The organism is Streptomyces sp. NPDC087422 (assembly GCF_044744145.1).
GTDB lineage: Bacteria > Actinomycetota > Actinomycetes > Streptomycetales > Streptomycetaceae > Actinacidiphila.
On record NZ_JBIUXT010000001.1, the window covers coordinates 54,978 to 112,648 of the forward strand.

At 74.0% G+C, this 57,671-nt stretch carries 44 protein-coding genes, 2 pseudogenes and 1 riboswitch (1 of these 47 only partly in view); of the genes and pseudogenes, 28 read left to right on the forward strand and 18 right to left on the reverse strand.

The window, feature by feature from the left end; genetic code table 11:
• Positions 1-53: 53 nt before the first annotated feature.
• From ACIO6U_RS00290 to cobC, 15 genes are all read left to right on the forward strand, one after another.
• Positions 54-1,304, forward strand: coding sequence for an inorganic phosphate transporter (locus ACIO6U_RS00290; RefSeq protein ID WP_355333739.1), 1,251 nt, complete (start codon positions 54-56; stop codon positions 1,302-1,304).
• A gap of 54 nt (positions 1,305-1,358) precedes the next feature.
• Entirely contained in the window at positions 1,359-1,628 is a 270-nt protein-coding gene (locus tag ACIO6U_RS00295; protein ID WP_355333741.1) for a hypothetical protein, read from the forward strand.
• Positions 1,629-1,743: 115 nt separating this feature from the next.
• Positions 1,744-1,873: riboswitch (cobalamin riboswitch) on the forward strand.
• Between the two features lie 159 nt (positions 1,874-2,032).
• Complete coding sequence (locus ACIO6U_RS00300) at positions 2,033-3,118, forward strand: cobalamin biosynthesis protein (protein WP_401714575.1); 1,086 nt, start codon at positions 2,033-2,035, stop codon at positions 3,116-3,118.
• On the forward strand, positions 3,115-4,656 hold the full coding sequence (locus ACIO6U_RS00305; protein ID WP_391044173.1) for a cobyric acid synthase: 1,542 nt from the start codon (positions 3,115-3,117) through the stop codon (positions 4,654-4,656). Before ACIO6U_RS00300 ends, ACIO6U_RS00305 begins: the two co-directional genes overlap by 4 nt.
• A 158-nt stretch (positions 4,657-4,814) precedes the next feature.
• Positions 4,815-8,492, forward strand: coding sequence for a cobaltochelatase subunit CobN (gene cobN, locus ACIO6U_RS00310; protein WP_401714577.1), 3,678 nt, complete (start codon positions 4,815-4,817; stop codon positions 8,490-8,492).
• A gap of 331 nt (positions 8,493-8,823) precedes the next feature.
• Entirely contained in the window at positions 8,824-10,935 is a 2,112-nt protein-coding gene (locus ACIO6U_RS00315; RefSeq protein ID WP_401714579.1) for a putative cobaltochelatase, read from the forward strand.
• A complete protein-coding gene (cobO, locus tag ACIO6U_RS00320; protein WP_355333755.1) occupies positions 10,935-11,531 on the forward strand; it encodes a cob(I)yrinic acid a,c-diamide adenosyltransferase in 597 nt (198 codons plus the stop codon). The genes ACIO6U_RS00315 and cobO overlap by 1 nt, the downstream gene beginning before the upstream one ends.
• The gene (locus ACIO6U_RS00325) at positions 11,525-12,973 is read left to right on the forward strand and encodes a cobyrinate a,c-diamide synthase (protein ID WP_401714581.1); all 1,449 of its coding nucleotides are present in this window, start codon (positions 11,525-11,527) and stop codon (positions 12,971-12,973) included. Before cobO ends, ACIO6U_RS00325 begins: the two co-directional genes overlap by 7 nt.
• The gene (gene cobI / locus ACIO6U_RS00330; protein WP_401714583.1) at positions 12,970-13,713 is read left to right on the forward strand and encodes a precorrin-2 C(20)-methyltransferase; all 744 of its coding nucleotides are present in this window, start codon (positions 12,970-12,972) and stop codon (positions 13,711-13,713) included. The genes ACIO6U_RS00325 and cobI overlap by 4 nt, the downstream gene beginning before the upstream one ends.
• Positions 13,710-14,609, forward strand: a complete 900-nt coding sequence (cobM, locus tag ACIO6U_RS00335) for a precorrin-4 C(11)-methyltransferase (protein ID WP_401714585.1) — start codon at positions 13,710-13,712, stop codon at positions 14,607-14,609. Before cobI ends, cobM begins: the two co-directional genes overlap by 4 nt.
• 4 nt (positions 14,610-14,613) lie before the next feature.
• Positions 14,614-15,858, forward strand: coding sequence for a precorrin-6y C5,15-methyltransferase (decarboxylating) subunit CbiE (cbiE, locus tag ACIO6U_RS00340; RefSeq protein WP_401715785.1), 1,245 nt, complete (start codon positions 14,614-14,616; stop codon positions 15,856-15,858).
• A complete protein-coding gene (gene cobJ / locus ACIO6U_RS00345; protein WP_401714587.1) occupies positions 15,855-18,053 on the forward strand; it encodes a precorrin-3B C(17)-methyltransferase in 2,199 nt (732 codons plus the stop codon). The genes cbiE and cobJ overlap by 4 nt, the downstream gene beginning before the upstream one ends.
• Before the next feature lie 64 nt (positions 18,054-18,117).
• Positions 18,118-18,753 (forward strand): precorrin-8X methylmutase, encoded by a 636-nt coding sequence (locus ACIO6U_RS00350; RefSeq protein WP_401714589.1) that lies wholly within the window; start codon positions 18,118-18,120, stop codon positions 18,751-18,753.
• Positions 18,750-19,646, forward strand: a complete 897-nt coding sequence (locus ACIO6U_RS00355; RefSeq protein WP_391159658.1) for a CbiX/SirB N-terminal domain-containing protein — start codon at positions 18,750-18,752, stop codon at positions 19,644-19,646. Before ACIO6U_RS00350 ends, ACIO6U_RS00355 begins: the two co-directional genes overlap by 4 nt.
• A complete protein-coding gene (cobC, locus tag ACIO6U_RS00360) occupies positions 19,630-20,775 on the forward strand; it encodes an Rv2231c family pyridoxal phosphate-dependent protein CobC (protein ID WP_401714591.1) in 1,146 nt (381 codons plus the stop codon). The genes ACIO6U_RS00355 and cobC overlap by 17 nt, the downstream gene beginning before the upstream one ends.
• Before the next feature lie 29 nt (positions 20,776-20,804).
• Here the strand turns inward: cobC and ACIO6U_RS00365 are convergent, their stop codons facing one another.
• The 4 genes from ACIO6U_RS00365 to ACIO6U_RS00380 form a co-directional block, all read right to left on the reverse strand.
• The gene (locus ACIO6U_RS00365) at positions 20,805-23,939 is read right to left on the reverse strand and encodes an ABC transporter substrate-binding protein (RefSeq protein ID WP_401714593.1); all 3,135 of its coding nucleotides are present in this window, start codon (positions 23,937-23,939) and stop codon (positions 20,805-20,807) included.
• A 134-nt stretch (positions 23,940-24,073) separates the two neighbouring features.
• Positions 24,074-25,318 (reverse strand): SCO1860 family LAETG-anchored protein, encoded by a 1,245-nt coding sequence (locus ACIO6U_RS00370; RefSeq protein ID WP_401313265.1) that lies wholly within the window; start codon positions 25,316-25,318, stop codon positions 24,074-24,076.
• A gap of 416 nt (positions 25,319-25,734) precedes the next feature.
• Positions 25,735-26,823 (reverse strand): amidohydrolase family protein, encoded by a 1,089-nt coding sequence (locus ACIO6U_RS00375; protein WP_401313268.1) that lies wholly within the window; start codon positions 26,821-26,823, stop codon positions 25,735-25,737.
• 139 nt (positions 26,824-26,962) lie between these two features.
• Positions 26,963-27,934, reverse strand: coding sequence for a GlxA family transcriptional regulator (locus tag ACIO6U_RS00380; protein ID WP_401714596.1), 972 nt, complete (start codon positions 27,932-27,934; stop codon positions 26,963-26,965).
• Positions 27,935-28,004: 70 nt separating this feature from the next.
• On the opposite strand from ACIO6U_RS00380, the gene ACIO6U_RS00385 reads away from it, so the two are divergent.
• Together ACIO6U_RS00385 and ACIO6U_RS00390 are read left to right on the forward strand one after the other, a co-directional pair.
• Positions 28,005-29,507: an MFS transporter gene (locus tag ACIO6U_RS00385; protein WP_401714598.1), complete on the forward strand. Its 1,503-nt coding sequence runs from the start codon at positions 28,005-28,007 to the stop codon at positions 29,505-29,507.
• Between the two features lie 144 nt (positions 29,508-29,651).
• Positions 29,652-30,032, forward strand: a complete 381-nt coding sequence (locus ACIO6U_RS00390) for a DUF488 family protein (RefSeq protein ID WP_391044287.1) — start codon at positions 29,652-29,654, stop codon at positions 30,030-30,032.
• Positions 30,033-30,120: 88 nt separating this feature from the next.
• Here ACIO6U_RS00390 and ACIO6U_RS00395 read toward each other — a convergent pair whose 3' ends face one another.
• The gene (locus tag ACIO6U_RS00395; RefSeq protein WP_401714600.1) at positions 30,121-31,653 is read right to left on the reverse strand and encodes an aldehyde dehydrogenase (NADP(+)); all 1,533 of its coding nucleotides are present in this window, start codon (positions 31,651-31,653) and stop codon (positions 30,121-30,123) included.
• A 286-nt stretch (positions 31,654-31,939) separates the two neighbouring features.
• Between ACIO6U_RS00395 and ACIO6U_RS00400 the strand changes: the two genes are divergently transcribed.
• The 4 genes and pseudogenes from ACIO6U_RS00400 to ACIO6U_RS00415 all read left to right on the forward strand — a co-directional run bounded on the left by ACIO6U_RS00400 (position 31,940) and on the right by ACIO6U_RS00415 (position 35,362).
• Positions 31,940-32,710: an IclR family transcriptional regulator gene (locus ACIO6U_RS00400; protein WP_355333788.1), complete on the forward strand. Its 771-nt coding sequence runs from the start codon at positions 31,940-31,942 to the stop codon at positions 32,708-32,710.
• Between the two features lie 47 nt (positions 32,711-32,757).
• Entirely contained in the window at positions 32,758-33,525 is a 768-nt protein-coding gene (locus tag ACIO6U_RS00405) for a class I SAM-dependent methyltransferase (RefSeq protein WP_401313278.1), read from the forward strand.
• A 140-nt stretch (positions 33,526-33,665) separates the two neighbouring features.
• A pseudogene (locus tag ACIO6U_RS00410) lies at positions 33,666-34,172 on the forward strand (SigE family RNA polymerase sigma factor); the annotation flags it as partial.
• 254 nt (positions 34,173-34,426) lie between these two features.
• Entirely contained in the window at positions 34,427-35,362 is a 936-nt protein-coding gene (locus tag ACIO6U_RS00415) for a hypothetical protein (RefSeq protein WP_401714603.1), read from the forward strand.
• A gap of 248 nt (positions 35,363-35,610) precedes the next feature.
• On the opposite strand, the gene ACIO6U_RS00420 is transcribed toward ACIO6U_RS00415, so the two are convergent.
• Entirely contained in the window at positions 35,611-36,858 is a 1,248-nt protein-coding gene (locus tag ACIO6U_RS00420) for a hypothetical protein (protein WP_401714605.1), read from the reverse strand.
• Between the two features lie 22 nt (positions 36,859-36,880).
• Positions 36,881-37,813, reverse strand: coding sequence for a 5-dehydro-4-deoxyglucarate dehydratase (locus ACIO6U_RS00425; protein ID WP_401714607.1), 933 nt, complete (start codon positions 37,811-37,813; stop codon positions 36,881-36,883).
• Positions 37,814-38,062: 249 nt separating this feature from the next.
• Between ACIO6U_RS00425 and ACIO6U_RS00430 the strand changes: the two genes are divergently transcribed.
• Positions 38,063-38,893, forward strand: a complete 831-nt coding sequence (locus tag ACIO6U_RS00430; protein ID WP_391159679.1) for an NAD-dependent epimerase/dehydratase family protein — start codon at positions 38,063-38,065, stop codon at positions 38,891-38,893.
• A gap of 81 nt (positions 38,894-38,974) precedes the next feature.
• Here the strand turns inward: ACIO6U_RS00430 and ACIO6U_RS00435 are convergent, their stop codons facing one another.
• The 3 genes from ACIO6U_RS00435 to ACIO6U_RS00445 form a co-directional block, all read right to left on the reverse strand.
• Complete coding sequence (locus ACIO6U_RS00435; protein WP_355333804.1) at positions 38,975-39,415, reverse strand: response regulator; 441 nt, start codon at positions 39,413-39,415, stop codon at positions 38,975-38,977.
• The gene (locus tag ACIO6U_RS00440) at positions 39,412-41,211 is read right to left on the reverse strand and encodes an ATP-binding protein (RefSeq protein ID WP_401714610.1); all 1,800 of its coding nucleotides are present in this window, start codon (positions 41,209-41,211) and stop codon (positions 39,412-39,414) included. The genes ACIO6U_RS00435 and ACIO6U_RS00440 overlap by 4 nt, the downstream gene beginning before the upstream one ends.
• A 296-nt stretch (positions 41,212-41,507) precedes the next feature.
• Entirely contained in the window at positions 41,508-42,719 is a 1,212-nt protein-coding gene (locus ACIO6U_RS00445) for a SpoIIE family protein phosphatase (RefSeq protein WP_355334674.1), read from the reverse strand.
• Between the two features lie 357 nt (positions 42,720-43,076).
• Here ACIO6U_RS00445 and ACIO6U_RS00450 point away from each other — a divergent pair, with 357 nt between their 5' ends.
• Together ACIO6U_RS00450 and ACIO6U_RS00455 are read left to right on the forward strand one after the other, a co-directional pair.
• A complete protein-coding gene (locus tag ACIO6U_RS00450; protein ID WP_401714612.1) occupies positions 43,077-43,835 on the forward strand; it encodes an alpha/beta hydrolase in 759 nt (252 codons plus the stop codon).
• A 179-nt stretch (positions 43,836-44,014) separates the two neighbouring features.
• The gene (locus ACIO6U_RS00455) at positions 44,015-45,241 is read left to right on the forward strand and encodes a TerD family protein (RefSeq protein ID WP_355333812.1); all 1,227 of its coding nucleotides are present in this window, start codon (positions 44,015-44,017) and stop codon (positions 45,239-45,241) included.
• 211 nt (positions 45,242-45,452) lie between these two features.
• On the opposite strand, the gene ACIO6U_RS00460 is transcribed toward ACIO6U_RS00455, so the two are convergent.
• The gene (locus ACIO6U_RS00460; RefSeq protein ID WP_355333815.1) at positions 45,453-45,869 is read right to left on the reverse strand and encodes a CBS domain-containing protein; all 417 of its coding nucleotides are present in this window, start codon (positions 45,867-45,869) and stop codon (positions 45,453-45,455) included.
• Positions 45,870-46,199: 330 nt separating this feature from the next.
• Between ACIO6U_RS00460 and ACIO6U_RS00465 the strand changes: the two genes are divergently transcribed.
• Positions 46,200-46,844, forward strand: coding sequence for an HNH endonuclease family protein (locus tag ACIO6U_RS00465; RefSeq protein ID WP_355333817.1), 645 nt, complete (start codon positions 46,200-46,202; stop codon positions 46,842-46,844).
• A gap of 147 nt (positions 46,845-46,991) precedes the next feature.
• On the opposite strand, the pseudogene ACIO6U_RS00470 reads toward ACIO6U_RS00465, so the two are convergent.
• The 3 genes and pseudogenes from ACIO6U_RS00470 to ACIO6U_RS00480 all read right to left on the reverse strand — a co-directional run.
• Positions 46,992-47,324 (reverse strand): annotated as a pseudogene (locus tag ACIO6U_RS00470) (Tat pathway signal sequence domain protein); the annotation flags it as partial.
• 157 nt (positions 47,325-47,481) lie between these two features.
• Entirely contained in the window at positions 47,482-49,011 is a 1,530-nt protein-coding gene (locus tag ACIO6U_RS00475; RefSeq protein WP_355333820.1) for a hypothetical protein, read from the reverse strand.
• A gap of 304 nt (positions 49,012-49,315) precedes the next feature.
• On the reverse strand, positions 49,316-50,809 hold the full coding sequence (locus ACIO6U_RS00480) for a carboxylesterase/lipase family protein (protein WP_401714615.1): 1,494 nt from the start codon (positions 50,807-50,809) through the stop codon (positions 49,316-49,318).
• 118 nt (positions 50,810-50,927) lie between these two features.
• On the opposite strand from ACIO6U_RS00480, the gene ACIO6U_RS00485 reads away from it, so the two are divergent.
• Entirely contained in the window at positions 50,928-52,601 is a 1,674-nt protein-coding gene (locus ACIO6U_RS00485; RefSeq protein ID WP_401714617.1) for an ATP-binding cassette domain-containing protein, read from the forward strand.
• Here ACIO6U_RS00485 and ACIO6U_RS00490 read toward each other — a convergent pair.
• Together ACIO6U_RS00490 and ACIO6U_RS00495 are read right to left on the reverse strand one after the other, a co-directional pair.
• Positions 52,579-53,982 (reverse strand): aminotransferase class V-fold PLP-dependent enzyme, encoded by a 1,404-nt coding sequence (locus tag ACIO6U_RS00490; RefSeq protein ID WP_401714619.1) that lies wholly within the window; start codon positions 53,980-53,982, stop codon positions 52,579-52,581. The two genes, ACIO6U_RS00485 and ACIO6U_RS00490, sit on opposite strands and share 23 nt — an antisense overlap.
• Before the next feature lie 234 nt (positions 53,983-54,216).
• Complete coding sequence (locus ACIO6U_RS00495) at positions 54,217-54,681, reverse strand: DoxX family protein (protein WP_401714621.1); 465 nt, start codon at positions 54,679-54,681, stop codon at positions 54,217-54,219.
• A gap of 207 nt (positions 54,682-54,888) precedes the next feature.
• Between ACIO6U_RS00495 and ACIO6U_RS00500 the strand changes: the two genes are divergently transcribed.
• Entirely contained in the window at positions 54,889-55,503 is a 615-nt protein-coding gene (locus ACIO6U_RS00500; protein ID WP_355333834.1) for a pyridoxamine 5'-phosphate oxidase family protein, read from the forward strand.
• Positions 55,504-55,574: 71 nt separating this feature from the next.
• Positions 55,575-56,540, forward strand: a complete 966-nt coding sequence (locus tag ACIO6U_RS00505) for an NAD-dependent epimerase/dehydratase family protein (RefSeq protein WP_401714623.1) — start codon at positions 55,575-55,577, stop codon at positions 56,538-56,540.
• 22 nt (positions 56,541-56,562) lie between these two features.
• Here ACIO6U_RS00505 and dapD read toward each other — a convergent pair whose 3' ends face one another.
• Complete coding sequence (dapD, locus tag ACIO6U_RS00510; RefSeq protein WP_355333839.1) at positions 56,563-57,543, reverse strand: 2,3,4,5-tetrahydropyridine-2,6-dicarboxylate N-succinyltransferase; 981 nt, start codon at positions 57,541-57,543, stop codon at positions 56,563-56,565.
• A gap of 106 nt (positions 57,544-57,649) precedes the next feature.
• Positions 57,650-57,671, reverse strand: partial view of a DUF2264 domain-containing protein gene (locus tag ACIO6U_RS00515; RefSeq protein WP_401714625.1) — the end only. It continues 1,757 nt past the right edge of the window; the window shows 22 of its 1,779 coding nt (coding positions 1,758-1,779); its start codon lies beyond the right edge, outside the window; the stop codon is at positions 57,650-57,652.

Here is a 57,671-nt window from a genome sequence, read left to right on the forward strand (position 1 = left end):
CGCTCTCCGTACGGTCGCCTCGCCACTGTCCGATCAAACGAATGCCTGGGTACATGGAACACATCACGCTCCTGATCGGAATCGTGATCGTCACCGCACTCGTGTTCGACTTCACGAACGGTTTCCACGACACCGCCAACGCGATGGCCACCACCATCTCGACCGGCGCACTCAAGCCAAAGACGGCGGTGGCCATGTCCGCCGTGCTCAACCTCGTCGGCGCCTTCCTCTCGGTGGAGGTCGCCAAGACCATCTCCGGCGGCATCATCGACGAGTCCTCCGGCATCAGACCGGAAGTGATCTTCGCCGGGCTCGTCGGCGCGATCGTCTGGAATCTGCTCACCTGGCTGGCCGGGCTCCCGTCCAGTTCCTCGCACGCCCTGTTCGGCGGCCTCATCGGCGCCACCCTCGTCTCGGTCGGCACCCACGGTGTGCACGGCGAGGCGGTCGTCATGAAGGTGCTCATCCCGGCCGTCGCCGCGCCGATCGTGGCCGGTCTCGCCGCCACGCTCGCCACCCGGCTCACCTACCGGATCGGCCGCCACGCCGACCCCGAGGCCACCTCCAAGGGCTACCGGGCGGGCCAGATCGCCTCCGCGGGCCTGGTCTCGCTCGCGCACGGCACGAACGACGCGCAGAAGACGATGGGCGTCATCACGCTGGCGCTGATCACCGGCGGCGTCGTCGCCCCGCACGCCGACCCGCCGCTGTGGGTCATCGTCTCGGCGGGCAGCGCCATCGCGCTCGGTACGTACATCGGCGGCTGGCGGATCATCCGCACGATGGGCAAGGGCATCACCGACATCCAGCCGCAGCAGGGCTTCGCCGCCCAGACCGGCGCCGCGGCCACCATCCTCGCCTCCTCGCACCTCGGCTTCGCGCTGTCCACCACGCAGGTCTGCTCCGGCTCCGTGATGGGCGCGGGCCTCGGCCGCAAGGGCGCGGTGGTCCGCTGGAGCACCGCGGGCCGCATGGTCGCCGCGTGGGGGCTCACGCTGCCCGCCGCCGGCCTGGTCGCGGCCGGCGCCGCGCTGCTGGCCGACGAGGGCACCTGGGGCGTCACCGCCGTGGCGGTCCTCGGCCTGGCCGTGTGCGCGGTCATCCGTACGGCGTCGCGCCGCAAGCCGGTCACGCACGCCAACGTCAACGACCTGGACGGCGACCCGGCCGCAGGTCCGGACGCGGCGGTCGAGCCGCAGGGCGCGGTCACCGCGGCCATCGCGGCCGTCATCCCGCCGCCCGCCGGGACCGTCGCGCCCGGCGCCCCCTCCGACACCGTTCCCGGCGCACCCGCCACGGCCTGACCTGCCCCTCCCCCGCGCCTCCCCGCTCTACCTCAAGGACCCAGGGACCCCCTCATGAGCATCGACTGGCACGCGCTCGGCACGGTCTTCGGCGTCACTCTCGTGGCGACCGTGGGCCTGGTCGGCCTGTTCACCCTCGGCATCGTCGGCCTCACCAAGCACGGCTCCGCTCCGGCGTCCGATTCCGGCTCCGGCTCCCCCGCCGCATCCGGGTCCGGCTCCGTTTCGCACGGGGGCGCCCTGCTCGCCCGGACCGGCGGCTACGCCTGCTTCGCCGTGTGCGCCGCGGCGGTCTCGTACGGCATCTATCTGATCGTGGCCTGAACTCACGGGTTTCGGCGGCGGATGTGGACCTCGCCACACTCCGTCTTCCCAGGTCAACGGTGAGTTGACCTGCCTGCGCGCACGTGGTGGACTGCGGAGGCCATGCGGCGGCAGGAGAGGAAGTCCGGTGCGAATCCGGCGCGGTCCCGCCACTGTCACCGGGGAGTGCACTCCCAACCCGTACGTCACGGCCGGAAATCCGGTTGGAAGGCCGGGAGTGCGTAGATCCGGGAGCCAGGAGACTCTCACCGCCGGTCACGTCGAACCAGGGCGCGGACCCTGAGTGAGGACCTCTGCCATGCCCGGCTGCGCTCGACTCGTCACGGACCACCGCACGCAGGTGCGCACAAGTACGCCACCCTGTCCGGCACTTCACCTGGACGGCGTGGACGCGGGCTGAACCGGTGCGTGCCGATCGCGTGTTCGCGTACGGCGCCGCACTCGGCTTTCTCGGCGATCTCGTCGCGGGCGACCCGCGTCGCGGCCATCCGGTCGCGGTGTTCGGGCGCGCGGCGGGCGCGTTGGAGCGCCGGATGTGGCGTAACGACCGGGGCAGTGGGGCGGTCTACGCCGCACTGTGCGCCGGGGGCGCGGTGGGTGCCGCCGCGCTGGCCGACCGGGCCGTACGGTCCTCCGTCGCGCTCCGCGTCGCGCTGACCGCCGCCGCCACCTGGTCGGTGCTGGGCGGGACGTCACTGGCCCGTGAGGCGCGGGCCGTCGCCGCCGCGCTCGACGCCGGGGACATCGAGGCGGCGCGCGCCCGGCTGCCGCACCTGTGCGGACGCGACCCGCATTCCCTGGACGCGGCGGGGATCGCGCGCGCCGTGGTCGAATCGGTCGCGGAGAACACCTCGGACGCGGTCGTCGGGGCCCTGGTGTGGGGCGCGTGGGGCGGGGTGCCGGGGCTGGTCGGCTTCCGCGCCGTCAACACGCTCGACGCGATGGTCGGTCACCGGTCGCCGCGCCACCTGCGGTTCGGCTGGGCCGCCGCGCGGCTGGACGACGTCGTCGGCTACCCCGGCGCCCGCCTCACCGCCGCGCTCGCCGTCCTCGCCGGGCCCTCGCCGCGTACCGCCCTGCGCGTCTGGCGCCGGGACGCCGCCGCGCACCCCAGCCCCAACGCGGGACCCGTGGAAGCCGCCTTCGCCGGCGCCCTGCGCCTGCGTCTCGGCGGCACCCTCTCCTACGCGGGCCGCACCGAACACCGCGCCGTCCTGGGCGCCGAACACCCGGCCCCGGCCCCGGCCGACATCGCGCGGGCCGTCCGGCTGTCGCGGCGGGTCTCGGCCGCCGCGGCGGCGCTCTGCGTCCTGACAGCGGCGATACGGGGCGGCTCGGCGCCGGGCCACGGCCGACCGGGGGAACGGCCCTCGGGGGGACGTGCCGTCGGCGGAGGGATACGTCCGCCGCGGCGGCGCGAAGCACGAGGGTGGAGTCCGACGGTGTCGCGCCGGGCGCGGCCTTTCTCCGGCGCCGGGGGGACCTCGTGACAGCCCTCGGGGGCGGCCTGTTGGTCGCCGGGACGACCTCGGACGCGGGCAAGTCCGTGGTGACGGCGGGGATTTGCCGGTGGCTGGTGCGACAGGGCATACGCGTGGCCCCCTTCAAGGGGCAGAACATGTCGCTGAACTCGTTCGTGACGCGGGAGGGCGCCGAGATCGGCCGGGCACAGGCGATGCAGGCGCAGGCCGCCCGCGTGGAGCCGTCGGCGCTGATGAATCCGGTGCTGCTCAAGCCGGGCGGCGACCGCAGCAGCCAGGTCGTGGTCCTGGGCAAGGCCGTGGGCGAACTGAGCGCGCGCGGCTACCACGGCGGACGGCAGGCCGATCTGCTGGGCACGGTCACCGGCTGCCTCGAAGAGCTGCGCGGCCGGTACGACGCGGTGATCTGCGAGGGCGCGGGCAGCCCGGCCGAGATCAATCTGCGCAGGACCGACATCGTGAACATGGGCGTGGCCCGCGCGGCCGGACTGCCGGTGGTCGTGGTCGGCGACATCGACCGCGGCGGCGTCTTCGCGTCCTTCTTCGGGACGACGGCGCTGCTCGCGCCCGAGGACCAGGCGCTGGTCGCGGGCTATCTGGTCAACAAATTCCGCGGTGACGTCTCGCTGCTCCGGCCGGGTCTGGACATGCTGCACAAGCTGACCGGCCGGCCGACGCTCGGCGTGCTGCCGTTCGCCCACGGCCTGGGCATCGACGAGGAGGACGGGCTGGGGGTCCCCCGGGGCGGAGTTCGGGGGAGCGTGTCGCCGCGCGCCGCCCATGAATCGGTGGTCGCGCCGCCGCACGGCGCGGAGTTGCTGCGGGTCGCGGTGGCCGCCGTACCGCTGATGTCGAACTTCACGGACGTGGACGCGCTCGCGGCGGAGCCGGGGGTGGTGGTGCGGTTCGTGGACCGGGCCGAGGAGTTGGCGGACGCCGACCTCGTGGTGCTGCCGGGCACGCGCGGCACCGTGCGGGCGCTGGAGTGGCTGCGTGAGCGCGGCCTGGCCGACGCCGTCGTACGGCGGGCCGCCGAGGGGCGTCCGGTGCTGGGTGTCTGCGGCGGTTTCCAGATGCTGGCCGACCGCATCGAGGACGACGTCGAGTCGCGGGCGGGCTCGGTCCCCGGTCTTGGCCTGCTGCCGGTCCGGGTGCGCTTCGCCGCCGCGAAGACGCTGGCCAGGCCGGTCGGGACGGCGTACGGGGAGCGCGTCGAGGGCTATGAGATCCACCACGGGGTGGCCGAGGTCCTGGGCGGTGACGAGGAGTTCCTCGACGGCTGCCGGGTCGGCGCGGTGTGGGGCACGCACTGGCACGGCTCGTTGGAGAGCGACGGTTTCCGCCGGGCGTTCCTGCGACGGGTGGCCGCCGCAGCCGGACGGCGCTTCGTCCCGGCGCCCGACACGTCCTTCGGGGCGCTGCGCGAGGCGCAGTTGGACCGGCTGGGCGATCTGATCGAGGAGCACGCGGACACCGGCGCGCTGCTGCGGCTGATCGAGCAGGGGCCGCCGCCCGACCTGCCGTTCGTGCCGCCGGGCGCGCCGTGAACGGCAACCGGGACGACGGCCGGGACGACGGCCGGAACGACGGCAGGACCGACGGCCGGGGCGGCACCCGTAAGGACTTCTCCGGGGCGGCCGGCCGGCCGCAGACCCACCCGTTCCCCCGCCGGGGAACGGGACGTGACGATGACGATGGGGCACACGTGAGCACCGTTCTGCTGCTGTCCACCGCCGACACCGACCTGTTGGCGGCCCGCGCCGCCGACTCGTCCGCCGTCTCCTACCGGATCGGCAACCCCTCCCGCGTCGATCCGGCGGCCGAACTGCCCGCGCTGCTGGACGGCGTGGACATCGCGGTGGTCCGGCTGCTCGGCGGCCGACGGGTCTGGGAGGAGGGTCTGGCGGCGCTCGCGGCCTCCGGGGTGCCGACGGTGCTGCTGGGCGGTGAGTCGGTGCCGGACGCGGAGCTGATGGCGCTGTCGTCGGTCCCCGCGGGTGTCGTCGCGGAGGCGCTGCGCTATCTGGTCGAGGGCGGCCCGGAGAATCTGACGGAGCTGGCCCGCTTCCTGTCCGACACGGTGCTGATGAGCGGCGAGGGCTTCGAGGCGCCGCGCCGGATGCCCGAGTACGGCGTGCACGGCGCGTACGCGTACGACGAGGCCCTGCCGACCGTCGCCGTCCTCTTCTACCGGGCGCACGAACTGTCGGGGAACACCGCGTTCGTGGACACGCTGTGCGCGGCGGTCGAGGCGAAGGGCGCCAACGCCCTTCCGGTGTACTGCGGTTCGCTGCGCAGCGCCGATGAGGGGCTGTACGCGCTGCTCGGGCGGGCCGACGCGATCGTGGCGACCGTGCTGGCGGCGGGCGGCACCGTCGCGTCCGAGGCGACGGCGGGCGGGGACGACGAGGCGTGGGACATCGGCGCGTTGGCGGACCTGGACGTGCCGGTGCTCCAGGGCCTGTGCCTGACCTCGTCGCGCGAGGCGTGGCTGGGGTCGGACGCGGCGCTGACGCCGATGGACGCGGCGATGCAGGTGGCGATACCCGAATTCGACGGGCGGCTGATCACCGTGCCGTTCTCGTTCAAGGAGACCGGCGAGGGCGACGTGCCGGTCTACGCGGCCGATCCGGAGCGGGCGGCGCGGGTCGCCGGTATCGCGGTCCGGCACGCGGCGCTGAAGTACAAGGCGAACGCCGACAAGCGGCTCGCGCTGGTCTTCACCGCCTACCCGACCAAGCACTCCCGGGTCGGCAACGCGGTCGGCCTCGACACCCCCGCCTCCGCCGTACGGCTGCTGGACGCGCTGCGCGAGGCGGGATACGTGACCGGTGAATACCCTTCCGGGGGCGACGAGTTGATCCACCGGCTGATCGCGGCTGGCGGTCACGACGTGGAGTGGCTGACGGAGGATCAGCTCTCGGCGGCGCCCGCGCGCGTGCCGCTGGCCGACTACGAGAAGTGGTTCGCGACGCTCGACGCCGACCTGCGGGCCGGGATGCTGGAGCACTGGGGCGAGCCGCCGGGCTCCCTCTACCTCGACGGCGACGACATCGTGCTGGCGTCCCTGCGGTTCGGCAATGTCGTCATCATGATCCAGCCGCCGCGCGGCTTCGGCGAGAACCCGATCGCGATCTACCACGACCCCGACATGCCGCCGTCCCACCACTACATGGCCGCGTACCGCTGGCTGGAGACGGCGACCGCCGAGGGCGGTTTCGGCGCCGACGCGATCGTGCACCTGGGCAAGCACGGCACGATGGAGTGGCTGCCCGGCAAGGGCCTCGGGCTGTCGGCGGGCTGCGCGCCGGACGCCGTCCTCGGCGAACTCCCCCTGGTCTACCCCTTCATCGTCAACGACCCCGGCGAGGGCACCCAGGCCAAGCGGCGCGGCCACGCCACCGTCGTGGACCACCTCGTGCCGCCGATGGCCCGCGCCGACACCTACGGCGACCTGGCGAAGCTGGAGCAGCTCCTCGACGAGTACGCCCTGGTGAACGATCTCGACCCGGCCAAGGCCCCGGCGGTCCGCAGCCAGATCTGGACCCTGGTGCGCGCCGCCGAGCTCCACCACGACCTGCACGTGGACGAGCAGCCGGAGGAGGACGACTTCAACGACTTCGTGCTGCATGTCGACGGCTGGCTCTGCGAGATCAAGGACGTGCAGATCAGGGACGGTCTGCACATCCTGGGCGGCGGCCCGGTGGGCGAGGCCAGGACCAATCTGGTCCTCGCCGTGCTGCGCTCCGCTCAGGTGTGGGGCGGGGTCGGCGGCGCGCTGCCGGGGCTGCGGGCCGCGCTCGCGCTCTCCTTCGGCCTGGTGGAGAAGACGCTGCTCGCCGAGCCCGGCACCCGCGTGGAGCTGCCGTCCGCGCTCACCTCGCTCGCGTCCGGCCCCGCGCGGACCGCCTCCGACGCCGTCGACCTGCTGGAGCAGCTCGCGCGGCGGCTCGCGGAGGCGATGGAGGCCGCCGACTGGCACCGTGACGCCGCCGCCGGGGTGGTCGCGCAGGTGCTGGGCGACCACGAAGTGCCGGACGCGGTACGGGTGTTGGAATTCGCCGCCCGCGAGGTCGCGCCGCGCCTGGCCCGTACGACCGACGAGATCGACCACATCCTGCGGGCGCTGCGCGGCGGTTACGTACCGGCCGGGCCTTCCGGGTCGCCGACCCGCGGCCTGGTCAACGTCCTGCCGACCGGCCGCAATTTCTACTCCGTCGACCCCAAGGCCATTCCGTCCAGGCTCGCTTGGGACGTCGGCACGGCGCTCGCCGACTCGCTGCTGGCCCGGCACCTCGCCGACACCGGCGCGTATCCGCAGTCCGTGGGCCTCACCGTGTGGGGCACGTCGTGCATGCGCACCCAGGGCGACGACATCGCCGAGATCCTGGCGCTGCTCGGCTGCCGTCCGCTGTGGGACGACGCGTCCCGGCGGGTCACCGGCTTCGAGGTCGTCGGCGCGGAGGAGTTGGGGCGGCCCCGGATCGACGTCACCGTCCGCATCTCCGGCTTCTTCCGCGACGCCTTTCCGCACGTCGTCGCCCTCGTGGACGACGCGGTGCGGGCCGTCGCGGAGTTGGACGAGCCCGCCGACGTCAACTACGTACGCGCCCACGCCGACGAGGACTTCGCCGAGCACGGGGACCGGCGGCGCGCCACCGCCCGCATCTTCGGCTCCAAGCCCGGTGCCTACGGGGCCGGGCTGCTGCCGCTGATCGACGCCCGCAACTGGCGCTCCGACGCCGACCTCGCCGAGGTCTACGCCGTCTGGGGCGGTTACGCCTACGGCCGCGGTCTCGACGGGCGGGCCGCCCGCGGTGACATGGAGGCCGCCTTCCGCCGTATCCAGGTCGCCGCCAAGAACGTCGACACCCGTGAGCACGACCTTGTCGACGCCGACGACTACTTCCAGTACCACGGGGGCATGGTCGCCATGGTCCGGCATCTGACCGGCGACTCCCCGCGGGCCTATGTCGGCGACTCCGCGCTCACGGACCAGGTCCGCACGCGGACCCTCGGTGAGGAGACGCACCGGGTGTTCCGGGCGCGGGTCGTCAATCCCCGCTGGATGGCCGCGATGCGGCGGCACGGGTACAAGGGGGCTTTCGAGATGGCGGCGACCGTCGATTATCTCTTCGGGTACGACGCCACGGCGGGGGTGGTGGACGACTGGATGTACGAGAAGCTCGCCACCGAGTATGTCTTCGACGCGGAGAACCAGGAATTCATGCGGAAGTCCAATCCCTGGGCTCTGCGGGGGATTTCGGAGCGGCTGCTCGAAGCGGCCGAGCGGGGGCTGTGGTCCGCCCCCGACCCCGAGACCCTGGAGCGCCTGCGCTCCACCTATCTCGACCTCGAGGGTGACCTGGAGGGCGACGCGTGACCCCCACCGCCACCGCTACGCCTGCGGCGGGCCTTCTCCCCCACCCCGCCCCTCCCCGAAACCGGCGGCAAGCCCCCGTCCCCCCTGTCCTCAATCGCCGGACAGGCTCGTCGTGCCGCACCCCTCTCAGCATTCCCCAGCCCGCCCGGCGACGGAAGGCAGAGGTCGTCGAGGCATGCGCAGCACCCATCGTCCGGCTGCCGGAGGCGGGAGCCGCCCTCGCGCACCCCACCCCGGTTCTCCAGCCCGCCCGGCGATTGAGGGCTTCGGGGAGGGGCGGGGTGGGGGGAGAGATGTCAGCGAACCGCATGTGCACGTACGAGGAGGCATCGTGAGTACGCCGTATCCGTTCACGGCCCTGGTGGGCCAGGAAGACCTGCGGTTGGCGCTGCTGTTGAACGCCGTGAGCCCGGCGGTGGGCGGGGTGCTGGTCAGGGGGGAGAAGGGCACCGCGAAGAGCACCGCGGTGCGGGCGCTGTCGACACTGCTGCCGGACGTACCGGTGGTGCAGGGGTGCAGGTTCTCCTGCGACCCGGCGGCCCCGGACGCGCAGTGCCCGGACGGCCCGCATGAGGCGGGCGGGGGAACGGCCCGCGCGGCGCGGGTGGTTGAGCTGCCGGTCGGCGCGAGCGAGGACCGACTGGTGGGCGCGCTGGACATCGAGCGCGCCCTGTCGGAGGGCGTGAAGGCGTACGAGCCGGGCCTGTTGGCGGCGGCGCACCGCGGCGTGCTGTACGTGGACGAGGTGAATCTGCTCCACGACCACTTGGTGGACCTGCTGCTGGACGCGGCGGCGATGGGCGCGAGCTACGTGGAGCGCGAAGGCGTCTCCGTCCGGCACGCGGCCCGCTTCCTGCTGGTCGGCACGATGAACCCGGAAGAGGGCGAGTTGCGCCCGCAGTTGCTCGACCGGTTCGGCCTGACGGTCGAGGTCGCGGCCTCGCGGGAGACCGACGAGCGCGTCGAGGTGGTCAGGCGGCGGCTGGCGTACGACGCGGATCCGGCCGGTTTCGGGGCGCGTTGGGCGGCCGACGAGCAGGCGGTGCGTGAACGGATAGCCGCCGCGCGGCGGTTGCTGCCGTCGGTGCGCCTGGGCGACGGCGCGCTGCGGCAGATCGCGGCGACGTGCGCGGCGTTCGAGGTGGACGGGATGCGCGCGGACATCGTCATGGCGCGTACGGCGACGGCGCTGGCCGCGTGGGCGGGCCGCACGGTCGTCCTCGCCGAGGACGTACGGCAGGCCGCGCTGTTGGCGTTGCCCCACCGGCGGCGTCGCAACCCCTTTGACGCGCCCGGCCTCGACGAGGACAAGCTGGACGAGACGCTGGAGCGGGAGCGCGGGGCCGGCGAGGGAGAGGGAGAGCAGGGCGAGGGGCGGGACGGCGAGGGGGACGACGACCCGGACACCGACCCGGACGGCCCCGGCGGCGGGCCGTCCGGGCCTCGGGAGCCGGAGGGCGGCCCGCAGGGCGGCTCTCGGGAACAGCCCGGCGGCGAGCAGGACGCGCCCGCGGGCCAGGACTCCCCCGCCGCGAGCGCGGGTGCGGGCGACAGCGCGGGCGACGGCTCCGGGCCCAAGGGCGAGCGCTCGGCGGTCGGCGCCGGGGACCCGTACAGGACGCGGCACTTCGATGTGCCGGGCATCGGCGAGGGCGCGGCCGGGCGCAGGTCCAGGGCCCGTACGGCGCACGGCAGGACGACCTCCGCCAGGCGCCCGCGCGGCTCGCTGGGCAAGCTGCATCTGGCGGCCACCGTGCAGGCGGCGGCCCCGTACCAGCGGGCGCGCGGCCGGTCGGGCGCGGGGCTCGTGATCCGCCGGGACGATCTGCGGCAGGCGGTCAGGGAGGGCCGCGAGGGCAATCTCGTGCTGTTCGTGGTGGACGCGTCCGGCTCGATGGCGGCGCGGGAGCGGATGACCGCGGTCAAGGGCGCGGTGCTGTCGCTGCTGCTGGACGCGTACCAGCGGCGCGACAAGGTCGGTCTGGTCACCTTCCGCGGCGCGGACGCCGACCTCGTGCTGCCGCCGACGTCGTCGGTCGAGGCGGGCGCGGCCCGGCTGGAGAAGCTGCCGACCGGTGGGCGTACGCCGCTGGCCGCCGGGCTGCTCAAGGCGCGTGAGGTGCTGCGCGTGGAGCGGTTGCGGGACGCCACGCGGCGCCCGCTGCTGATCGTGGTGACGGACGGCCGGGCGACCGGCAGCCGGGCGGCGGCGGGCAGCACGGTCAAGAGCGGTCTGGAACCGATGGCGCTCGCCGCGCGGGCGGCCCGGCTGCTGGCCGCAGAAGGCACCGCCTCGGTGGTCGTGGACTGCGAGTCGGGCCCGGTCAGGCTCGGCCTGGCGGGCGCGCTGGCACAGGAGTTGGGCGGCGTCGCGGTGACGCTGGAGGAACTGCGCGCCGACACGGTGTCCGCGCTCGTCAACGACGTACGGAGGGCCGCGTAATGCCGCAGGGGCAGCCGAGTGCCGTACCCGACGACGGTTTGACGACCCGTCAGCGCAGGAACCGGCCGCTGACGATCGTGCACACCGGGGTCGGCAAGGGGAAGTCGACCGCCGCCTTCGGTCTCGCGCTGCGCGCCTGGAACCAGGGCTGGCCGGTCGGGGTGTTCCAATTCGTCAAGTCCGCCAAGTGGAAGGTCGGCGAGGAGCGGGCGCTGCGCGTGCTCGGCGACTCCGGCGAGGGCGGGACCGTCGCCTGGCACAAGATGGGCGAGGGCTGGTCCTGGGTGCAGCGGTCCCTGGAGTCCAGCGAGGACGCGGCACGCGAGGGGTGGGAGCAGGTCAAGCGGGACCTGGCCGCCGAGACGTACCGGCTCTACGTGCTGGACGAGTTCGCGTACCCCATGCACTGGGGGTGGGTCGACACCGACGAGGTCGTCGCCGTGCTCCGCGACCGGCCCGGCGCCCAGCACGTCGTCATCACCGGCCGCAACGCGCCGCCCGCGCTGGTCGACGCCGCCGACCTCGTCACCGACATGTCCAAGGTCAAGCACCCCATGGACGCCGGGCAGAAGGGGCAGAGGGGCATCGAGTGGTGAACGTCCCGCGCCTCGTGGTGGCCGCGCCCGCCTCCGGAAGCGGCAAGACCACCGTCGCCACCGGGCTGTTGGCCGCCTTCGCCGAGGCCGGGCTCGCTGTGTCCCCGCACAAGGTCGGGCCCGACTACATCGATCCCGGCTACCACTCGCTCGGCGCCGGGCGGCCCGGTCGCAACCTCGATCCCTTTCTGTGCGGGCCCGACCGTGTCGTCCCGCTCTTCGCGCACGGCGCCGCCGGGTGCGAACTCGCCGTCGTCGAGGGCGTCATGGGGCTCTTCGACGGTGCCGCGGGGCGCGGTGAGCTGGGCTCCACCGCGCAGGTCGCCAAGATTCTCCGGGCGCCGGTGGTTCTCGTCGTGGACGCCGGCGCGCAGTCGCGGTCCGTCGCCGCGCTCGTCCATGGCTTCGCCTCCTGGGATCCCGAGGTGCGGATCGGCGGGGTCGTTCTCAATCAGGTCGCTTCCGATCGGCACGAGGCCCTTTTGCGGGCCGCGCTCGACGAGTCCGGGGTGCCCGTGCTCGGTGTGCTGCGGCGCGCGCCGCTGCTTCATGTGCCGTCACGGCACCTCGGGCTCATTCCTGTCGCCGAGCGGCGGGGTGACGCCGTGGGGTGGGTCCGTGAGCTCGCCGCGCTCGTGCGCGGTGCCTGCGATCTGCCCGCGCTCCTCTCCCTGGCGCGCAGCGCCCCGGACCTGCCGGGCACCGCCTGGGACCCGCTGGCCGAGCTGGCGGCCTGCGGCGCCGCTTTCCCCCACCCCGCCCCTCCCCGAAACCGTGGCTCCGCCCCGGCCCCTTCCCCGGCTGCCGCTGCGGGTGGGGCCGGGGGTTCGGGCTCGGATGCGGGGAGGGGCGCGGTGGTGGCTGTCGCGGGTGGGGCGGCGTTCACGTTCGGGTACGAGGAGCAGGCGGAGCTGCTGCGGGCGGCGGGGGCGGACGTGGTGGGGTTCGACCCGCTGCGGGACGAGGAGTTGCCGGAGGGTACGCGCGGCGTGATCCTCGGCGGCGGCTTCCCCGAGATGCACGCCGCCGACCTGTCGGCGAATGAGCGGCTGCGCGAGGCGGTCGCCGCCTTCGAAGGCCCGATCGCGGCGGAGTGCGCCGGACTCCTTTACCTGACAAGGGAGTTGGACGGCGCCCCGATGTGCGGGGTGCTGAACGCCACGGCCACGATGACCGACCGCCTGACGCTGGGCTACCGCGAGGCCGTCGCGCTGAGCGACAGCGTGCTGGCGGCGGCCGGCACCCGCCTGCGGGGCCACGAGTTCCACAGGACCCGCGTGGAGCCGGGCGCGGGCGCCACCCCGGCCTGGGGTTTCACGGGAGAAGCCGCCCGCAGGGTCGACGGCTTCGTGGAGAAGAACGTGCATGCCTCGTATCTGCATGTGCACTGGGCCGCCGAGCCGTCACTGGCGCGGCGCTTCGTAGAGAGGTGTGCCGAATGACCGCGCTGCTGACCGGAGTCGGGGTGGGCCCCGGCGACCCGGAGCTGGTGACCGTCAAGGGAGTGAACGCGCTGCGGGCGGCGGCCGTGGTCGTCGTACCGGTACTCGACACGGGCGAGCGGGGACGGGCGGAGGCGACCGTACTGCACTACGTGGACGCGGCGCGGATCGTCCGGGTGGTGTTCGCGCTGAACGAGCGGACCGACCGGGCGCGGCGGGAGGCGGCGTGGGACGCGGCGGGCGCGCGGATGGCCGAACTCCTGCGGGAGCACGGGACGGTGGCCTTCGCGACGATCGGCGACCCGAATGTGTACTCGACGTTCACGTATCTGGCGCAGACGGTCACGGAGTCGGTGGCCGGGGTGCGGATCGAGACGGTGCCCGGCATCACGGCGATGCAGGATCTGGCGGCGCGCAGCGGGGCCGTACTCACCGAGGGAACCGAGCCGTTGACGCTGGTGCCGGTGACGGCGGGGGCCGCGGTGCTGCGGGCGGCGCTGGAGGGGCCCGGCACGGTGGTGGCGTACAAATTCGGGCGGCTGGCCGGGGAAGTGGCGGCGGCGCTGCGGGAGACCGGCAGGACCGAGGGCGCGGTGTGGGGCAGTTCGCTGGGGCTGCCCGGTGAATCGATCAGGCCCGCCAAGGAGTTGGCGGAGGAGCTGCGGGACGGCGCGCTGCCGTACCTGTCGACGCTGATCGCGCCCGCGCGGCGCGACGGCGGCCGGGGAGGAAAGCTGTGAGCGGCGCGACGGAACCGGGGACGGGCGCCGCAAGCGGCGCGAAGGTGACGATCGTCGGCGCGGGCCCCGGCGCGGCGGATCTGCTGACCTTCCGGGCGGCGCGGGCCATCGCGGAGGCGGACGTCGTCATCTGGGCGGCGAGCCTGGTGCAGGCCGAGGTGCTGCGGCACGCCCGCGACGGCGCGGAGATCCTGGACTCCGCGGCGATGTCGCTGGAGGACGTGGTCGCGGTGTACGAGCGGGCGCTGCGCGAGGGGCTGCGGGTGGCGCGGATCCACTCGGGCGATCCGGCGCTGTGGGGCGGCACGCAGGAGCAGGTGGACCGCTGCGCGGGGCTCGGCATCGAGGTGGAGATCGTGCCGGGGGTGTCGTCGTTCTCGGCCGTCGCGGCCCTGGCAGGGCGGGAGTTGACGATTCCCGAGGTCGCGCAGTCGGTGATCCTGACCCGGCTGGGCGGCGGCAAGACGCCGATGCCGCCGGGCGAGGAGGTCAGGGAATTCGCCCGGCACGGTACGACGATGGCGGTGTTCCTGTCCGCGGCGCGGTCCGGGCAGCTCGCCGCCGAGCTGCTGGAGGGCGGCTACGTCACCGGCACCCCGGTGCTGATTGCCCATCAGGTCACGTGGCCCGAGGAGCTGTTGCTGCGTTGCACGGTCGGCACGATGGAGGCCACCGTCAAGGAGCACAAGCTCTGGAAGCACACGCTCTTCCTGGTCGGACCCGCGCTCGCGGCCTCCGGGACGCGCTCGCACCTCTATCACCCCGGCCACTTCCACGGTTTCCGGCGGGCCGATCCGGTGGCGCGGCGCGCCCTGCGGGAGTCCCGTGCTCCGGGAGAGTCCCGTACGCCGGAGGAGTCCCGCGCTTCGGGGGACTCGCGTGAGTCCCATGGGTGACGGCGTGATCACCGTCCTCGGCGTGGGTACGGGCGGCCCGGTGCCCGACGTCGGCGCCGCCGATCTGGTCGTCGGCGCCGCCCGGCACCTCGGCGCGGTCCAACTGCCCGCCGGGGCACGGCGCGTGGTGCTCGGGCCGCTCGCACCCGCGCTCGACACGATCGCGGAGTACGCGGCCGCGCCCGGTGCCCGCGTGGTCGTGCTCGCCTCGGGCGACCCCGGATTCTTCGGGATCGTACGGGCGTTGGGCGCGCGGTTCGGCGCGGCGGCGCTCGACGTACGGCCGTCGTCCCCGTCCGTCGCGGTGGCCTTCGCCCGGCTCGGGCTGCGCTGGGACGACGCGGTGGTGGTCAGCGCGCACGGACGCGATCTGCGCACCGCCGTCCATGTGTGCCGGGCGCATCCCAAAACGGCCGTACTGACCGGACCCGGCGCGGGACCGGCCGAGTTGGGCGCGGCGCTGGCCCGTACCGGCCTGGACCGTACCCTCGTTGTCGCCTCCGCGCTCGGTACGGACGCCGAGCGCGTCGAGCGGGTCTCGCCCGCGCGGGCCGCCGAACGGGACTGGTCGGGGGCCGGGGTCGCGGTGGTGCTGTGCCTGGCGGCGGACTCCTTCGGCGAACGGGCCGACGTCTCCCGTACGGTCGCGGGGCCGCCGCCCGCACCCGCCCAATGGGCGCTGCCCGAGGAGGAGTTCGCGCACCGCGACTCCATGGTCACCAAGTTCGAGGTACGGGCCCTGGCCCTGGCCCGGCTCGGGCCGCGCACCGGGGACCTGGTGTGGGACGTCGGGGCCGGGTCCGGGTCCGTGGCCGTGGAGTGCGCGCGGTTCGGCGCCGCCGTGGTCGCCGTGGAGAAGACGGCCGACGGCGTCGAGCGGATACGGGCGAACGCCGTCGCGCACGGCGTGGACGTGCAGGTCGTGCACGGGGACGCGCCCGCCGCGCTCGACGGACTGCCCGACCCCGACGCCGTCTTCGTCGGCGGCGGCGGGCGGGAGCTGGCCGCGATCGTCGAGGCGTGCGCCCGGCGGGCGCGGCGGACCGTCGTGGTGACGCTCGCCGCCGTCGACCGGGTGGCGGAGGTCCGCGGTGCCCTGCGGGCCGCCGGGCTGGTGCCCGACGGTGTCCTGCTCCAGTCGTCGCGGCTCGCGCCGCTGCCCGGGGAGGTGGCGCGGCTGGCCGCGACGAATCCCGTGTTCGTGCTGTGGGCCCGGCGCCCCGCACCCCAAGAAGGAGAGCTCTCGTGATCGGCCTCATCCACGCCACCGCGGCGGGGCGCACCGGATGCGAGCGGCTCGCCGCCGCGTGGCCCGGCAGGACGGTGCTGTACGGGGACGGCGCGGACCGTCCGCTGCGGTCCGTGGTGGCGACGGCCTTCGCCGAGTGCGACCAGCTCGTCCTCTTCCTCGCGACCGGCGCCGCCGTGCGGCTCCTCGCCCCGCTGCTGCGCGGCAAGGCCGAGGATCCCGGTGTCGTCACCGTCGACGAGGCCCACCGCCACGCCGTCGCCCTCCTCGGCGGGCACGGCGGCGGCGCCAACGCTCTGGCCTCCGCCGTCTCCTCCGTCCTCGGGTCCGCTCCCGTCATCACCACCGCGACCGACTCCGTCGGCACCCCCGCGCTCGACGCCCTCCCCTACCCCACGGACGGGCCCCTGGCCCCCCTCACCCGCGCCCTCCTCGACGGCGCCCCCGTCCGCCTCCACACCGACCAGACCTGGCCCCTCCCCGCCTTTCCCCTGACGGTGGTCCCGGCAGAGTGGACCCCAGCGCACTCGGGGGAACCGTCGCCCCCCGAAGACCCCCGGACGTCGGCCGGGCCCCGTACGGCTCCGCCGCCCCCCACCATCCCGCGTCCGCCGGACGCGGCGGATTCAGGGGAACCCACTTCCCCCGAAGACCCCCAGACCTTGGCCGAGCGCCGCACGGCACCGCCGAACACCGCCGTCCCGCGTCCGCCGGACGCGGCGGATTCAGGGGAACCCTCGTCCCCCGAAGGCCCCCGGACGTCGGCCGGGCGGGACCAGCCGTTCACGCTCCGGCCCGGGCCCCCGGCCCAGCGCGAGCTGACCTCGGCACCGCCGAACACCGCCGTCCCGCGTCCGCCGGACGCGGCGAATACAGGGGAACCCTCGCCCCCCGAAGGCCCCCGGACTGTGGCCGGGCAGGACCAGCCGTTCACGCTCCGGCCCGGGCCCCCGGCCCAGCGCGAGCTGACCTCGGCACCGCCGAACACCGCCGTCCCCCGCCCGGCGGGCGCGGGTGGGTATGCGGTGTGGGTGACGGATCGGGTGGTGGGGGGAGATGAGGGGGGCGTCGCGGTGTTTGTGAGGCCGCCGTCGTTGGTGGTGGGGGTGGGGGGAAGCCGGGGGGTCGGGCGGGAGGAAGTGGTCGGGCTGGTGCGCGGCACCCTGGCGGAGGCGGGGCTGGCGGAGAAGAGCGTGAGCGCCCTGGCGACGGTGGACGCGAAGGCCGGGGAGGAGGGGATCGTGGCCGCGGCGGCGGAGTTCGGGGTGCCGTTGCTGACGTACGCGGCGGCGGAACTGGCGAGGACGGCCGTGCCGAACCCCTCGGCGGCGCCGCTCGCCGCGGTCGGGACACCGTCCGTGGCGGAGGCGGCGGCGATCCTGGCCGCCGGGACCGACGGCCAACTGATCGTGGAGAAGCGGAAGTCGGCGATGGCGACAGCCGCCGTCGCGCGGCGCCGACCGCGCGGACGGCTGGCCGTGGTGGGCCTGGGCCCCGGCGCCCGCGACCTGGTGACACCGCGCGCCGTGGCGGAACTGCGCCGCGCGTCCGTGATCGTCGGCCTCGACCAGTACGTCGACCAGATCCGCGACCTGCTGATGCCCGGCACCCGCGTGCTGGAGTCGGGGCTCGGCGCGGAGGAGGAACGGGCCCGCACCGCCGTCGCCGAGGCCCGCGCCGGGCACGCCGTCGCGCTGATCGGGAGCGGTGACGCCGGGGTCTACGCGATGGCCTCCCCCGCGCTGGCGGAGGCGGCCGACGACATCGACGTGATCGGCGTCCCGGGCGTGACCGCCGCCCTGGCGGCAGCCGCCCTGCTGGGCGCGCCGCTCGGCCACGACCACGTCTCGATCAGCCTGTCCGACCTGCACACGCCCTGGGACGTGATCGAACGGCGCGTGCGGGCCGCCGCCGAGTCCGACCTGGTCGTGACCTTCTACAACCCCCGCAGCCGCGGGCGCGCCTGGCAGTTGCCCAAGGCGCTGTCCGTCCTGGCCGAGCACCGCACCCCGCTGACTCCGGTCGGCGTCGTCCACGCGGCGTCCCGCCCGGACGAACGGGTCGAGGTCACGACGCTCGCCGACCTCGACGTCGGCACGGTCGACATGGTGACGGTCGTGACCGTCGGCAACACCGCCAGCCGTATCGTCTCCGGCCGCATGGTGACCCCCCGCGGCTACCGCTGGCAGACATGACGGCGCCCCGTCACCTGTTCCCACAAGCCCCGACCGCCCCCACCCCCTCCGGAGGAGAAGCCGCGTGAACCGTACGGTCCACCCCATTGAGCAGGAGTCCTTCCGCATCCTGCGGTCCCGGCTCGACACCTCAGGGATGACGCCGCTGCGACGGGCCGTCGTGGAGCGCGTGATCCATTCGAGCGCGGACCTCGGGTACGCGGAGGACCTGGTGTGCGAGGAGTCGGAACTCCGTTACGCGCACGCCGCGTTGCACGCGGGCGCGCCGATCGTGGCGGACGTGGAGATGGTCGCGTCCGGGATCACGGCACGGTCCTCGGTGTGCCGGCTCACGGACGCGGCGTCCGGGCCGGGACTGACGCGCAGCGCGCACGCGATACGGCTGGCGTACGCGGAGGTCGGGCCGGGCGCGGTGTGGGTGGTCGGATGCGCGCCCACGGCGCTGGAGGAGTTGCTGAACCTGGACGCGGCGCCCGCGTTGGTGATCGGGCTGCCGGTCGGCTTCGTCGGCGCGGCGGAGAGCAAGGCGCGGCTGCGGGCGTCGGGGCTGCCCGCGGTCAGCAACGTCTCGGAGAAGGGCGGCTCCGCGGTGGCCGCCGCGGCGCTCAACGCCCTGTTGTACACGGAATATCCCCTCGCGGAACATCACCTCACCGACCGTCCCCTCGCCGACCATCCCTTCAAGGAGAACGACCAGTGACCCACCCCCCTGCCCTTCTGCTCGTCGGCCACGGCACGCGTGACGCGGCCGGTGCGGCCGCCTTCCGCTCGTTCGTGGCGCAACTGGGCGCGGCCAGTCCGGAGTTGGCGGTCGGCGGCGGCTTCATCGAGCTGTCGCCGCCGCCGCTGGCGGACTCGGTGGCGGAGCTGGTCGGCGCGGGCGTACGCGACTTCGCCGCCGTTCCACTGGTGCTGGTGTCGGCCGGGCACGCCAAGGGCGACATACCGGCGGCGCTGGCCCGTGAGGAGCGGCGCCATCCGGGGACGTCGTTCGCGTACGGCCGCCCGCTCGGGCCGCATCCGAATCTGCTGACGGTGCTGGAGCGGCGCGTGGACGAGGCGCTGGCGGGCGCCGACCGCGCGGGGACCACGGTGCTGCTGGTGGGCCGGGGTTCCACGGATCCGGACGCCAACGCCGAGGTGTTCAAGGTGGCGCGGCTGCTGTGGGAGGGCCGTGGTTACGCGGGGGTGGAGACGGCCTTCGTGTCGCTGGCCGAGCCGTCGGTGCGGGCCGGTCTCGACCGCTGCCGCAAGCTGGGCGCGCGCCGCGTCGTCGTCCTGCCGTACTTCCTGTTCACCGGTGTGCTGCCGGACCGGGTACGGGACCAGGCCCGCGAGTGGGCGGGGGAAGCGCCGGACGTGGAGCTGCGCTGCGCCGACGTGATCGGCCCCGAGCCGGAGTTGGCGGAGCTGGTGATGGAGCGCTACCGGGAGACGGTACGGGGCGACCTGCGGATGAACTGCGACTCGTGCGTGTACCGGGTCAAGCTCCCCGGCTTCGAGGACCGTGTCGGGCTGCCGCAGCAGCCGCACCACCACCCCGACGACCCGTCGCACAGCCATGGAAGCGGCCACCATGCGCACACCCACTGACCGCGACCGCGTGCCGGACCCGGCGGCGGGCGGCGGCCCGGACCCGTACGGCCGCGACACCCCCGACGGCCATGACGCCCGCCGCGCCGAAGTCGCCGCCGACGGCTACGACTTGCGGCATCACGGTGACGCCGAGGTCGGCGAGGGCCTGATCGACCTCGCGGTCAACGTCCGCGCGAACACTCCCCCGCCCTGGCTGCGCGAGCGCGTCGCGCGGTCGCTGACCGGCCTCGCCGGATATCCGGACGGCCGGGCGGCGCGGCACGCGGTGGCCCTACGCCACGGGCGGCCGGACGCCGAGGTGCTGGTGACGGCCGGAGCGGCGGAGGCGTTCGTGCTGCTCGCACGGGCACTGACACCACATCACACCGTTGTGGTGCACCCGCAGTTCACCGAACCCGAGGCGGCGCTGCGGGCGGCCGGCCACGAGGTGCGACGGGTCCTGTTGTCCGCGTCCGACGGCTTCCGGCTCGACCCGGCGGCGGTCCCGCCGGAGGCGGATCTGGTGGTGGTCGGCAATCCGACCAACCCGACGTCCGTCCTCCATCCGGCCGCGCTGATACGGGAGTTGGCCCGTCCGGGGCGCACGCTGGTGGTGGACGAGGCGTTCATGGACGCGGTGCCGGGCGAGAGCGAGTCGCTGGCCGGGTGCCGGGACGTGCCGGGGCTCCTCGTCCTGCGCAGTCTGACCAAGACCTGGGGCCTGGCCGGACTGCGGATCGGCTACGTGCTCGGCGACGCGGACACGGTCGCGGCGCTGGAGAGCGCACAGCCGCTGTGGGCGGTGTCGACTCCCGCGCTGGCGGCGGCCGTTGCCTGCGTGGAGCCGGACGCGGTCGCGGAGGCGGCGGAGGCGGCCCGTACCGTGGTCGGCGACCGCGCCTACCTGCTGGACCGGCTGGCCGCACTCCCCGGAGTCGAGGTCGCGGGCGACGCGCCCGCCGGTCCCTTCGTCCTGCTGCGCATGGCCGGAGCGGCCGACGTCCGGCTCCGGCTGCGAGAGATGGGCTACGCGGTCCGGCGCGCCGACACCTTCCCCGGCCTCGGACCCGACTGGCTGCGGATCGCCGTACGCGACCGCCGTACGACGGACGGCTTCGCGAACGCCCTGGCCACGGCCATGGCCTGAGAGCAGGGCGCTCAACCGGCCGCTTCTGCCTACTGCTTGACGCCGAGGGCGGTGAGGTCGACGCCGCCGAGGACCGGCTGCTCGTAGACGTTGGTGAGGCGGGGGGCGCGGTAGACGAGGTGCTGGGTGTAGATCAGCGGGACCATGGTGCCCTCGCCCATCACCTTGGCATCGATGGCCTGCCACAGGGACGCGGCCTTGGCCGGATCGGTGACGCCGTCGGCCTGCGTGACCAGGCCGTTGATCTCGCTGTCGTCGAGCTGGGCGTAGTTGTTGATGCTGCCCGGCTGGATCAGCGAGCGCAGGAAGCCGCCGCCGGTGGGCCAGTCGGCGGCCCATCCGGTCATCACGATGCCCCACTTGGCGCTCTTGAGCTTGCTGGGCGACAGCAGCGTGTCGTAGAAGGTACTGGCGTCCTGCGTGACGATCTTGACGGTGATGCCGACTTCGGCGAGGGAACCGCGGATGGACTGCATGGCGTCCTCGACCCGCCCCGGCGCCTTGACCCCGGCCATGGTGACGGTGAAGCCGTTGGGCTTGCCGCACTTGCCCAGGTACTTGCGTGCCTCGTCGGGGAACGACACCCCCGCGTTGGTGCCGAAGGGCGTGGCCGAGGTGCTGTATCCGTCGGTGGTCGGCGGCAGCATCGTGGTGGCCACCTCGCCGCCGGCGTACTGCCCGCCGAGCACGGCGCGGACCTGCGCCTTGTCGATGGCGTACTGCACGGCCCAGCGGCACTCGTACCGGTCGAAGGGCGCCACCGTGGTCTGGAGGCTCAGGAAGCGGGTGGTGCCGTTGAAGACGAGGTCCGTATTGGCCTTCAGCGCCGGGTCGTTGAGGATCTTGGTCTCGGTCTGGTCGCTGACCGTCTGGCCGGCCAGGTCGAGGTCGGCGCTGCCGTCGAGCAGGTCGGTCTCGACCTCGTCCTGACTGCTGACGATCTTCAGGTCGATCGCGTCGGGCAGCGCGGAGTGCACGGTGTCGGTCCTGGGGTCCCAGTGGGTGTTGCGGACCAGGTGCAGCGAGGCGCCCGAGGTGTAGCTCGCGACGCGGTAGGGGCCGCTGCCGACGGGGTGCTTCCCGAAGTCCTTGCCGCCGCCGGTGTCGGCGGACTGCGGGACGGGCGCGCCGATCGACAGCGCGAGGACGTAGCGGAAGTCCGCGTAGGGCTTGGCGAGCCGGAAGACGATCGTGCGGTCGTCCGGTGTGGCCACCGAGCGCAGGCCGAGCTTGCCGGGGTCGCTGTCGGTGTACGGGCCCTGGTAGTTCTGCCCCTGGTCGAGGAGGTCCACGAGGTGGGTCGGGCCGCCGGGGAACTCGTCGCGGGCGAAGGTCCGCTCGATGCCGTACTTGACGTCCTTGGAGGTGATCGGCGCTCCGTTGTCGAAGGTGACGCCGTCCTTGAGGCGGAAGGTCCAGGTGCGGCCGTCGGAGCTGACCTGGCCGGTGTCGGTGGCGAGGTCGGGGACGACCTTGCGGCCCGCGCCGCCGGGCGCGGGCGCGTAGTCCACGAGTTTGCGCAGGTAGAGGCGCTGGAGATTCCACGACGGCTGGTCGTAGGTGGCGGCCGGGTCGAGGAGATTCTCCGAGGCGTAGGAGGAGATGAGCTTGAGCGTGCCGCCGGTGGCCGTCGAGGGTCTGACCACCCCGTTCAGCCCGCCGCTGTAGCCGGAACCCTCCTTCCCGCCGTGGAGTTGAAGCGCCGCGTTCTGCACGGTCGGCTTGTCGGTGGGCTTGTCGTCGCCGTGCTTCTTGCCGCCGAACGGCGCGAAGGTGAGCGTCACGGTCACGGCGACCGCGGTGACCGCCAGCCCGGCCGCGCCCGCCATCCACCGGCGGCGCCCGGCCCCGCCCCGCGGCGGCTCCGCGGGCCTGCCCACATTGAGCGGCGGCGGGGTGCTCGGCAGATACTGCGGCGGCACCGGGCGCTGCGGGGCGCGGTACGCGGGGTGCTCCGGCTGGTGGTAGCCGGCCGCGCGCGGCGGCGGGGTCGCGTCGCTCGCGGCGGCGGGCGGTATGGACGAGCCCCGGCCCGCGGACGGGGAGGGAGTGCCGGACGAGGGTGCGGGAGTGCCGGAGGACGGGGAAGGCGTGCCGGACGAGGGCGAGGGCGTGCCGCCGGACGGGGAAGGCGTGCCCGGCGACCCGGCGGGGGTCCGCGGTGCCCGCGGCGGCGTGCCTGCTCCGGCCGGGTCCGCCTTGGGCGGCAGCGCGGGCAGCCCGGCGCCCGGCACTCCGAAGGTCGCCCGGGGGTCGGCCGCCGACGACCGCTTGCCCGAACCGCCGTCCGCGGGTTCCGCGGCGGGTCCGGTCAGGGCGGTGGAGCCGGTGGCCGCCAGCCAGCCGCGCAGTTGGTCGCGGAAGGCGGCGGCGCCCTCGGGCCGCTCGGCCGGGTCCTTGGCGAGCGCGGCCAGCACCAGCGCGTCCAACTCCTCGGGCACCCGCGGATTGCGGGCGGACGGGGCCGGGGGCGGGGTGTGGACGTGCCAGTACATGAGGTTGATCGGGTTGCCGTCGGTGAACGGCGGTCTGCCGGTGAGCAGTTCGGTCAGGACGCAGCCGACCGCGTAGACGTCGCTGCGGGCGTCGACGTCGACGCCGTTGATCTGCTCGGGCGACATATAGCTGGGCGTGCCGATCGCCGAGCCGGTGGCGGTCAGCCGGGCGTCGCTGTGCAGGACGTGCGCGATGCCGAAGTCGGCGACCTTGACGGCGCCTTCGGTGGTGATCATCACGTTGGCGGGCTTCACGTCGCGGTGGACGGTGCCGTGGCTGTGCGCGTGGGCGAGCGCGTCCAGCACGTCGGCGGCGATGCGCGCCGCGCGCTCGGGCGCGAACCAGACCTGCTCGCGGACGAGTTGGGCGAGCGTGCTGCCCCGCACGTACTCCATGACCAGGTACGGCACCACGGTGTCGTCGTCGGTGCGGACCTCGTCCTGGTCGTGGACGGTGACGATGCCGGGGTGGTTGAGCGCTCCCGCGGCCTGCGCCTCGCGGGCGAACCGGCGGCGCGCGTCGGGGTCGCTGGCCAGTTCGGGCAGGAGCGTCTTGACCGCGACGGCGCGGCCCATGCGGGTGTCGCGGGCGCGGTGCACCCGGGCCATTCCGCCGGAGCCGAGAAGCTCCGCCAGTTCGTAACGACCCGCGAAAAGCCCGTCGACCATTACTCGTTCGCCCCGTTCGCCCATCCCCAAGTCGAACGGCAGTCGAGCCGCCGTTCGTAGGGAACAGAGTAGAGGGCGGCTCCCGGAGCGGAGCCGCCCTCCCCTGTATTCCCCCGATCCCCCCGTGGGCCGGACTACTCGCCGCGCGAAGCGGCGGCCTTGCGGCGGCGGTTGGTGAGCAGGAAGGCCCCGCCGCCCACCGCGATCAGGCCGATGGCGCCGTACGCCATGTACGGCGTGGAGGAACTGGCGCCGGTCTCGGCCAGGTTGCCGGTGTTCACCGAGGTGTCGGTGCCGGTCTGCGGGTGGGTGTCGCTGCCGCCGGAGGTGGAGCCGCCCGAGGTGCCCGCGGAGCCGGACGTACCGCTGGAACCGCCGTTGCCGGAACCGCCGTTGGACGAGCCGGAGGTGGAGCCGCCGGTGGAGTGACCGCCCGTGGAGCCGCCGGTCGAGCCGCCGTTGGTGGACCCCCCGTTCGTGGAACCGCCGTTCGCGGCACCTCCGTTGGCGGAGCCGCCGTTCGTCGAGCCGCCGTTGGTGGACCCTCCGTTCGTGGAACCGCCGTTGGTCGAGCCTCCGTTCGTGGAACCGCCGTTCGTCGAGCCGCCGGAGTTGCCGCCCGACGTCGACCCCCCGGTCGAGCCGCCGGCCTGGGGCGTACGGCAGGTGGCCTGCGCCAGCGTGACGTCACCGGTGACCTCGGCGACCCCCAGATTCAACGGGTTGATGTGGACCTTCAGTTGAAGGGCGGTGGCGGCGGCCGTTCGGGAGGTGGTCACGGTGTTGGTGAGCTGGAGACTGACCTCGCCGACCCCGCCGACGCGGACGTCGGTGGTGCCGACCGCGTTGAGCGAGATGGTCCTGCCGAGGATCGTCACCCCGACCAGCTTCGAGCTGGCGGTGGGCTTGTGGCCCACCTGGCAGGTCGCCTTGGACGTGACGGCGTCCAGCTTGATCAGCGAGAGCAGCGGAAGTCCGGGGACATGGACCTCGGCCTTGGCCACGTTGGCGTAGCCCTCCGCCTTGTCACGGTCGGCGGTCGCGTTCGCCGTCGCGACGTCGGCCCGCAGGATGCTGATCTCGCGACCCTGCTCGACACCGCTGCCGACCTTCACGGTCAGCGCGGTCTCCTTCGCGTCGGCGGGCGCCTTCACATCGTTGAGCGAGACATTCACCGGGACGTCCACGGTCTTGTTCAGCAGCGATACGTCGAGGCCCGCTCGCAGCACGGTCGCGGTGGACGTGCCGCCGCCCGACGGCGCGGGGGTCGCCTGCGCGCCCGGCGCTACGGCGAGGGTGCCCGCGGCGAGGGCGACGGCGGCGCCGATGGCGGCGGCCGAACGGCGTGCGGGCAGGCTGATGTTGATGGTGCGGTACACGGTGGAAAACCCCCACAAGTGGCATGGAGTCCCCGGCGCACGACTGTTGGGGACAGCCGCCGGGGACCTCGACCCGGCAATGTTTACGCACGGAGGGTGAACTGGCGGGCACACGGCGTCAGTTCACCCATAAGGGTGGTTTCCGTGAACTTCTTCGAATCTCGCCGCACGACCGTTCCCCCGCGTCACCCGGACCACGGGATGACACCCCTCACCTCGGTTGACGCCCCGGGCGTGCGCGAAGATGCCTAACGCGTCCCGGCTCCCGTACGTCACGGTCGGTCAACTCACGTCCTCGCACGTCGAACGGCCGTGGTGTACACGGGAGGCGTCCGCGAGCGGCGCGGCGCGACCGTCTGCGCGCGGCGAACGGGACGGTGTGACCGCGAAAGGTCCCGAGGGAGCTTGACGGTCCGTCAGGCGACGACCGTGCCGCGCAGCACGATCCGCCGCGGCGCCGCCAGCACCCGTACGTCCGCGCGCGGATCGCTCTCGTAGACCACCAGGTCGGCGGGCGCGCCCTCGGTGAGCCCTTCGCGGCCCAGCCATTGGCGGGCACCCCACGTGGCGGCGGAGAGCGCGGCGTTGACGGGCAGCCCGGCGGCGACCAGCTCCGCGACCTCGTCGGCGATCAGGCCGTGGGCGAGGCTGCCGCCCGCGTCCGTACCGGCGTAGACGGCGATACCGGCGTCGTACGCGGCGCGCACGGTGTCGTGGCGGCGGGCGTGCAGCCGTCGCAAGTGGTCGGCCCAGCGCGGGAATTTGGCCTCGCCGCCCGCGGCCAGGGCGGGGAAGGTGGCGATGTTGACCAGGGTGGGGACGATGGCGACGCCGTGTTCCGCGAAGAGCGGGATGGTGTCCTCGGTGAGTCCGGTGGCGTGCTCGACGCAGTCGATGCCCGCGGCGACGAGGTCGGCGAGCGAGTCCTCGGCGAAGCAGTGCGCGGTGACGCGGGCGCCTTCCTCGTGCGCGGCGGCGATGGCCTCGGTGAGCGCGTCCTTCGGCCAGCACGCCGCGAGGTCGCCCGCCTCCCGGTCGATCCAGTCGCCGACCAGCTTCACCCAGCCGTCGCCGCGACGCGCCTCGCGGCGTACGTACGCCGTCAGGTCGCCGGGCTCGATCTCGTGGGCGTAGTTGCGGATGTACCGGCGGGTGCGGGCGATGTGGCGGCCCGCCCTGATGATCTTGGGCAGGTCGGCGCGGTCGTCGGTCCAGCGGGTGTCGCTCGGCGAGCCCGCGTCGCGCAGCAGCAGCGCGCCGGCCTCCCGGTCGGTGAGCGCCTGCTTCTCCGCGGTGTCGCGGTCGACGGCGCCGTGCGCGTCGAGTCCCACGTGGCAGTGCGCGTCGACCAGTCCCGGCAGGGTCCAGCCGGTGACGGTCGCGGCCGGAGCCGCGGCCGGGCGGTCGTAGCTGATCCGCCCGCCGACCACCCACAGCTCGTCCCTGACCTCGTCGGGCCCGACCAGCACCCGTCCCTTGATGTGCAGCACGTCGCGTTCACCCATGCACCGCACTGTACGAGGCACCCGGCGGTCACGGGTCGTACGGTCGCCGGTCGTACGGTCGTACGGCCCGGACCGGCGAAGGGCGCCGCCGCCGGACGCCCCGGACCGGCGAGAAGCGCCGCCGCCCACCGGCCAGAGGTCAGGCCGTCGTCAGGCGGGTGAACGTCGCGCGGTAGTCGCTCGGCGTCAGCCCGGCCCTGCGCAGCAGGTGCTGCCGCAGCGAGTCGGCGGTGCCGAGACCGCTGGCGCGGGCGACCTGGTCGACGGGCAGGGTCGTGGTCTCCAGCAACTCCTTGGCCCGCTCGACGCGTTGGTGCTGCAGCCACTGGAGCGGGCTGAGTCCGGTCTCGGCGTGGAAGCGGCGGCTGAGGGTGCGGACGCTGACGGCCGCGTGCCGGGCGAGGTCGGTGAGGGTGAGCGGCGCGTCGAGCCGGGTCATCGCCCAGGCGCGGGTCGCGGCGAGCGACGTGCCGGTCTCCGCGGGCAGCGGGGTGTCGGTGAACTGCGCCTGCCCGCCGTGGCGTACGGGCGCGACCAGCGCCAGCCGGGCCACCGTGTTGGCGACGGCCGCGCCGTAGTCGGTGCGGATGATGTGCAGGCACAGGTCGATGCCCGCCGCGTAACCGGAGGACGTCAGCATCTGGCCGTCCTGGACGAAGAGGACGTCGGGCTCCATGACCACCGCCGGGTAACGCGCGGCGAGTTGGCCGGTGTACTCCCAGTACGTGGTGGCCTGGCGGCCGTCGAGCAGTCCGGCCTCGGCGAGCAGGAAGGCGCCCGTGCAGATGGACGCCACCCGCTTGCCCGCCCGCGCCGCCTGCCGCAGGACGGCCACGACACGCGGGTCCGGGTCCTCCCGCGACCCGGTCCCGGCCACGACCACCGTGTCGGCGCGCTCCACCGCGTCCAGACCCTGCCCGATCACCAGCTCGGCCCCGCCGCCGGTCCCGACACTGCCGGGGTCAGACGTGCACAACTCCACCTCGTAGCCGGGCCCGCCGTCCACCCGGACCTTGCCGAACAGCATCTCCGGCACGGCGAGGTTGAACATCGACACCGGCCGCACGGCGATCACCGCGACCCGGTGCGGGCGGGGACACGTGAAGGGCATGGCCAGAACCTCCGGGACCGTGGCATTCAGGCCACTACTGTACGGCGACGGCCGCGGCCACGCTGATCGCATGTCTCCGCGTCTCTCCGGTCCGGACCGTGCGGCCCCGCCCGCCGCCCGGAAACCCGTCGCCGCACCCGCACCCGCGCCCGCGCCCTCGTCCGCGTCCGCGCCCGTACCCTCGCCCGGCCGCACCCTGGCCGCCGCCCTGCTCGGCTTCTTCGTGATCACCCTGGACGCCTCGGTCGTGACGGTCGCCCTGCCGTCCATCGGCACCGATCTGCACGGCGGCCTCGCCGCGCTCCAGTGGGTCGTGGACGGCTACACGCTGGTCTTCGCCGCCTTCATGCTCTCCACCGGGGCGCTGTCGGACCGGATCGGCGCCGGGCGCGCCTTCGGCGCGGGCATGGCGGTCTTCACCGCCGCGTCGGCCGCGTGCGGTCTCGCGCCCGGCCTCGGCGTACTGATCGGCACCCGCGTGGTGCAGGGCACGGCCGCCTCGGTGATGCTGCCCGCCTCGCTCGCCCTGGTGCGGCAGGCGTATCCGGACGCCGGGTCCACCCCGCATCCGTCCGGCGCGGCGTCCGGCAGGATCGGCAGGGCCCGCGCCATCGCCCTGTGGGCGGCGGGCGGCGCCTCGGCCGTGGCGCTCGGGCCCGTCGCGGGCGGCGCCCTCACCTCGGCGTGGTCCTGGCGCGCCATCTTCTTCATCAACCTTCCGGTCGGTCTGCTCGCCGCCGTGCTGCTGGCGCGGACGCCCCGCTCGCCGCGCAGGCCCGCGCCGCTGGACGTGCCGGGGCAGCTCACGGCGGTGCTGGGGCTGGCCGCGCTGACCTTCGCGGTCATCGAGGGCGGCGGGCTCGGGCTGGTGGCGGCGGCCGTCGCGGTGGCCGTCCTCGCCGGTTTCTTCCTGATCGAGGCGCGCAGCGCGCATCCGGTGGTGCCGCTCGGCCTGTTCAGGGACCGTACGGTCGCGGTCTGTGTGGCGGTGGGCGCCGCGCTGAGCTTCGCCTTCTACGGGATGATCTTCGTACTCAGCCTCTTCTTCCAGCAGGTGCGCGACCAGTCACCGCTCGGCGCCGGGCTCATGTTCCTGCCTATGACGGCGCTGATCCCCGCCGTCAACATCGTCTCGGGCAGGCTGTCCGCCCTCTCCCCGCCTTCGGCGGGAGGTGCCCCCGTCGGCGCCCGGCTGCCCATGCTCGCCGGTCAACTCCTCATGGTCGCCGGGCTGTTGGTGCTGCTGCCGGTCACCGCCCGCACCCCGGCCGCGCTGCTCGCGGTCGTCATGGTGCCGCTCGGCCTCGGCGGCGCGCTCGCCGTACCGCCGCTGACCGCCGCGCTGCTGGACGCGACCCCCGCCGACCGCGCCGGGCTGGCGGCCGGGGTGCTCAACGCGGGCCGCCAGATCGCGGGCGCCCTGAGCGTGGCCGCCTTCGGCGCGCTGGTCGCGGACCGGGACCGCTTCCTGTCCGGCATGCGCGTCTGCCTCCTGCTGTCCGCCGCCCTGCTGACCGTCACCGCCGTCGCCACGGCGGCGGCCCTGCGTCCCGGCCGCCCGGCCGACTCCTGACCCGGTGGCCCGCGACCGACCGGGCGGCCAGGTCCCGACAAGACCGCCCGGCCCCGACAAGGCGGCCCGGTCCCGACGCGGTGGCGGATCGGCGGCCGGAGGCGTGGACTGGAAGGGGTGAGACGGAGCGGAGAGGCGGACGGGATGGCGAAGGACGCGGGCGCGGCGACGGGTTTCCGGGTGCGGCGGATCTACGACGACGTGGACGCCGGGGACGGCCTGCGCGTGCTGGTCGACCGGCTGTGGCCGCGCGGGGTGTCCAAGGAGCGGGCGGCGGTGGACGACTGGTGCAAGGTGCTCACGCCGTCGGCCGAGCTGCGCACCTGGTACCACGCCCACCCGGACCGCCACGCGGACTTCGCGCGGCGCTACCGGGCCGAGTTGGCAGGTCCCGAGCAGGTCCCCGCCACCCAGCGGCTGCGCGAGCAGGCGCGCGCCGGGAGCGTCACCTTGCTGACGGCGGTGAAGGACCCGGAGCACAGCCACGTCCCCGTGCTCCTGGCCCATCTCACGGACGCGCCCTAAGGCGTGTCCCGAGGTCCCGTCCGGCGGCACCGTACGGGACCTCGGGGTCAGTCCGGCCCGGGGCGCCGTACGGCCGCGCCCCCGGGGATCACCTGACCAAGACGCCGTCGACCCGGCGCGGGACGCCCAGCGGGTTGGCGTCGGCCAGCTCGGGCGGCAGCAGTGCGGGCGGGGTGTCCTGGTACGCCACCGGGCGCAGCCAGCGCTCGATGGCGGTGCCGCCGACGGAGGTGGAGGTCGAGGTGGTGGCCGGGTAGGGGCCGCCGTGGTGCTGGGCGGGGGCCACCGCGACACCGGTCGGCCAGCCGTTGACCAGGACGCGCCCGGCCAGGCCGGTGAGCCGGGTCAGCAGCGCCGCCGCCTCGCCGCCGGGCTGCCCGGCCTCCTCCGTACCGAGGTGCGCGGTCGCCGTGAGACTGCCCGGCAGCCGGTCGAGCACGGCGGCCAGTTCGGCGGCGGACCCGTACCGTACGACGACGGTCAGCGGCCCGAAGCACTCCTCGAGGAGCAGGTCGTACGCGCCCTGCTCGGTGAGGTCGGCCGCGGCGACGGTGACGAAGCCGGGCCGCACCGCGTGCTCGCCGCCGTCGCCCGCGGTGACGGGGGTCTCGACGCCGGGCAGGGCGGCGCGGGCGGCGACGCCCTTGAGGAAGTTGTCGCGCATGCGGGCGTCGAGGAGCACACCGGGGCCCGCGTCCGAGGCGGCGCCGGTGAGCGCGCCCACCAGCCGGTCGCCATGCTCGCCGCCGGGGGCCAGGACGAGGCCCGGCTTGGTGCAGAACTGGCCGACGCCCAGGGTGAAGGAACCGGCGAGCCCGCTGCCGATCTGCTCGGCGCGCTCGGCCGCCGCGGCCTCGGTGACGACGACCGGGTTGAGGCTGCCCAGTTCGCCGTGGAAGGGGATCGGGCGCGGCCGTGCGGCGGCGGCGTCGTAGAGGGCGCGTCCGCCGGGGACCGAGCCGGTGAAGCCGGCCGCGGCCACCAGCGGGTGCTTGACCAGCTCGACCCCGGCCTCGAAGCCGTGCAGCAGGACGACGGTGTCGGCGGGCAGGCCCACGGCGACGGCGGCGCGGCGCAGGATGTCGGCGCAGAGCGCGGAGGTGGCGGGGTGGTCGGGGTGCGCCTTGACCACGACCGGGCACCCGGCCGCGAGCGCGCTGGCGGTGTCGCCGCCGGGTACGGAGAAGGCGAGCGGGAAGTTGCTGGCCGCGTAGACGGCGACGACGCCGAGCGGGATCTTGTAGCGGCGCAGATCGGGGCGCGGGATGGGCTGGGCCGCCGGATCGGCGTGGTCGATGATCACGTCCAGATAGCCGCCCTCGTCGACCACATCCGCGAACGCGCGCAACTGATAGGCGGTGCGGGCGAGTTCACCGGTGAGGCGGGGCAGCCCGAGCGCGGTCTCGGCGTCGGCCGCCGCGATGACCGCCGCGCCCTCGTCCTCCAGCAGCCCGGCGGCGCCGCGCAGCAGGCGGGAGCGTACGCTGCGGTCGGCGAGCGCGGGAACGGCGGTCGCCGCCGCGCGCACGGCGGCGTCGACCTCGTCGGCCGTGGCCTCCACCGCGACCTGCTCCCGCTGCTTCCCGGTTCGGGGGTCGACGCTCCAGACTGGTACTGCCACCGGAAGAACCTCCACATTTCCGTACTGCACGACGGCATCGTTCTCTATACTGAACAACGTCTTCAGATATGAATCACCGATCGTCCGGAGCCTACGTCCACGGGCCCGGCCGGACAAGGCGGGCGCCGGGCACGGCGCGCGCACGAACACGCACGACGTGACGCACGACGTGCACGCACGACAAACGGTCACGACAACCAAGCACGACAGACAGACACGACGAACACGCACCACACACGAGCACGACTGAACGAGCACCACGAACGTCTTAGAGGGGTCGTACGCGATGGCTGTTGCCGAGGGAGCCGGTTCCCAGGTCAAGTCCGCGGTCCGCACGGTGGAACTGCTGGAGTTCTTCGCGGGCCGCCCCGGCATGCACAGCCTGGCCGCCGTGCAGGAGTCGGTGGGGTACCCGAAGTCCAGCCTGTACATGCTGCTGCGCACCCTGGTCGACCTCGGCTGGATCGAGACGGACGCCACCGGTACGCGGTACGGCATCGGCGTGCGCGCGCTGCTGGTCGGCACCTCGTACATCGACGGTGACGAGGTGGTGGCCGCCGCCCGGCCCACGCTCGACCGGCTGTCCGACGACACCAGCGAGACCATCCACCTCGCGCGCCTCGACGGCACCAACGTGGTCTACCTGGCCACCCGGCAGTCGCAGCACTACCTGCGGCCGTTCACCCGGGTCGGGCGCAGGCTGCCCGCGCACTCCACCTCGCTCGGCAAGGCACTGCTGGCCACGTACACCGACGAGCAGGTGCGCAAGCTGCTGCCGGAGACGCTGGAGCCGCTGACCGAGCACACCCACACCGACCGCGAGAAGCTGATCGAGGAGCTGGCCCAGATCCGCGAACAGGGCTACTCCGTCGACCGCGAGGAGAACACCCTCGGGCTGCGCTGCTTCGGGATCGCGATCCCGTACCGCACGCCCGCGCGGGACGCGGTGAGCTGCTCGGTGCCGGTGGCCCGGCTGACGCCGGGGCACGAGCAGATGATCAAGGACACGCTCTTCGACGCGCGGGACCGGCTGCTGCTCGCCACGCGCCGCCTCTGACGGTCGTACGGCCGGCGTCGTAGGGTCGGCGTCGTAGGGTCGGTGGCATGCGCGAATCCGATACCCAGATGTTCGCCCGCCGGGCCTCCTCCTTCGGCGCCGAGGCCGCCGCCTATGCCGCGCACCGGCCCGACTACCCGGTGGCGGGCGTGCGGTGGGCACTGCACGCGACCGACGACGAGCGCGGCACGCTCGACGTGCTGGACCTCGGCGCGGGCACCGGCAAGCTGAGCCAGTCACTGGTGGCGCTCGGCCACCGGGTCACCGCCGTGGAGCCGGACCCCGGCATGCGCGCGGAGTTGGAGCGGCTGCTGCCGTCGGTGACGGCGCTGGCGGGCGGCGCGGAGGAGATCCCGCTGGCGGACGCCTCGGTGGACGCGGTCGTGGTGGGGCAGGCGTTCCACTGGTTCGACCAGGAGCGGGCGATGCCGGAGATCGCGCGGGTGCTGCGGCCCGGTGGCACGTTGGGCGCGCTGTGGAACACCGACGACGACCGGGTGGAGTGGATCGCCGGGCTCAACACGGTGACGGCGAGCCGGGTGTCGTACATCGACTGGCGGCCGGGCAAGGGCATCGACCGGCACACCGGCTTCACGCCCGTCGAACACGGCGAGTTCCCGCACCGGCAGCCGCAGACGGTCGACTCGCTGCTGGCCACCGTCGCCACCCACTCCCACGTCCTGGTGCTCGAACCCGCCGAGCGCGAGGCGCTGGTGGGGCGGATCAGGGACTATCTGACGTCCCGTCCCGAGACCTCCGGCGGCCCCTTCGACCTGGAGATCGTCACCCGGGTACAGCGCTGCGCCCTGACGTGACGGCCCGTCAGGCAGCCTGCTGATCCGGGGTTCGCCGCCCGTCGCCGAAGTGCTGTTTCCCGACCTCTGCCCATGGCCTTCCACCGCTGCTACGCTCACGCCGCGCCGTGGCGGGGAGGTCCGGGCAGGAAGAGGTGACCGTGGGCACAGCCATCGGCGACGACGCCGACGCCGCCGCTGATTTCCACGCGTTCTTCGAGCAGCACTACGCGGAACTGGCGCGTCTGGCACACCTGTTGACCGGTGAGGCGGACGCGGCCGACGATCTCGCGGCCGACGCCCTGGTCGCCATGTGGCGGCACTGGGACCGGGTGCGGGCGGCCGACCACCCGGTCGCGTATGCCCGCGGTGTGGTGACCAATCTGGCCCGCTCGCGCATTCGCAGCGCGGTACGGGAGCGGCGGCGGATCGCGCTGTTCTGGTCGCAGCCGCAGGACCGGACCGACGGTCCCGACGTACCGGCGGTGCTCGACGTGCGCGAGGCGTTGCAGCGGCTGCCGTTCCGCAAGCGGGCGTGCGTGGTGCTGCGGCACGCGTTCGACCTGTCGGAGCGGGACACGGCGGCGGTGCTCGGCATCTCGGTGGGTACGGTGAAGAGCCAGACGTCGCGCGGCGTCGCGGAGTTGGAGCGGCTGCTGGCGCCGCGGACGGGCGGCGCCGAGCCGGACCCGGCCGCGGGCGACGGGGTGCGGGCGGTGCCAAGTGCCGGTGCAGCGCCGGGTGCCGCTACGGTGCCGGGCGCGGGTACGGTTCCGGGCGCGGGCGCCCCCGGCGGTGCGGGCCCTGTTCCCGGCCCCGCCGTCCCCGGCGCCTCGGGCCCGGTCGTCACCGGCCCCGGCGCGGCGCGCATCATGGGTGCGGCGGGTCCTGCGGCTCGTACTCGTACGGGACGGGGAGTGTGATGGCCGACAGGACCGGGACCGACAGGGCCGAGCTGCCGGAACGGCTGCGGGACGCGGCCGGGTCCCACCGGCCGGACCGGGAGCGGATGCTGGCGCGGGTCGAACAGGGCATGGCGGAACGCGACATGGCCGGGCACGGGATGGCGGAGCCGCCGCGCACCGGCGGGCGGTCCGACGGGCACGGCGGCGGGACCGGGGCGCCGTGGATGCGGATCGCCGCGGTGACGGCGGCCGTCGCGGGCGCGATCGGCCTCGGCGGCCTCGCGGTCGGCGCCGTGACCGGCAACGGCGAGCCGACGCAGTCCGTGGTGACCTCCGGCGGGCCCGGCGTCACGCACTCCGCGACCTCCAGCCCGGTCGGCACCGACTCCCCCACCGCGCAGCCGCGTTCACCGGCCGCGTCGTCGCACCCGTCCGGCCGCCACGGCGGCACCGGCGGTACGCGTCCCACGGGCACGCCGTCCGGCGGCGCGTCCTCCCCCACCGGCACTCCCCCGTCGTCGGCGGCCACCACCTCGGGCATCGACGGCGGCGCGCCGGGCTCGGTCGAGACCGCGCGGAACGGCACGCTGACCGCGCGGGGTTCGGTGGACAGCGCGAGCAACGACTACTGGACGCAGAGCGATGTGGTGCTGACCACCGGCAAGCCGCTCACGTCGCTCAGCGTCGAACTGCGCGTGGCCCGTACCGAAGGCGTCAGCAGCACCGGTTCGTGGACCTCCGTCTCGGGCGGCACGAACCCCACGGTGACCGTGGAGGGCGCGGAGCTGGTCTACCGCTGGACGCTCGACGCGAACAACACGCTGGCGCCCGGCACGTACACGTTCTCGGGCCAGTTCAACCACGCGGCGGGCGCCCGCGCCACCGGCGGCGACACGTACACCGCCCGCTGGACCGGGCCCGACGGCACGTCGTCGGTCGACGGCGGATTCTGACCGGACGGCTCCCGTAGCCCGCCGGAAATATTCGCGTCATACGCGGCAACCTCCGGTGCCCCGGTGGCGACTTGAGTACGCACAGCCCTCCCGCCTCACCTGAGGGTGACGCTCCGGGGCGCGGCGGTACCCCCATGATCGCCGCGCCCCGGCCCGTCTCGTGCTCCCGCCCGCCCACGGCGTGCCCGCGCCGCGCGGGCCCGTCGTCGGCGCGTGCCGTCGGCGCGTGCCCGCGAAGGCTCCGTGCCTCAGGCCAACGCCGACCGCACGGCCCTCAGGTCGGCGTCCGAGGCCAGGCCCGCGTGGTACAGGCGCAGTTCGGTGGCGCCGAGCGCGGCGGCGTGCGCGGCGTCCTCGGCGAGCGTGCCGGGGCTGCCGCCCATGCCGGAGACGACGGTGAGGTTCGCCGCCAATACGGTGCCTTCGCGGCGGTGCGGCACGAGCGGGGTCAGCATCGCCTCGCGGGCGGCCGGACCGCCGGCGCAGGGCAGCACGAGCCCGTCGGCGTGGGCCAGGACGCGGGCCGGTTCCACGCCCGCGTTGGCGCCGCAGCGGTACGGCGCCGGGTCGGCGTGCATCAGCACCTGGAAGCCGGGCGCGGCGGCGGCCCGTACGGCGGCCACGGCCCGCTCCTGGAGCGAACCGGCCGTCTGCGTACGCCAGGTGAGGGTGAGCGCCGTCAACTCCGCGCCGAGCAGCCTCTCGATCGCCGGGAGCCCGGCGGCGTCGCCCGGGGCGTCCCCCTCGAAGACGGGTGCCAGCGCGCGGCGGACGGCGGCGGCCACGTCGGCGGGATCGGCGCCGAGCCCGGCGTAGCCGTCCCGGCAGTGCGCGCAGAAGCACAGCGACATCAGGTACTGGGCGGCGTCGCCGAGCGGCACCCCGGCGATCTTGTCGTGGGCGTGCAGGTGGGCGAGGCCGTACCAGCCCAGGGACTCCAGTTCGGTGCCGCCCGCGCCGGGGCGTACGGCGGCCTCCGCCGCGAGGTCCACCAGGTAGGTACGGACGGCCGGTTGGGCGATGCAGGGCGCCCACGGGTAGCGGTCGCCGTAGGCGTTGACCACCGAGGTGGCCGGATGCTCGGCGCCGAGGCGGGAGTTGTGGGCGAGTACGACCCAGGTGTGGACGTCGAGCCCGGCGGCCGCCAGCGCGCGGGCCGCCGTACCGAAGGCGTCCCCGCCGCCGTCCCCGTCGAAATCCCCGGCCCCGACTCCGACCCCGCCCCTGTCCCCGGACCCGGACCCGCCCCTCGCCCAGCTCCCGGCCGGGTAGGGCCGCAACTCCCTTCCCTCCCAGCGTTGTTCGTCGGGCGGGTAGAGCACGGCGGAGTGTTCCGCGGTGACGATCCGGTGCCGGGGGTGACGGGGGGTCAGCGCGCGAGTGGAGTGGTAGGCGGAGGCGAGGGTGACCTGCTGGACGCCGAGGGCGGCGATCCGTTCGGCCGCCTCGGGGTCGCCGACGACGTCCCAGGGGTAGACGAAGGCGGAAGTCCTCATGGTCGGCATGTCCGGGGCCCGTTCAGCGGTCGCCGAGCAGCGCGAGGCCCTGCTCGATCAGGTCGGCCAGTTCCTTGACGTGCGCGGCGGACGGCTCCGACAGCGGCGGGCGGACCTCGCCGACGTCCAGGCCGCGCATCCGGACCCCCGCCTTGACCAGCGAGACGGCGTAACCCCGGCCCTGGTTGCGGAGGTTGACCAGCGGGCGGTAGAAGCCGTCGATCAGCGTGTTGACGGTGGCGTCGTCGCCGGTGGTGAGCGCCTTGTGGAAGGCGAGGGCGATCTCGGGCGAGAAGGCGAAGACCGCGGAGGAGTAGAGGAGTACGCCGATGCCGCGGTAGGCGAGGCCGGTGAGTTCCGCGGTGGGCAGGCCGTTGAAGTAGAGGAAGTCCTGGCCGGGGAGTTCGGTGCGGACCGCGCTGATGATCCGCTGCATCAGGTCGAGGTCGCCGAGGCCGTCCTTGAGGCCGATGATGTTGGGCACCTTGGCGAGTTCGACGACCGTCTCGGGGGTGAAGACAGCGTTGTCGCGCTGGTACACGATGACATCGAGGCCGGTGCCCGCGGCGAGCGCCGCGTAGTGCCGCAGCATGCCCTCCTGGCCGGGGACGACGAGGTAGGGCGGCATGGCGAGCAGGCCGTCGGCGCCCGCCTCCTCGGCGAGCCGCGCGTACTGGACGGCGAGCGCGGTCCCGTATCCAGCCCCGGCCACCACCGGCACCCGCCCCGCGACCTCGTCCACCGCCGCCGCGACGCACGCGCGGAACTCCTCGGGGGACAGCGCGTGGAACTCGCCCGTGCCGCAGCACGCGAAGACGGCGGCGGCGCCCGCCTCCACCCCGGCGCGCACATGCGCGCGGAACGCGTCGAGGTCGAGAGCGCCGTCCGGGCCGAAGGCCGTCACGGGGAAGAACAGCAGGCCGTCGAGGCGCTCGGCGAGGGCGGGTGAGGTCATCGGGTTCCCCCTGAAGTCTGTGCGCTCATCTGATCCATGTCTATATTCATGAACGCTGCCACGCTAGGCGAGGTGACCTGGGCGGGTCAAGCCGACGGGCACCTCCAAGAGCCCCCGCGCCGCGCGCGCCCACCGCCAGGAAATGTCCATATACCTGAACATCGTCCATGGACATACCCACGGCGGACGTCAGCCGTCTACAGTGACCCCTGAGGTCAGCGAAGCCCCCGCCAGACACGGAGACCCCGTATGCCCGCTCCCCGCACCGTCCTGCTCACCGGCGCCGCAGGCGGCCTCGGCACCCTCATGCGCGGCCTGCTGCCGTCGTACGGATACGACCTGCGGCTGTTCGACGTCCGCCCGGTCGAGGGGGCGCCCGACGGCACGCGGGTGATCACCGCGGACCTGTCCGACCGGGACGCGCTGCGCGAGGCGGTGCGCGGCGTCGACGCGATCATCCACCTGGCCGGGATCTCGCTGGAGTCCTCCTTCGACAAGATCCTGCGCGGCAACATCGAGGGCACCTACCACCTCTACGAGGCCGCCCGCGAGGAGAACGTCCGCCGGATCGTCTTCGCCTCCAGCAACCACGCCGTCGGCTTCACCCCGCGGCCGCAGGGCTCCCCGGTGCCGGACGAGGCGCTGATCCCGATCACCACCCCGCGCCGCCCCGACACCTACTACGGGCTCTCCAAGTGCTTCGGCGAGGACCTGGCGCAGCTCTACGCGGACCTGCACGGCATCGACACCGTCTCCGTACGCATCGGCTCCTGCTTCCCCGAACCCACGTCGGTGCGGATGCTGTCGGTCTGGATGAGCCCGGCCGACGGCGCCCGGCTCTTCCACGCCGCGCTCAGCGCCGGGACCACGGGGCACACCGTCGTCTACGGAAGCTCCGCCAACACCCGCCTGTGGTGGGACCTTTCGGGCGCCCGCGCGCTCGGGTACGAACCGCGGGACGACTCGGAGCCGTTCGCCGCGAAGCTCATCGCCGAGCAGGGCGAGCTGGACCCTGACAATCCCGCGCACGCCAACCTCGGCGGCCCGTTCTGCACGGACCCCCCGATCTGGCCGTACTGACGGACGAGACGCGTGGCGAGACGTACAGGTGGACGCGCGGAGCCGTACGGACCGTGCGCGGACGCGCCGCCCGCGGGCCGCTCAGCGGCCGGGCAGCCGTACCACCGACAGGAAGAAGTCGTCGATCTGCCGCACCGCGCTGATGAACTGCTCCACGTCGACGGGCTTGGTGACATACGCGTTCGCGTGCAGCTTGTAGCTGCGGAGGATGTCCTCCTCGGTGGCGGACGTGGTGAGCACCACCACCGGGATCATGGCCAGGTCCCGGTCGCCCTTGATCATTTCGAGCACCTGACGCCCGTCGTACTTCGGCAGGTTGAGGTCGAGCAGGATCAAGTCGGGCCGCACCGCGTCCTGGTGGGCGCCGCGCCGGTAGAGGAAGTCCAGCGCCTCCTCGCCGTCGCGGACCACGTGCAGGGTGTTGCCGATCCTGTTGTCGGCGAACGCCTCCCGGGTCATCAGCTCGTCGCCCGCGTCGTCCTCGACCAGCAGGACCTCGATCGGCTGTACGGGTTGACTCATACGCGCGGTGCTCCCTCTGCTCCCTCGATGCCAGGCGCCGCCGCCTGGTCAGGTGACTCTTCTGCCCCGGCGGGCAGCGTGAAACGGATGCGGGTGCCGCCGGTGTACTCGTTGTCCACCGAGATGCGCCCGCCGTGGTGCTCGATGATCTTCCGGCACATGGCGAGGCCGATGCCGGTGCCCTCGTAGGTGTTGCGGCTGTGCAGCCGCTGGAAGAGCACGAAGACCTTCTCGCTGAACTCCTCCTGGATGCCGATGCCGTTGTCGGTGACGCTGAAGACGAGCGTGCCGTCGGGGGCGGTTCCCGACTCCACCGTGATCACCGGCGGCCGGTCGGGGGAACGGAATTTGATCGCGTTCCCGATCAGGTTCTGCCAGACCAGGGCCAGCAGCGTCGCGTCGCCGACGGTGTCCGGCAGCACGGCGGGCCGCTCGACGCGCGCCCCGGACTCCTCCAGCCGCTCCGCGAGGTTGTACAGCGCCTGGTCGAGCGTGTTCTCCAACTGGACCGGCCGGTGGTCGTCCTGCGCCCGGCCCACCCGCGAGAAGGCCAGCAGGTCGTTGATGAGGATCTGCATGCGCTTGGCGCCGTCGACCGCGAAGTCGATGTACTGCACGCCGCGTTCGTCCAGCGCGTGCCGGTAGCGCTTCTCCAGGAGCTGGCAGAAGGACGCGACCTTGCGCAGCGGCTCCTGGAGGTCGTGCGAGGCGACATAGGCGAACTGCTCCAACTCGGCGTTGGAGCGGCGCAGTTCCTCGGCCTGCTCGGTCAGCTCCGCCGCCTGGGCGGCCAGCAGTCCGCGCTGGCCGTGCGCCTCGGCCAGCGCGCCCGCGATACCGCTGCGCATCGCCTCCACGGCCTCGGCCAGCACCCGCAGATCGGCCGGGCCGCTGGGCTCGATCCCGGTGTCGAAGTCGCCGCCCGCGACCCGCAGCGCGTCGTCGCGCAGCCGCCCCAGCGGCAGGCCGACGATCCGGCGCAGGAGCAGCGCCAGGAAGACCATGGCCACCAGGAAGCAGGCCAGCATCGCCAGGAACACCGCGTCGCGTTCGTTGCGCACGCGCCGCAACTGATCCTGACTGTGCTGCCGGTCCTCCTTCAGATGTGTGTCCTGGATCGTGAACTGGGTGCGTACGGTGTCGAAGCCCCGCTTGCTGCTGTCCAGCAGCGAGGTGTCGGCGGAGGCGGGCAGGCCCTCGCGGGCGTGCTCGATGAGCGGGAGCGCGTACGTGGTGCGCCAGCGGTCGGCCGCCTCCTCCAGCGCCAGCAGGTCGGCGGAGGCGCGCTTGTTGCCGCTGATCAGCGGGCGCAGCCTGGCGGTGATCGTCTTCTGGTCCGCGAGGCCCTCGGTGTAGGGCTGGAGGAATTCCGCCGAATGGGTGAGCACATAGCCGCGCACGCCGGTCTCCTGGTCCAGCAGCGCGGTCTGCAACCGCACCCCCTCCACCCGCGCGGGCTGCACCCGGTTGGCAAGGTGGTCGGAGATCGACGTGGTGTGCGCGAGCAGTTGCGCGCCGATCACCGCGAAGACGAGGACGAGCAGCGTCATCCCGCCGAGCACGAGGTTGAACGCGCCCTGAACCGTGATCCGGCCCTTCTCGCGCGGCCGGAAGCCGGACCTCGTCCGGGCGGCGGCCTTCTGCCCGCGAGCGGGTACGGGGGCGGGCACGACGTCGGGCGCGGGATCGGAATCCTGCGCGGGTTCGACGTCCGGAGCGGGTTCGACGTCCGGAGCGGGTTCGATGTCGGGACCGGACTCGGACCGCGGCCCGGGTACGGGCGCGCTCTCGGACACGGGCCCGGCTTCGGATACGGACTCGGATACGGCCTCAGGCTCGGATACGGGCTCGGGCTCGGATACGGGCGGCGGGTCGGTCGGGGGATGCGGCACGGACGCGGACTCCGGAACTGGCGTGGGATCGGGCGTGGACTGGGCGACGGGCGCGGTCTCGGGACCGGGCGCGGCCCCTGAAGCGGGCGCGGTCCCTGAAGCGGGCGCGGCCCCGGCAGCGGCTTGAGGCGTCGGCTCCGGCGCGGGCGCCGTGGGTTGCGTCGGCTCCGAACCGGGCCCCGGGACGGGCGGGCGTTCCGTCATGACCTTGCCCGCCATCCCGCGTGCATCACGGCCGCGTCGTCCTCGAGACCGCCGCGCCCCGCCGTCGCCGTCTCGGCCGCGTTGATCAAGGCGTCGACGAACGCCTCCGCGGGCAGTGCGCCGTTCTTCCGGGCCAGCTCCAACAGCCCGTCCTCGCCGAGCCGTTCCGGCCCGTCGCCGTACCGCCACTCGAAGAGGCCGTCGGTGAACAGGACCACGGACGCGCCGTCCAGCGTCTCGGTCGTCACCGGCCAGACGCCCTGCCCCGGCAGCAGCCCGAGCGCGGGCCCGTACGCCGGCTCCCACCACTGGACGTCGGCGCCGCGGCGCAGCAGCACCCCCGGATGCCCGGCTCTGACGATCTTGACGGTGGTGCGGTCGGGGGCGAACTCCAGCGAGCTGAGGGTGGCGAAGACGTGTTCGCCCGCGCGCTCGGCGACCAGCATCTGCTCCAGCATGCCGGGCAGTTCGGCGCCGCGGGTGCCCGCGAGGACGAAGGACCGCCAGGCGACCCGCAGGCACACGCCCAGGGCCGCCTCGGCCGCGCCGTGCCCCGACACGTCGCCGATGACGACGTGCACCGTGCCGTCCTCGGTCTGCACGACGTCGTAGAAGTCGCCGCCGAGCAGCGCGTGGTCGCGGCCCGGCCGGTAGCGGGTGGTCACCTGCCAGTCGTCGCCGCGCAGCAACGGGGTGGGCAGCAGCCCGCGCTCCAGCCGGGCGTTCTCCTCGGCCCGCATCGAGCTCTCGCGCAGCGCCACGTGCGCGCGCTCGATCTGCTTGCGCTGGACGGCGTAGCGGATGGCGCGGCTGAGCGACTGGGGTTCGAGGGCGCTCTTGGACAGGTACTCCTGGGCGCCGGAGGCGACCGCGGCGAGCCCGGCGTCCTCCTCCGACAGACCGGTCAGCACCACGACGGCCGCGCCGGGCGCGTCCTTCAGCAGCCGGGACACCGCGTCCACGCCGAAGGCGTCGGGCAGGTGCAGGTCGAGCAGGACGCACTCGGGCGCGGCGCGGCGGGCCAGCAGCTCCAGCGCCTCGGCGAGATTGCTCGCCCTGACCACCTGGGTCGCGGCGTCGCTCAGCGCGAGGTACTCCTCGACGAGCAGGGCGTCGCCGTCGTCGTCCTCGACCAGCAGGACCGTCGCGGGGCCCGACTGCCCGAAGGAGGCGGGCGGCGCCGTGCGCGGACTCTGACTGTCGCGAATGTCACGAACATCACGGCTGTCACGCCCGTCGCGGGTGTGCGGGATGCCCACCGGAAGTCCGGCCGGAACTCCGACCGGGCCGCTCTGCACCACGTTTCTTCCTCCGCCTTCGGCTGCCCGACCATTGAGATTGCGCTGAGCGTACTTGCCCAGGGCAGGAGCGTATATGCGGGAGCCTCCGGACCCCTGTTCGATCCGGCAACCTGTGCGTCGGGTCCGCCGCGCGACCCATCCGGAACCGTCGTCGCTACGAATGACGGAGGATTGACGGGGTACGGCGGAACGGGGATTCCGGAACGTCCGTTCGTACCTGTCACGGCACGTCGGCGGAGGGAACGGACACGGGTGGAGGCACGGGTGGCAGAGGACCGCGACGGCGACAGCGCACGCGCGGGGTATCGGGGCCTGGTGGTGCGGCGTTCCGCGGCGGCCCCCGAGGCGGCGGTGCTGGTGCTGCACGGCGGCCGGGAGCGCGGTATGGGCCGGCCGTCCCGGCTGAACGCGCCGGGGCTGCGGATGCGCCCCTTCGTCCGGGCGCTGGCCCGCGCGACGCGGGGCCGCCGGGTGGTGCTCGCCGAGGCCCGCTACCGGCACCGCGGCTGGAACGGGGAGCGGGCGGACGCCGCGCGGGACGCGGCCGACGCGCTGGCGGAGCTGTCCAGGCGGACCGGCGGGGCGCCGGTCGTGATGGTCGGGCACTCCATGGGCGGCAGGGCGGCGCTGCGGGTGGCCGGTACGGACGGGGTGGTCGGCACGGTGGCGCTGGCCCCCTGGTGCCTGCCGGGGGAGCCGGTGGAGCAGCTCTCGGCGGCCCGGCTGGTGTTCCTGCACGCGGAGGCCGACCGGATCACCTCGCCCGTGGAGTCGCTGCGGATGGCGGAGCGGGCCAGGGCCGAGGGCGCCGAGGTGTGCCGCTTCGTGCTGCCGGGCGGCGACCACGCGATGCTGCGCCAGGCGGCCGTCTGGCACGCGCTCACCACCCGGGCGGTCTGCGGCCTGCTCGGCCTGTCCGCGCTCCCGCCCGAGGTCGCCTCCGCCTTCGCCCTGCCGCCCGGCTCCCCGGACGGCCTCGACGTGCCCGCGACCGCCGGTGACGGGCGGGGCGTGCGGGTGTGAGGGTACGGGGCTGCCGATACGGGTCCGACCGTACGCAACCGCGGGCGCGACGCTGCCGGTACGAGCCGGCGCGGGCGCCGGAATGGGCGCCGGGACCGGGTGCCCATAACGGGCCGGAAGCTGATCTCCGGGTCATGGAACCGCAAACAACAGTCGGTCGTTACGGGGGCATGACCGCTATGACGCCTGGCTCGAATGTGCCGCTCTCCGTGCCCCGAGTGGCCGTGGACGTCGCCGCCTCCTCCGCGCGGCTCGATGTCTCGGGCCTGCTCCTGACCGGTGACGGGAAGGTGCGCTCCGACGACGACTTCGTCTTCTACAACCAGCCCCAGGGGCCCGGCGTCAGCCACCGCTCCGGGGGCGGTTCCGGGCCCGACTCGATCACCGTGGACACCGCGGCCGTCCCGGCCGGGATCGAGAAGGTCGTGGTGACCGCGAGCCTGGACGGCGGCGGTCCCTTCGCGGGTACGACGCCGACGGCCACGGTCCGCAGCGCGGACGACGGCTCGGTGATCGCCACCTTCACGCCCACCGGGCTCGGCCCGGAGACCGCGCTCGTCGTGGTCGAGGTGTACCGGCGCGGCGGCGCCTGGAAGGTCCGCGCGGTCGGCCAGGGGTACGCCAACGGGCTGGGCGGCATCGCCAGCGACTTCGGGGTGAACGTGGAGGAGCCCGCGGCCCCCGCGGCCCCCGCCGCCGCGTTCACCCCGCCGCCGCCCGCGCCGGGACTGCCCAGCGCGCCGCCGCCCTCCGGCGCGCCCGCCGCGTATCTGCCGCCGCCGCCCTCCGCTCCCCCGGCCGCGCCGCCCGCTCCCGCGCCGGGCGCGGGCAAGGTCAATCTGGACAAGGGCCGGGTCAATCTCCGCAAGAACGAGACGGTGTCGCTGGTCAAGGCGGGCAAGCCGTTCCTGTCCTCGGTGCGGATGGGCCTGGGCTGGGAGCCCGCCTTCGGCGGCCGGGACATCGACCTGGACGCGTCGGTGATCGCCTACGGTCCGCAGCGCAACCACATCGCGACCTGCTACTTCGGCAAGCTGTCCATCCTCAACGGCGCGGTCCAGCACTCCGGTGACAATCTGACCGGCGCGGGCTCGGGCGACGACGAGACGATCACCGTGCACCTGGGCGGGCTGCCGCCGGAGGTCACCGGTCTGGTCTTCACGGTGAACTCGTACTCGGGGCAGAAGTTCAACAAGGTCGCCAAGGCGTACTGCCGGCTGCTCGACGCGGGCACCGGCGAGGAGCTGGTCCGCTTCGACCTGACCGGCAGCGAGCCGCGCACGGGTGTGCTGATGGCCAAGCTGATCAAGCAGTTCTCCGGGGAGTGGGAGATGACCGCCATGGGCGACTTCATCGACTCGCGTACCGCCAAGGGGATGGTGCGGCCCGCCTCCGCGGCGCTCTGAGGCACCGCGGACCGGATGTGTGCCCTGCGGGGCCGCCGCCGGTCCGCGCAGGCTGGCATGAGTCCGCGCGGACCGGCGGCGGCCCGCGCGACCGGTCCCAGGCGGCGCGGGACCGCCCTCAGGCGGCGCGGACCGGGCTCACACCGCGGACCGGTCTCACACCGCGCGGCGGCCTCAGACCGCGGACCGGGCTCACACCGCGCGACCAGCCTCAGACCGCGCGGATCGCCGTCGCCAGGGCGCCCGCCTCGGCCGGGCCGAGGTGCCGGGCGATGTCGGCCTCGCTGATGATGCCGACCAGGCGGCTGCCCTCGACCACCGGCACCCGGCGGATGCGCCGGGAGGACATGGTCGCGACGACGCTCCCCGCGTCGTCGTCGGCCGCGGCCGTCACCGGGCTGCCGTCCATCAGGTCGGCGGCCCGGACCGCGCCCGGGTCGTGGCCGGTCGCCACGCAGCGCAGCACGATGTCCCGGTCGGTGAGCACCCCTTGGAGCCCGCCGTCGTCACCGGTGACCGCCAGGGCCCCGATGTCCGCGTCCCGCATCCGCTTGGCGGCCACGTCCAGGGTCTCGTGGGCGGAGATCGTCTCGACGCCCTGATGCATGATGTCGCGCGCAGTGGTCACAGCAGCTCCATTCGTCCCGGGCCCCCGCGCCGACCATAAAGTCCCGCGCGCCGCCCCGCACGGCGGCGGGAGCCGGGGCCAGGACCGGGAGCGGGCGGGCGCGGGGGCGCCGTGCGCACGGCGCTCGGAGGCCGTGGGACCCCGGCACGCACCGGCTCGTGCGCCGCGCGGGCCTCGTACGGGCCGGACCGCCACCGGACGTTCGCACATCAACATGTCATGGTCACATAAAATTTACCGCTGACGGTCTACCCGCATAGACCCGTGGCCGGGACCCTGGTCGGGAACCACCCGTACCGCTCGACCCCCTAGCCACGGGAGCGCTCAGTCATGCCCAAAAACCGTCTCGTGCACGGAATCTGTGCCGCCGTCAGCGCGGCACTGCTCGCGCTGACCGTCCTGTTCGTCAGCGGCGGCCCCGCACAGGCCGCTCTGCCGACCCCCATCGCCGCCTCCACCGCCCGCAGTTACCTGTCCGGCATGACGGCCACCGCGGAGACGCACGCCTCGACGTACGACCGGAATCTGTTCCCGACCTGGATCACCATCTCGGGCACCTGCGACACCCGCGAGTACGTGATCAAGCGCGACGGCACGAGCGTGGTGACCGACAGCTCGTGCAAGGCGACCTCGGGGAACTGGACCAGCCCGTACGACGGCGTGACCACCACCGACCCGTCGACCTTCGACATCGACCACCTGGTGCCGCTCGCCGAGGCGTGGGCCTCGGGCGCCTGGGCCTGGACCACCGCGCAGCGCCAGGCGCTGGCCAACGACGTGACCCGCCCGCAGCTCGTGGCCGTCTCCGCGCACTCCAACCGCTCCAAGGGCGACGGCGACCCGGCCGAGTGGCTGCCGCAGGCGTCGTACCAGTGCACGTACGCCCGCGCGTGGGTGCAGGTGAAGCACTACTACGGTCTGACCGTGGACAGTGCGGAGAAGTCGAAGCTCACGTCGGTCCTCAGCGGCTGCTGAAACGTTCCGGCCGCACCCGGCCGCACCCGGCCTCGCTCGTCACGGCGGTGACGAGCGCGGCCGGGCGGCGGTCCGCCCCTCAGCCCGGCCGCACATCAGCCCGTCAGCCCGGAAGCCCGTCAGCCCGTCAGCCCGTCAGCCCGGCGTCTTCAGGGTCAGCGTGCGGCGGCCGGGCGCGTAGAACCAGACGGCCCCCTCACGTACGAGGTACACCCCGTCGTCCGCCCACCACAGGCCCGTCAGCCCGTGCGCCCGCGTGACCGCGCCCGCCGCGAACGGCGTCTCCACCCAGTCCACGCCGTACACGGTGCCGGGCACGGTCGCCCGTGACAGGTCGTCCACGTAGCGGCCCCCGGAGTCGATGCACCGGAACGCCTGGAGCACGCCACCGTTCTGCGCCGACGGCGGTGTCCGCCGGCACAACGACGTTCCCGCGGTCAGATACGCGTGACCTCGTTTCGGGTCGGCCACCACGGCCTCCCGCGTACGGCTGACCGGCACCGGGGCTCCTCACGTCGCGCTGAGCACCCACGGTGCCGCCCCCCGGCCAACCCCGGATGAACGGCGTCCTTCCGCGAGACGGCCACCCGGTTGCCCCCGGCGCGGGGGCGCGCCCCGAGCGGTGGACCGCCGCGCGTCAGCCCGAAAGGCCCTGGCGGGAGCGGGCCTTGAAGGCCGCCTTGCGGGCGTCCTTGGCGGATTTGCGGTCCGGGTGGAGACGCCCCATGGCTTCGAGGACGTCGGCGGTGGCGGGGTGGTCGACGCGCCAGGCGGCGTCGAAGAAGCCGTCGTGCCGGGCGACGAGGTCACGGACGAGGTCGGCCAGGATCTCGGGGGCGTCGTCGGCGGCGAGCTGCGCGGCGAGGGTGTCGATGGTGAGCCAGAAGACCATGTCCGCGTCGGGCGCGGGGATGTCGGCGGCGCCGCTCTCGGTGAGCCAGACGCGGGCGAGGCCGCCGAGCGCGCGGTCGTCGAGGACTTCGCGCAGCGCGGGCTCGGCCTCGGCGCCGAGCAGGGTGAGCGTCTGCTGGCAGATGAGACGACGGCCCGGCGCACCGGCGTCGTCGCCGCGCGCGGCGGCGAGCAGTTCGCGTGCGGCGTCGGCCGGCTTGCGGTCCTCCAGCCACAGCTCGGCCTCCACGCGCGCCGCCTGGTCGGGGTAGCCGGTCAGCGCTTCGAGGAGGTCGACGCCCGACCCGCCCGCGAGGTCGCCGATGGCGGGGGCCTGCGCGCCCGCGTCCACGAGCCGTTCGCGCATGCCGTGCACGCCGAGCGGCGTGAGCAGGACCATGCCGTAGCGGGAGACCTCCTCGGGGTCGAGGTCGTCCCCGACGGCCCCCTCGGGGAACTCGGGGAAGGAGCCGGTTTCCCCGTCGCCCTCCGCCTCCTCGATCAGCGCCTCGTCGACCGGCTGGTAGTCCAGCAGTCCGGTCGTGGCGAGCAGCCGGAAGTGGTCGTCCAGCCGCATCATCACCTCGGTGACCTCTTCGAGGACGGCGTCGCTGGGCTGGTCCATCTCGTCGGGCACGACGAGGGACGCGGCGAGCACCGGCAGCGGTACGGCGTCGGGCCCGTCCTCGGCGACCGCCGAGTCCTCCACGGCCATCAGCGCGTAGAGGTTGACCAGCGCGCTGTCGAGGAATTCGGCCTCCTTCTCCGGGTCCCAGTCCAGCTCGTCCAGGAGTACCTGGTCGCCGTCGTCCATGACCTCGCGCAGACTCTCGAAGTCCGGTGCGGCGGCGTCGGCGAGGGCCGACTCGGCGGCAGCGAGCCAGATGTCGAGCACGTCCTGCGGGAGGCCCGCGGTGATCCGCTCGTACGCCTCGCCGGGCAGCGCGCGACCGGCGACCTCGCCGACCGGCGTGGACTCCTCGGCCTCCTCGTCGATCTCCAGGACCAGCAGGCCGGTGTCGACGGCGACGCCCCACGCCTGGGCGGTCTCGGCGAGCCCTTCCTCGTCCTCGTCCACCGGGAGGCCGAGTTCCGCGGCGGCGGCCACCAGGTCGTCGTCCAGCAGCTCGCCCATCGCGTCGACCGGCCGTTCCGGTGTCGCCCACCGGGTCAGCCGCAGCGCTCGGTCCAGCAGCGGCACGGCCAGTGCCAGCCGCGCGAGGTCGTCCGCGGGGAGCAGCCGTACGGGCGGCAGGACGAGGGGACCTTCGGACATGGGGTGACTCCTAGAGGGCTCTACGGCTGTACGGCGTGAGGGGTGGGCCGGTCCGGCTCACCCCTGGCGGGTGGATCGGACCGGCACACGCGAACCGGTACGCGCGCCGGACGCGCGCACTCAGCGTAGGCCCTGCGACCCCCCGACCGTCGGCCTCCCGGCCCCGTCGCACCTGTCACCCCGCCGGTTCACCCGCCCGTAGCGACACGTTCCGGCCACCGCCGCCCGCCGCCGGGTGCGTACCGGCCACGCGTCCCTCAGGCGTACGGGAGTTCGGCGCGCGGGAGGGGCCGGCGCGAAGGGCTCAGCGCACGCCGTCCCACAGGGCGCGCTCGTCCGGGCGGGGGTCGCGTACCGGACCGCAGTGCGCGGGGTCGTCCGCCGTGCCGAAGACCATGGTCGTACGGTCCCGGGTGTCGTACGCGGGCCAGCCGGGATCGCCGGTGACGGCGAAGGAGACCCAGGCGGCGTGCATGGTGTCGGCGAGCGGCTGCGGCGGGGCCTCGCCGAGCAGCATGGTCTCGCCGGGCGCGTCCAGGTTGTCGAAGGCGAAGGCGATCTCGGAGGCGTGGCAGGCGCCGAGGCGGCCGTCGAAGGCGGTGGAGCGGCGGCCGAATTCGTAGACGTGGGCGCGCCGCACGGACTCGGCCAGGCGGACCGCGGGTATCCGGAAGAACCAGTCGGTGAGGACGGCGGAGAACAGGTCGCCGGTGGTGGCGCCGGGGCGGTTGGCCGCGTAGAGCGGCAGCGCGGTGTCGGGGTCGAGGCCGTGCCGGGTGATCGCGGCCCGCAGGTGCCTGTCGTCGATGTAGTCGATGACGCCGCTGGGCACGGTGAAGAGCCGGTACTCCTCGGCGGTGGTGCCGATCAGCAGGTCGACGGCGCAGTCGGCGCCGGGTCCCGGCACCGGGTGGGCGCGGGCGGCGGTGCTCGCGGTGTCCGCGATCGGCTCGAAGGGCATGGCGTTCAGCGCGACCTCGCCCCACAGCGCGGGGTCGGGGTTGGCGGTGACCTCGTTGCGCAGGGCGGTCTGCGCGGGCAGCAGGACGTCCAGCGGGAGTGCGGCGAAGGCCGCGGCGGTGGGTTCGACGCCGAGTTCCGCGGCGAAGTGCGCGGCGACCTTGCGGGCGGTGTCCCGGCCGATCGTGTGGTGCGCGGCGCCGCTCTGGAGGATCGCCCGGTGGAAGAGTCCTCGGGCGCCGGGGGCGGTGAGCAGCACCCCGATGCTCATCGCGCCGGCCGATTCGCCGAAGACGGTCACGCGGCCGGGGTCGCCGCCGAAAGCGGCGATGTTGTCGCGAACCCATTCGAGGGCGGCGATCTGGTCGAGCACTCCGCGATTGTCGGGGGCCCCGTCGAGGGACAGGTAACCGTCCGTCCCCAGGCGGTAGTTGACGGTCACGCAGACGACGCCGTCGCGGGCGAACGCGGCGCCGTCGTAGATCGGCAGCGAGCCCGAGCCGTTCATGAAGGCGCCGCCGTGCAGCCACACCATGACCGGTGCGCCGCCCGCGGTGTCGGGTGTCCACACATTGAGGTTGAGGCAGTCCTCGCCCGCGATGTCCGGGTCGGGCAGCAGCACGTCGAACGGCTTGACGTAGGGGCCCTTGGGCACGGTCGGGCCGAACGCGGTCGCGTCGCGTACGCCCTCCCACGCGGCGGGCGGTTGCGGCGCCATGAACCGGTGCGGTCCGAACGGCGGTGCGGCGTAAGGGATGGCGCGGAAGACGGCGACGCCGTCCTGGCCGGCCGCTCCGCGTACGTCGCCCTGCCGGGTGGTGCAGACCGGTCCGTCCATGCGTCAGACTCCTTCGTCCTGTGCCCGCTCCCGGGGCTCGCGTACGCTACCGGCGGCCCGCCCCTGCGGGAGGCGCCGCGACACCTTCAACGTACCAAGCGGTCGGTCAGGGGGCACGATGAGCGACGGCGGTCTCCGCGTCGAGGCGTACGGCGTGGGGCAGCGGGTCGCGTCGGGGCGGCAGACGCTGCGGGGGGTGAGCGTACGGATCGCGCCCGGCGAGCTGCTGGCCGTGGCGGGCGGCAGCGGGTCGGGCAAGACGACGCTGCTGGAGATCCTGGCCGGAATCCGTACCCCCTCGGCCGGTCGCGTCCTGCACGACAGTACGGAACCGGCCGTCCTGCGACCGGCGTTGGGGTATCTGCCGCACGGCAACGTGATGCACGACGACCTGCCGCTGGACCGGGCCCTCGGCTACGCGGCCCGCCTGCGGATGCCCGCCCGGACCGCCGCCGCTCTCCTGGACGCGGCCGTACGCGACGCGCTGGCCGCCGTCGGCCTGGCCGACCGCGCCCGCCAGCCCGTACGCACCCTCAGCGAGGGCGAGCGCCGCCGCGCCTGCATCGCGGTCGAACTCCTCACCCGCCCCCGCGTGCTGTTCCTGGACGAGCCGACGACCGGACTCGACCCGGCGACCGGCGCGGAACTCCTGCGCACCCTGCGGGACTTGACGGCCGACGGCGTCACCGTCGTCCTCACCACGCACGCGCCCGCCGATCTGACCCGCTGCGACCGCGTCCTGTTCCTCACCCCTGAAGGACGCCCGGCCCACCTGGGCACGGCGGCCACCCTCACGGCGGCGTACGGCGTCCCGACGCTGGAGGAGGTGTACGGGGCGGTGGCCCGCGGGGCGCGGGCGGCGGACGAGGCTGCCGCGGAGGAGACCGGCCCCGCGCCCGAGGCGGCGCCCGTGGCCGACAGCGCCGCCGCCACACGCCCGGCGCCGCTCGGGGCGGTCGGGCAGTGGTGGCTGCTCACCCGGCGGGCCGGGGAGTTGATGGCGCGCAATCGGCTGACGGCGGCGGTCGTCGTGGGGTCGCCGCTGGTGATCGTGGCGATGTTCGCGCTGCTGTTCCGGCCGGGGGCCTTCGATCCGGCGGCGCCGAGTCCGGGTTCCGCGGCGATGATCCTGTTCTGGATCGCCTTCGGCGGCTTCTTCTTCGGGCTGACCTACGGCCTGTTGCAGATCTGCGCGGAGCTGGCGGTGGTGCGCAGGGAGCGGCTGACCGTGCTGCGGCTCGGGCCCTATCTGCTGTCGAAGGCGGCGCTGCTGCTGCCCGTACTGGCCCTGGCGGACGCGGCGTTGCTCGCGGTGCTGCGCGGTCTGAACCGGCTGCCCGCCGCCGGGTGGGGCACGTACGGGTCGCTGTTCCTGACCGTGCTGCTCGCGTCGGCCGCCGCGCTCGCGCTGGGGCTGCTGGCGTCGGCGGCGGTGGGCGATCCGGGGCAGGCCACGCTGATGCTCCCGATGCTCTGCTTCCCGCAGGTGCTGTTCTCGGGGGCCTTTGTGCCGGTGCCCCAAATGGCTTGGGCGGGACGGGTGTTGAGCGCGGCGATGACCAACCGGTGGGCGTTCGAGGCGCTGGGCGGCGGGATCGGTCTGCGGCAGCTGTGGGCGCACGGCGCGTCACCGCTGGGGCCGCCGCTGCTGGCCTCGTACGGCGGCTCGTTCGACCGGGCGGTGTGGGCGGGCTGGCTGCTGCTGGCCGGTTTCACGGCGCTGTTCCTGGCCGCCGCGTGGGCGGTGCTGGCGCGCAAGTGCCGCACGGTCAGCAGACCAGCCGCGGGCTGAGCCCCGCCGGGTCGGGCGAGCGGTCGCGGTAGGTCTGCGCGGCGAAGGCGAGGAAGGCGGACACGTCGGCCGCGTTGGAGGACAGGCCGAGCGAGACGCGGACGGCGCCGCCGGAGGGCAGGCCGAGGCGGCCGAGGTAGTCGTCGATGGTGCCGGTGGCGGTACGGACGGCGCCGCCGAGTACATCGCGGTCGATGGCGAAGGCGACCTCGCCCGTGCCGGGGTTGCAGAAGCAGCCGGTGCGCAGCGATATGCCGCGCGCGGCGCTGTCGCGGCCGACGATCCGCTCGTCGATCACCCGTCCGTCGGCGCCGAGCAGATTCAGCGCGACCGTGCCGCCACGGCCGGTGGTGTCCTGCGGACCGTAGATCCGTACCAGCGGGCTGCCGTCGGCGTGCCGCAGACCGCGCAGCCCGGCCAGTAACTCGGCGGTGAGCGAGGTGACATGACGGTGTATCGACTGCACACCGACGCCGGTGATCCAGTCGAGGCCGAATTCGATGTCGGGAATGCTCAGGTAGTTGACCGTGCCGTCCTCGAAGGCCGCCTCGCCGTCGGCCATGTGGTGCCACAGGCCCTGGGCGCTCACCACGTGGATGGTGCCGCCGGAGAACCACGGCCGCCGCAGCCGCGTCAGCGCCTCCCTGCGGGCCAGCAGACAGCCGATGCCGGTCGGGTAGCCGAAGACCTTGTACCAGCTCACGGCCACGAAGTCGGGGCTGAACCGGCCGAGGTCGAGCACGTTCGTGGGCACGTAGGCCGCCGCGTCCAGCAGGACGTCCCAGCCCGCCGCCCGCGCCCTGGTCACCCAGTCCAGCGAGTGCTGGACCCCGCTGAAATTGCTCTGCGCGGGGTACGCGAGCAGTCCGGGCCCCCGGGCCCCGGACTCCGTGCCCGCCCGCGGCCTCGCGCCCGTCAGGACGGCGTCCATCGCCGTCGCGTCGATGCCGAGGCCCGGCGCCTCCAGCGGTACGTACACCGTCCCCGCGCCCCGGCCGCGGGCGTACTCCCGCAGGCCGTTGACGGAGTTGTGGTTGTCGAGGGTGAGCACCAGCCGGTTGTCCGGCCCGAACGGGTAGGCCTCGCCGACCAGTCGGCACGCCCCGGTGGCGTTGGCCGTGAACACCACGGCGTACTCGGCCGGATCGGCCCTGAAGTGCGCGAGCACCCGTGCGCGGGCCCGCTCCACCAGTTCGCCCGACGCCTGCGAGGCCGGGCTGACCGAGTGCGGATTGCCGTAGCAGCCCGCCGCGATCCGGTCGGCGTGCGCCCGCACTTGGGCGCGGGCGGGAAGTCCCGCGCCGGTGTGGTCGAGGTACACCTGCCGTCGCTCGTCGAGATACCCGTATTCGACCGCGCGCAGCGCGCCAAGGCTGTCCATGAGCGACCCCCGGTCTTCCGGTCTCCGGTCCTCCGCGACGCGATCCCGCGCGATCCCGCGCGACCCCGAACGGCCGCCCGTACGACCGCCGTTGCGCCAGTCGTCGCGCCGACCGTACGACGCCCGCGCGACACCGCGCGACATCCGTGCGACGTCCGTACTCAGGATCGCACCGCGAGCCGTCCGCCGTGCGGCGTTGCGTACGGTCGCCGCTCGCGGCCGACGGGAGCGCGGTCAGGTCCGGGCGACCGCGCCGCGGACCAGGGCCAGCAGCGCCTTCGTACTGTCCCTGCGGGCCCAGGCGATCAGGGCCAGCGGCAGGATGAGGATGATCGGTGTCGCCGCGTTGTCGCCGTCGAAGACGGTGATCTGGGTGACGGTGGCGCCGATCATCAGGCCGATCATCGCGACCGCGGCGACCTGGTAGAGCACCGGGATCAACAGGGCGACGGCGCCCGCGAGTTCGAGCGCGCCGGTGAGGTACATGAACCAGTCGCCGAAACCGATGCGGTCGAAGGAGTCGGCCGCGGCGTCGATGCCGAGGAGCTTGGGGGCGGCGCTGGCCACGCCGTAGAAGAGGGCCACCACGATCTGGAGGGCGAGCAGCGCGGTGCGCGCCCGGCTACGGGCGGGGCGGGCGGTGACGGCTGTCGCGGTACCGGTCGGGGCGGCGCTGGTGGAGGTGGAGACGACGGACACGAGGAGCTCCTCTGGTCGGGTCGATGCGGTGCTGTCGTATGCGCCGTGGCGCTGTCGAAGAGGTAGACCGGGGACCGCCGCGGAACTCATCGCAGGCGCGGGAAAGACAGGGGAAGGCCAGGGGAAAGGCGCGAGGAAAGCCCGGAAAAGCCACCCTGTACAGTGTGAGTTCCCAGAAGGTACTCACTCACCGGGGGTGTACGGCACATGCAGGAGATCACCGACGAGGCCGAACTGCGGGAACTGCTCGGCGAGCCCACCGCGGTCGTCCGCGACAAGGCGCGCGACCGGCTGCACGAACTGGACGTGGCCTGGCTGAAGGCGGCGCCCTTCTGCCTGATGGCCACCTCGGCGGCCGACGGCACCTGTGACGTGTCACCCAAGGGCGACCCCGCCGGTTTCACCGTCGTCCTGGACGACCGGACCATCGCGGTCCCCGAGCGGCCGGGCAACCGCCGCGCGGACGGCTTCCGCAACATTCTGTCCAACCCGCACATCGGCCTGCTCTACTTCGTCCCCGGGCGCGGCGACACCCTCAGGATCAACGGCAGGGCGCGGCTCCTGCGCGACGCCGACTTCTTCGACCGCATGGTCGTCAAGGGCCACCGCCCGCAGGTCGCGGTCCTGGTCGACATCGAGGAAGTCTTCTTCCACTGCTCCAAGGCGTTCCTGCGCAGCGCGCTGTGGAAGCCGGAGACGTGGCAGCCCGACGCGCTGGCGTCGCGGGCGCGGATCTCCAAGACGCTGGAGCGGACCGAGGACTCGCTGGCGGAGCTGGAGACGTACTACGGGGCCGCGTACGCGGAGAAGATCTACCACTAGGGCCTGTCCGGCGGATCACGACCGCGATATCCGGGTGACGGCCGCCGGGACCGGCAGTAGGGTCGCCCCTTATGCGCATTCTCGTTCTGGGCGGTACCGCCTTCGTCGGCCGCGCCATCGTGGAGGACGCACTCCACCGCGGGCACGACGTCACCCTCTTCGGCCGCGGCAGGACCGGCACCGGCCTCTTCCCGGGCCTCCCCCGGCTGACCGGCGACCGCGACACCGGCGACTACGCGGCGCTCGCGGGCGACACCCGGTGGGACGCCGTCGTGGACGTCAGCGGCTACGTCCCGCGGCACGTCGCGCAGGCCATGGACGCGCTGGGCGACCGGATCGGCCGGTATCTGTTCATCTCCAGCCACGCGGTGTACCAGCGCGAGGGTGTGGCGCCCGGCTCCGACGAGGACACCCCGCGCCGCCCGCCGGTCCGCGACACCGAGGTGCTGAGCGAGGCCACGTACGGGCCGTGCAAGGTCGCCTGCGAGGACGACGTGACCGCGCGCCACGGGCAGCGCGCCACGATCGTGCGGGCGGGGAAGGTCGCCGGTCCGCACGACCCCTCCGACATGTTCACCTACTGGGTGCGCGCCGCCGCGCGCGGCGGCCGGGTCGCCCTGCCCGCCGACCCCGCCCAGCCGGTGCAGATCATCGACTCCCGCGACCTGGCCCGGCTGGTGATCCGGCTGCTGGAGGACGACCGGCCCGGCGCCTTCCACGCCGTGGGCCCCGAACAGCCGGTCACCCTCGGCGAGTTGATCGAGACGTGCGCGCGGGCCGCGGGCACCGAGGTGGAGATCGTACGGGTCACGCCGGACGTCGTACCGCCGATGTTCCCGCTGGTCCGGGAGGACACCGCCACACAGCAGCGCAGCGCCGCGCGCGCCCGGGCCGCCGGGATGCCCGCGACCCCGCTGGCGGTCACCGCCGCCGACGTCCTGGCCTGGGACCGAGAACGCGGCGAGCCGCCGCTGGAGGCCGGCTGGTCCCCCGAGGAGGAGCGTGCGGTGCTCGCGGCGGCGGCTCGTACGGCGTGAACCGGTCACGCGTGACGCGTCGTCAGTTGTGGCTGTGCAGCGCGTCGTTGAGGCCGCCCCACGAACCCGTGCGCTGAAGGACCTCGACCTTGCCGGTGGTCGAGTTGCGGCGGAAGAGGATGTTGTTGGCCCCGGAGAGCTCCAGCGCCTTGACGATCTTGCCGTCCGGGAGCGTCACGCGGGTGCCCGCGGTGACGTACAGGCCCGCCTCCACGACGCAGTCGTCACCGAGGGCGATGCCCAGGCCCGACTCGGCGCCGAGCAGGCAGCGTTCGCCCACCGAGACGACCTGGGTGCCGCCGCCGGACAGGGTGCCCATGATGGACGCGCCGCCGCCGATGTCCGAGCCGTCGCCGATGACGACGCCCTGCGAGATACGGCCCTCGACCATGGAGGCGCCCAGCGTGCCCGCGTTGAAGTTGCAGAAGCCCTCGTGCATGACGGTCGTGCCGGACGCCAGGTGCGCGCCGAGGCGTACGCGGTCGGCGTCGGCGATCCGCACGCCGGACGGGGCGACGTAGTCCGTCATCCGCGGGAATTTGTCCACGCCGTACACCGCCAGGTGCAGGCCCTCCGCGCGGGCCGCCAGCCGCGCCCCTTCGACCGCCGCCACCGGCACCGGGCCGATCGACGTCCACGCGACGTTCGCCAGCAGGCCGAACAGCCCTTCCAGATTGGGCTCGTTGGGGCGGACCAGGCGGTGGCTCAGCAGGTGCAGCCGCAGGTACGCGTCGTGCGCGTCCAGCGGCTTGTCGTCCGTCGAGGCGATGACGGTCCGCACCGCCACGACCTCCACCCCGCGCCTCGGGTCCTTCCCGAGCGCCTTGGGCGCCGCCGCTCCCAGCAGCTCCGCCGCGCGCTCGGCGCTCAGCCGCTCGGTGCCCGCGGGGCCCGCCTCCGCGGCGAGTTCCGGTGCGGGGTACCAGGTGTCCAGGACGGTGCCGTCGTCGGCGACGGTGGCAAGGCCGACGCCGAGGGCGCCGGGGGCACGATGCTCATTCATACCCAGACGCTAACCCGTCCTCCCCCCGGCCAGCCACCCGCCCCGCCCCCCGCCCCCGTACGGCTCCCGATCCGCTACGGGCGCGCCCGCGGCGCCCGCGGCGGCCTCAGTGCCGCGCCCTCGGCGGT

Coding starts and splice junctions, on each gene's coding strand:
- cobO (WP_355333755.1), top strand. CDS start 10,935: ATGCCGCAGGGGCAGCCGAGTGCCGTACCCGACGACGGTTTGACGACC.
- ACIO6U_RS00380 (WP_401714596.1), bottom strand. CDS start 27,934: ATGCCCTTCACGTGTCCCCGCCCGCACCGGGTCGCGGTGATCGCCGTG.
- ACIO6U_RS00480 (WP_401714615.1), bottom strand. CDS start 50,809: ATGGACGGACCGGTCTGCACCACCCGGCAGGGCGACGTACGCGGAGCG.
- ACIO6U_RS00485 (WP_401714617.1), top strand. CDS start 50,928: ATGAGCGACGGCGGTCTCCGCGTCGAGGCGTACGGCGTGGGGCAGCGG.
- ACIO6U_RS00435 (WP_355333804.1), bottom strand. CDS start 39,415: ATGAGTCAACCCGTACAGCCGATCGAGGTCCTGCTGGTCGAGGACGAC.
- ACIO6U_RS00455 (WP_355333812.1), top strand. CDS start 44,015: ATGACGCCTGGCTCGAATGTGCCGCTCTCCGTGCCCCGAGTGGCCGTG.
- ACIO6U_RS00400 (WP_355333788.1), top strand. CDS start 31,940: ATGGCTGTTGCCGAGGGAGCCGGTTCCCAGGTCAAGTCCGCGGTCCGC.
- ACIO6U_RS00295 (WP_355333741.1), top strand. CDS start 1,359: ATGAGCATCGACTGGCACGCGCTCGGCACGGTCTTCGGCGTCACTCTC.
- dapD (WP_355333839.1), bottom strand. CDS start 57,543: ATGAATGAGCATCGTGCCCCCGGCGCCCTCGGCGTCGGCCTTGCCACC.
- ACIO6U_RS00385 (WP_401714598.1), top strand. CDS start 28,005: ATGTCTCCGCGTCTCTCCGGTCCGGACCGTGCGGCCCCGCCCGCCGCC.
- ACIO6U_RS00465 (WP_355333817.1), top strand. CDS start 46,200: ATGCCCAAAAACCGTCTCGTGCACGGAATCTGTGCCGCCGTCAGCGCG.
- ACIO6U_RS00500 (WP_355333834.1), top strand. CDS start 54,889: ATGCAGGAGATCACCGACGAGGCCGAACTGCGGGAACTGCTCGGCGAG.
- cobC (WP_401714591.1), top strand. CDS start 19,630: ATGCGCACACCCACTGACCGCGACCGCGTGCCGGACCCGGCGGCGGGC.
- ACIO6U_RS00405 (WP_401313278.1), top strand. CDS start 32,758: ATGCGCGAATCCGATACCCAGATGTTCGCCCGCCGGGCCTCCTCCTTC.
- ACIO6U_RS00290 (WP_355333739.1), top strand. CDS start 54: ATGGAACACATCACGCTCCTGATCGGAATCGTGATCGTCACCGCACTC.
- ACIO6U_RS00430 (WP_391159679.1), top strand. CDS start 38,063: ATGCCCGCTCCCCGCACCGTCCTGCTCACCGGCGCCGCAGGCGGCCTC.
- ACIO6U_RS00505 (WP_401714623.1), top strand. CDS start 55,575: ATGCGCATTCTCGTTCTGGGCGGTACCGCCTTCGTCGGCCGCGCCATC.
- ACIO6U_RS00490 (WP_401714619.1), bottom strand. CDS start 53,982: ATGGACAGCCTTGGCGCGCTGCGCGCGGTCGAATACGGGTATCTCGAC.
- cobI (WP_401714583.1), top strand. CDS start 12,970: ATGACCGCGCTGCTGACCGGAGTCGGGGTGGGCCCCGGCGACCCGGAG.
- ACIO6U_RS00475 (WP_355333820.1), bottom strand. CDS start 49,011: ATGTCCGAAGGTCCCCTCGTCCTGCCGCCCGTACGGCTGCTCCCCGCG.
- ACIO6U_RS00365 (WP_401714593.1), bottom strand. CDS start 23,939: ATGGTCGACGGGCTTTTCGCGGGTCGTTACGAACTGGCGGAGCTTCTC.
- ACIO6U_RS00375 (WP_401313268.1), bottom strand. CDS start 26,823: ATGGGTGAACGCGACGTGCTGCACATCAAGGGACGGGTGCTGGTCGGG.
- ACIO6U_RS00420 (WP_401714605.1), bottom strand. CDS start 36,858: ATGAGGACTTCCGCCTTCGTCTACCCCTGGGACGTCGTCGGCGACCCC.
- ACIO6U_RS00425 (WP_401714607.1), bottom strand. CDS start 37,813: ATGACCTCACCCGCCCTCGCCGAGCGCCTCGACGGCCTGCTGTTCTTC.
- ACIO6U_RS00390 (WP_391044287.1), top strand. CDS start 29,652: ATGGCGAAGGACGCGGGCGCGGCGACGGGTTTCCGGGTGCGGCGGATC.
- ACIO6U_RS00415 (WP_401714603.1), top strand. CDS start 34,427: ATGGCCGACAGGACCGGGACCGACAGGGCCGAGCTGCCGGAACGGCTG.